Origin of the sequence: Methylobacterium sp. 174MFSha1.1 (genome assembly GCF_900116815.1) — a bacterium.
Lineage (GTDB): Bacteria > Pseudomonadota > Alphaproteobacteria > Rhizobiales > Beijerinckiaceae > Methylobacterium.
Map to the genome: position 1 here is coordinate 57,672 of NZ_FPCB01000006.1, position 57,671 is coordinate 115,342.

General features: G+C 67.8%; 46 protein-coding genes and 1 pseudogene (1 of these 47 only partly in view). 28 read left to right on the forward strand and 19 right to left on the reverse strand.

The window, feature by feature from the left end:
* The first annotated feature begins 28 nt into the window (after positions 1-28).
* On the forward strand, positions 29-976 hold the full coding sequence (locus BM430_RS03765; RefSeq protein WP_177302922.1) for an AEC family transporter: 948 nt from the start codon (positions 29-31) through the stop codon (positions 974-976).
* A gap of 304 nt (positions 977-1,280) precedes the next feature.
* Here the strand turns inward: BM430_RS03765 and BM430_RS03770 are convergent, their stop codons facing one another.
* Positions 1,281-2,396 carry an alginate O-acetyltransferase AlgX-related protein gene (locus tag BM430_RS03770; RefSeq protein WP_093565576.1) on the reverse strand — a complete coding sequence of 372 codons (1,116 nt, stop codon included), beginning with the start codon at positions 2,394-2,396 and terminating at the stop codon, positions 1,281-1,283.
* A 646-nt stretch (positions 2,397-3,042) separates the two neighbouring features.
* Here BM430_RS03770 and BM430_RS03775 point away from each other — a divergent pair.
* From BM430_RS03775 to BM430_RS03785, 3 genes are all read left to right on the forward strand, one after another.
* Positions 3,043-3,237 carry a hypothetical protein gene (locus BM430_RS03775; RefSeq protein WP_093565578.1) on the forward strand — a complete coding sequence of 65 codons (195 nt, stop codon included), beginning with the start codon at positions 3,043-3,045 and terminating at the stop codon, positions 3,235-3,237.
* A 212-nt stretch (positions 3,238-3,449) separates the two neighbouring features.
* Positions 3,450-4,094, forward strand: a complete 645-nt coding sequence (locus BM430_RS03780; RefSeq protein WP_093565979.1) for a class I SAM-dependent methyltransferase — start codon at positions 3,450-3,452, stop codon at positions 4,092-4,094.
* Between the two features lie 33 nt (positions 4,095-4,127).
* Positions 4,128-5,342, forward strand: a complete 1,215-nt coding sequence (locus tag BM430_RS03785; protein WP_093565580.1) for a glycosyltransferase — start codon at positions 4,128-4,130, stop codon at positions 5,340-5,342.
* Positions 5,343-5,574: 232 nt separating this feature from the next.
* On the opposite strand, the gene BM430_RS03790 is transcribed toward BM430_RS03785, so the two are convergent.
* Entirely contained in the window at positions 5,575-5,892 is a 318-nt protein-coding gene (locus BM430_RS03790; protein WP_143131952.1) for a hypothetical protein, read from the reverse strand.
* 404 nt (positions 5,893-6,296) lie between these two features.
* On the opposite strand from BM430_RS03790, the gene BM430_RS03795 reads away from it, so the two are divergent.
* Positions 6,297-6,572, forward strand: coding sequence for a hypothetical protein (locus BM430_RS03795; protein WP_093565584.1), 276 nt, complete (start codon positions 6,297-6,299; stop codon positions 6,570-6,572).
* Between the two features lie 84 nt (positions 6,573-6,656).
* Here BM430_RS03795 and BM430_RS03800 read toward each other — a convergent pair whose 3' ends face one another.
* Entirely contained in the window at positions 6,657-7,034 is a 378-nt protein-coding gene (locus BM430_RS03800) for a hypothetical protein (RefSeq protein WP_093565587.1), read from the reverse strand.
* A gap of 679 nt (positions 7,035-7,713) precedes the next feature.
* On the opposite strand from BM430_RS03800, the gene BM430_RS03805 reads away from it, so the two are divergent.
* The 14 genes and pseudogenes from BM430_RS03805 to BM430_RS35165 all read left to right on the forward strand — a co-directional run.
* A complete protein-coding gene (locus tag BM430_RS03805; RefSeq protein WP_093565589.1) occupies positions 7,714-8,388 on the forward strand; it encodes a hypothetical protein in 675 nt (224 codons plus the stop codon).
* 113 nt (positions 8,389-8,501) lie between these two features.
* Positions 8,502-9,149 carry a ParA family protein gene (locus tag BM430_RS03810; protein WP_177302924.1) on the forward strand — a complete coding sequence of 216 codons (648 nt, stop codon included), beginning with the start codon at positions 8,502-8,504 and terminating at the stop codon, positions 9,147-9,149.
* Positions 9,150-10,619: 1,470 nt separating this feature from the next.
* The gene (locus tag BM430_RS34525) at positions 10,620-11,090 is read left to right on the forward strand and encodes a hypothetical protein (RefSeq protein WP_177302925.1); all 471 of its coding nucleotides are present in this window, start codon (positions 10,620-10,622) and stop codon (positions 11,088-11,090) included.
* A gap of 56 nt (positions 11,091-11,146) precedes the next feature.
* Positions 11,147-13,297: a beta strand repeat-containing protein gene (locus BM430_RS03820; RefSeq protein WP_093565593.1), complete on the forward strand. Its 2,151-nt coding sequence runs from the start codon at positions 11,147-11,149 to the stop codon at positions 13,295-13,297.
* A gap of 202 nt (positions 13,298-13,499) precedes the next feature.
* The gene (locus BM430_RS03825; protein WP_093565596.1) at positions 13,500-15,719 is read left to right on the forward strand and encodes a peptidase domain-containing ABC transporter; all 2,220 of its coding nucleotides are present in this window, start codon (positions 13,500-13,502) and stop codon (positions 15,717-15,719) included.
* Positions 15,720-15,729: 10 nt separating this feature from the next.
* Positions 15,730-17,067 carry an HlyD family type I secretion periplasmic adaptor subunit gene (locus BM430_RS03830; protein WP_093565597.1) on the forward strand — a complete coding sequence of 446 codons (1,338 nt, stop codon included), beginning with the start codon at positions 15,730-15,732 and terminating at the stop codon, positions 17,065-17,067.
* Between the two features lie 32 nt (positions 17,068-17,099).
* On the forward strand, positions 17,100-18,986 hold the full coding sequence (locus tag BM430_RS03835; RefSeq protein ID WP_177302926.1) for a tetratricopeptide repeat protein: 1,887 nt from the start codon (positions 17,100-17,102) through the stop codon (positions 18,984-18,986).
* 129 nt (positions 18,987-19,115) lie between these two features.
* A complete protein-coding gene (locus BM430_RS03840; RefSeq protein ID WP_093565600.1) occupies positions 19,116-20,708 on the forward strand; it encodes a glycosyltransferase in 1,593 nt (530 codons plus the stop codon).
* Positions 20,709-20,981: 273 nt separating this feature from the next.
* The gene (locus BM430_RS03845) at positions 20,982-21,623 is read left to right on the forward strand and encodes a DUF4214 domain-containing protein (RefSeq protein WP_093565602.1); all 642 of its coding nucleotides are present in this window, start codon (positions 20,982-20,984) and stop codon (positions 21,621-21,623) included.
* Positions 21,620-22,681, forward strand: coding sequence for a hypothetical protein (locus BM430_RS03850; RefSeq protein WP_093565604.1), 1,062 nt, complete (start codon positions 21,620-21,622; stop codon positions 22,679-22,681). Before BM430_RS03845 ends, BM430_RS03850 begins: the two co-directional genes overlap by 4 nt.
* A 49-nt stretch (positions 22,682-22,730) precedes the next feature.
* Complete coding sequence (locus tag BM430_RS03855) at positions 22,731-23,810, forward strand: glycosyltransferase family 4 protein (RefSeq protein WP_093565606.1); 1,080 nt, start codon at positions 22,731-22,733, stop codon at positions 23,808-23,810.
* Between the two features lie 58 nt (positions 23,811-23,868).
* The gene (locus tag BM430_RS03860; RefSeq protein WP_143131954.1) at positions 23,869-25,062 is read left to right on the forward strand and encodes a glycosyltransferase family protein; all 1,194 of its coding nucleotides are present in this window, start codon (positions 23,869-23,871) and stop codon (positions 25,060-25,062) included.
* 612 nt (positions 25,063-25,674) lie between these two features.
* Positions 25,675-26,586, forward strand: a complete 912-nt coding sequence (locus BM430_RS33790) for a hypothetical protein (protein ID WP_143131955.1) — start codon at positions 25,675-25,677, stop codon at positions 26,584-26,586.
* 421 nt (positions 26,587-27,007) lie between these two features.
* Positions 27,008-27,175: pseudogene (locus BM430_RS35165) on the forward strand (IS630 family transposase); the annotation flags it as partial.
* Here the strand turns inward: BM430_RS35165 and BM430_RS03870 are convergent.
* Genes BM430_RS03870 through BM430_RS03895 form a run of 6 tightly spaced genes read right to left on the reverse strand, consistent with a single transcriptional unit; the run spans position 27,160 to position 34,270 of the window.
* Positions 27,160-27,930 (reverse strand): hypothetical protein, encoded by a 771-nt coding sequence (locus BM430_RS03870; protein ID WP_093565611.1) that lies wholly within the window; start codon positions 27,928-27,930, stop codon positions 27,160-27,162. The pseudogene BM430_RS35165 and the gene BM430_RS03870 sit on opposite strands and share 16 nt — an antisense overlap.
* Complete coding sequence (locus tag BM430_RS03875) at positions 27,927-29,729, reverse strand: ABC transporter ATP-binding protein (RefSeq protein ID WP_177302928.1); 1,803 nt, start codon at positions 29,727-29,729, stop codon at positions 27,927-27,929. Before BM430_RS03875 ends, BM430_RS03870 begins: the two co-directional genes overlap by 4 nt.
* A complete protein-coding gene (locus BM430_RS03880) occupies positions 29,726-30,520 on the reverse strand; it encodes a glycosyltransferase family 2 protein (RefSeq protein WP_093565615.1) in 795 nt (264 codons plus the stop codon). The genes BM430_RS03875 and BM430_RS03880 overlap by 4 nt, the downstream gene beginning before the upstream one ends.
* On the reverse strand, positions 30,517-31,665 hold the full coding sequence (locus BM430_RS34535; protein WP_177302929.1) for a glycosyltransferase: 1,149 nt from the start codon (positions 31,663-31,665) through the stop codon (positions 30,517-30,519). Before BM430_RS34535 ends, BM430_RS03880 begins: the two co-directional genes overlap by 4 nt.
* Positions 31,662-33,119, reverse strand: a complete 1,458-nt coding sequence (locus BM430_RS03890) for a hypothetical protein (protein ID WP_093565617.1) — start codon at positions 33,117-33,119, stop codon at positions 31,662-31,664. The genes BM430_RS34535 and BM430_RS03890 overlap by 4 nt, the downstream gene beginning before the upstream one ends.
* Positions 33,116-34,270: a glycosyltransferase family 4 protein gene (locus BM430_RS03895; RefSeq protein WP_093565619.1), complete on the reverse strand. Its 1,155-nt coding sequence runs from the start codon at positions 34,268-34,270 to the stop codon at positions 33,116-33,118. Before BM430_RS03895 ends, BM430_RS03890 begins: the two co-directional genes overlap by 4 nt.
* Positions 34,271-34,323: 53 nt before the next feature.
* Between BM430_RS03895 and BM430_RS03900 the strand changes: the two genes are divergently transcribed.
* Positions 34,324-35,604 (forward strand): glycosyltransferase family 4 protein, encoded by a 1,281-nt coding sequence (locus BM430_RS03900; RefSeq protein WP_093565621.1) that lies wholly within the window; start codon positions 34,324-34,326, stop codon positions 35,602-35,604.
* 308 nt (positions 35,605-35,912) lie between these two features.
* Here BM430_RS03900 and BM430_RS03905 read toward each other — a convergent pair whose 3' ends face one another.
* The 10 genes from BM430_RS03905 to BM430_RS34550 form a co-directional block, all read right to left on the reverse strand.
* The gene (locus tag BM430_RS03905) at positions 35,913-37,433 is read right to left on the reverse strand and encodes a sugar transferase (protein WP_210188403.1); all 1,521 of its coding nucleotides are present in this window, start codon (positions 37,431-37,433) and stop codon (positions 35,913-35,915) included.
* A gap of 614 nt (positions 37,434-38,047) precedes the next feature.
* Positions 38,048-39,208 carry a nucleotidyltransferase family protein gene (locus tag BM430_RS03910; RefSeq protein ID WP_093565622.1) on the reverse strand — a complete coding sequence of 387 codons (1,161 nt, stop codon included), beginning with the start codon at positions 39,206-39,208 and terminating at the stop codon, positions 38,048-38,050.
* Complete coding sequence (locus BM430_RS03915) at positions 39,205-40,617, reverse strand: O-antigen ligase family protein (protein ID WP_143131956.1); 1,413 nt, start codon at positions 40,615-40,617, stop codon at positions 39,205-39,207. The genes BM430_RS03910 and BM430_RS03915 overlap by 4 nt, the downstream gene beginning before the upstream one ends.
* Positions 40,618-40,711: 94 nt before the next feature.
* Positions 40,712-41,287 (reverse strand): hypothetical protein, encoded by a 576-nt coding sequence (locus BM430_RS34540; protein WP_177302930.1) that lies wholly within the window; start codon positions 41,285-41,287, stop codon positions 40,712-40,714.
* A gap of 247 nt (positions 41,288-41,534) precedes the next feature.
* Entirely contained in the window at positions 41,535-42,119 is a 585-nt protein-coding gene (locus BM430_RS33795) for a lasso peptide biosynthesis B2 protein (protein ID WP_177302931.1), read from the reverse strand.
* Entirely contained in the window at positions 42,116-43,288 is a 1,173-nt protein-coding gene (locus BM430_RS34545; protein ID WP_093565629.1) for a tetratricopeptide repeat protein, read from the reverse strand. The genes BM430_RS33795 and BM430_RS34545 overlap by 4 nt, the downstream gene beginning before the upstream one ends.
* A 61-nt stretch (positions 43,289-43,349) precedes the next feature.
* Complete coding sequence (locus tag BM430_RS03935; protein WP_093565631.1) at positions 43,350-44,093, reverse strand: J domain-containing protein; 744 nt, start codon at positions 44,091-44,093, stop codon at positions 43,350-43,352.
* On the reverse strand, positions 44,023-46,380 hold the full coding sequence (locus BM430_RS03940) for a GumC family protein (RefSeq protein ID WP_093565633.1): 2,358 nt from the start codon (positions 46,378-46,380) through the stop codon (positions 44,023-44,025). The genes BM430_RS03935 and BM430_RS03940 overlap by 71 nt, the downstream gene beginning before the upstream one ends.
* 70 nt (positions 46,381-46,450) lie before the next feature.
* Positions 46,451-47,134 carry a polysaccharide biosynthesis/export family protein gene (locus BM430_RS03945; RefSeq protein ID WP_177302932.1) on the reverse strand — a complete coding sequence of 228 codons (684 nt, stop codon included), beginning with the start codon at positions 47,132-47,134 and terminating at the stop codon, positions 46,451-46,453.
* A gap of 7 nt (positions 47,135-47,141) precedes the next feature.
* Positions 47,142-47,990: a tyrosine-protein phosphatase gene (locus BM430_RS34550; RefSeq protein ID WP_280142261.1), complete on the reverse strand. Its 849-nt coding sequence runs from the start codon at positions 47,988-47,990 to the stop codon at positions 47,142-47,144.
* A gap of 711 nt (positions 47,991-48,701) precedes the next feature.
* Between BM430_RS34550 and asnB the strand changes: the two genes are divergently transcribed.
* The 8 genes from asnB to BM430_RS33805 form a co-directional block, all read left to right on the forward strand.
* On the forward strand, positions 48,702-50,528 hold the full coding sequence (gene asnB / locus BM430_RS03955) for an asparagine synthase (glutamine-hydrolyzing) (RefSeq protein ID WP_093565639.1): 1,827 nt from the start codon (positions 48,702-48,704) through the stop codon (positions 50,526-50,528).
* Positions 50,528-51,667, forward strand: coding sequence for a glycosyltransferase family 4 protein (locus tag BM430_RS03960; protein ID WP_093565641.1), 1,140 nt, complete (start codon positions 50,528-50,530; stop codon positions 51,665-51,667). Before asnB ends, BM430_RS03960 begins: the two co-directional genes overlap by 1 nt.
* Complete coding sequence (locus BM430_RS03965; protein ID WP_210188404.1) at positions 51,664-52,353, forward strand: ABC transporter permease; 690 nt, start codon at positions 51,664-51,666, stop codon at positions 52,351-52,353. The genes BM430_RS03960 and BM430_RS03965 overlap by 4 nt, the downstream gene beginning before the upstream one ends.
* Positions 52,350-52,502 carry a hypothetical protein gene (locus BM430_RS35000; RefSeq protein WP_210188405.1) on the forward strand — a complete coding sequence of 51 codons (153 nt, stop codon included), beginning with the start codon at positions 52,350-52,352 and terminating at the stop codon, positions 52,500-52,502. Before BM430_RS03965 ends, BM430_RS35000 begins: the two co-directional genes overlap by 4 nt.
* Before the next feature lie 25 nt (positions 52,503-52,527).
* Positions 52,528-53,778 (forward strand): ABC transporter ATP-binding protein, encoded by a 1,251-nt coding sequence (locus BM430_RS35005; protein ID WP_244539305.1) that lies wholly within the window; start codon positions 52,528-52,530, stop codon positions 53,776-53,778.
* A gap of 62 nt (positions 53,779-53,840) precedes the next feature.
* Positions 53,841-55,604: a carbamoyltransferase family protein gene (locus BM430_RS03975; RefSeq protein WP_093565643.1), complete on the forward strand. Its 1,764-nt coding sequence runs from the start codon at positions 53,841-53,843 to the stop codon at positions 55,602-55,604.
* Positions 55,601-56,896, forward strand: coding sequence for a glycosyltransferase family protein (locus BM430_RS34555; RefSeq protein WP_093565645.1), 1,296 nt, complete (start codon positions 55,601-55,603; stop codon positions 56,894-56,896). Before BM430_RS03975 ends, BM430_RS34555 begins: the two co-directional genes overlap by 4 nt.
* Positions 56,883-57,671, forward strand: the 5' portion of a protein-coding gene (locus BM430_RS33805; protein WP_143131958.1) for a glycosyltransferase. The gene runs 534 nt beyond the window's last position; 789 of the gene's 1,323 nt are visible here — the first part of the coding sequence; the start codon lies at positions 56,883-56,885; its stop codon lies beyond the right edge, outside the window. The genes BM430_RS34555 and BM430_RS33805 overlap by 14 nt, the downstream gene beginning before the upstream one ends.

Here is a 57,671-nt window from a genome sequence, read left to right on the forward strand (position 1 = left end):
GAAGCCCGGCAGGATGGACCCCGAGAGCATGTCACACCTCGCGACGATCGCCTCGACCCTCGTCTCGGTCATCCTTCCGGTCTTCGGCCTGATCGCGATCGGCCGCCTGGTCATCCGGTTCGGCATCGTGGACAAGGGCGAGACGAAGGGGCTGACGAGCCTGATCTTCTGGATCCTGCTGCCGTCGCTGCTGTTCCTGTCGATGGTCGGCAACAGGAGCGCGCTGCGCCTCGACGTGATCGGGGTCTACTTCACCGTGGCCCTGCCCCTCTTCGCCCTGTCGGTCCTCGGCGGGATCGCGGGTCTGCGCATGACCATCGCCCAGGCGGCGGTGTTCGGGCTGAACGCCGCGTTCGGCAACACCGTCCTCCTCGGCATCCCCATCGTGGGGGCGATCTGGGGCGGGCCGGGCCTCGCAATCCTCCTGTCGATCATCGCGGCGCACTCGCTGCTGCTCCTTCCGGCCGCGACGGTCCTCGTCGAGCTGGACCGCGGGACGCAGCGGCAGAACCTCGTCCGCACGGTGCGGGACACGGTGGTCGGCAGCCTCAAGAACCCGATCATCTCCTCGATCCTGGCGGCGACGGCCTGGAACTGGACCGGCCTCCCCGTGCCGGAGGCGCTGCGGCGCATCCTCGACCTGCTCGCGCAGGCCGCGCCGACCCTGGCACTGATCAGCCTGGGCGCCTCGCTGCCTGCGCTACGCCGGGAGAATGTCGGTCCGCCGGTCCTCATCGCGGTGGCCGTCAAGCTCGCTGTCATGCCGCTCTGCATGGGCTTGGCCGCGGCGGCGGCCTCCGTGCCGCAGCCGGCCTCGATCATCATGGTCGTCACGGCGGCGCTGCCGACCGGCGCGAACGCGTTCCTCCTCGCGCATCGCTCGGGCGCGATGATGGAGGTCTCCGCGGCCACGGTCGTCGTGGCGACGATCGTCTCCGTGGCGACGCTCACGGCCATCATCTCGGCGGCGCTCTGACCCGATCGCCGCGCCCGGGTCCGGAGCCGGCGCGGCAGCGGGTCGAGGAAAGGGCTGACCTCCCGGCAAGCGAGTCGCGGCCGCAGTGCTGGTTCATCCCGGCCGTCTTGCCAGCGACGCCGGCTCCGTCATCTCCTCGCGCCGGGGCGTCGCGCATTTCGGTGGACCGACGCCCTCAGCTCTCTCGATCGGTCGGAGATCGCATTCGCGACGCAGAGTTCGGCGTCGCTCGGGCGCCGATAATATGACTTCCGATCAGGATCTTCCGGAGATCATAGCGTGGGCGCGTGCAGAACCGATACGGTCAATGCTGCGGAACGACGGCGAGGAAGCGTTCGATTCCCTGCCAGAGCACCAGACTGGGCTCCTCCTCCGCGACGTACTCCCAATCGACCTCGTTGGTCCATACGAAGTGGAACTCTCGAAACCAACGCGAGAACCACCACGACAGCGTGCTCTGTCCTGTCTCGACGAAGCTGAAGAACGAGTTCCCGAAAACGACGACCTTCTCGGCAATCGGTGCGTCCGGGTTTTTCCAGACCTGCCGCCGACCCATGTGACCACCATTCTCGGGCACGAACTCCGACGCCTTGATCGCCCCCCGGCAGAACGGCGGCAGGTTCGCGGGATCGACTTCGAGATAGGTCTCCGGCACGAACAAACCGAGCATTCGATACGAGAGATCGCCGATCGACGCGCGATTCATATCGAATGTGAAGGTCGGAACCTGCTGATCGAACAACTCCCTGATGAGATACCTGAAGATATGGTAAGTACCGTAGGGCGACAAATGACTGTCCGCGCGCTTGCAAACTGCGCGTCGGTCTGGCAATCCCCAGAAGACCTGTCTAGCCGACGTGTATGTCGCCGAACCGTAGTGAGCCAGCAGTTCCCTCTCGAGGTGATCGAGAAGCCGTGTCGGCGCAGCGATCGGTGTCGGATAGAGTTCCGGTAGAATCGAGATTTTCTCGGGGACGATCAGCTGGTGAAAGCGGACGCCGGCGCGCTTTGCGCGTTCGACGCGGTCGCCGACGACCTTCAACCACTGTGCGGCGATCTCGAACTCGTCGCCTCGTGTCGGGGAGTACTGGGCGAGAACGTCGTTGGATCCTCCGATCAGGAACATGAACCCGTCCCGTCCGAGAACGGCGGAGCGGTCACTGGCGACCATGCCGACCGGCATCTCGACGGTCGTCGTAGCGGTGGACTCGAATCGGTCAGCATGGATCAGATGGTGGGTCAGATCGCTGTTGCGGTGACGCAGACTCGCGTTGACCAGCATCGACGACAGGATCGTATGAGTCTCCTGTTCACCCTGCAGTTGATTTATCACATCCGCGATCTGCGAGAAATCAGACTGTATCAATGAATTATTGAGATTCCTAAATGCAAGCATCAAATCTTTCGAGACCTCTTCCATCGTATTTTCTTTCTTTATTGCGCGCTTCGCACGAGTCGCTATCGCTGGCGCCGCGCGCTTCCCGGAGACCGGCGAGCGTAGGGCGCCGCCCACCTGCGTTCAAGGCTGCACTTGACCGACGGCATGCAGCCCCCGGGGCAACGTCCCGAGATGGTGTCCCGAACGGAATGTCGGGCGGCATCCGCCTCGTTCCTCCACGCGCGCCGAAGCGCCCGCGGGTCTGGAGCGACCCGGACCGATCGCCTGAAGGGCGAACGACGGACGACGTGACAAGCGGCGGGAAGTGTGGTCCAGACGGCGGGGGGCGATGCGGACCGCCTCGGGAGCGGCACCTGACTCCGTTGCAGACCGGCAACACATCGAATGGCAGATTCTCCCGTTCGGGGTCCGGTCATCCGACACTCGCTCGTCAGACGACGGACCTCCGACCCGGTCGTGTGTCGCGCGATCCTGTCACTCGCCGCAGTGACGTCACCGATCCATTGCGAAGGTCGTTCAGCGCAGGCATGCCGAGCACCGGTGCACTCACGATCGTGCAGCTCTCCAAATCTCTGTTTTGCTGTGATGTCTTCGACCAACCGATATGCGCGTCGTCGGACAATGCGATAGAGTGTAATTTTCGACGGGGGAAGCCTTGCCCTACCAAATGATCGCCGTTGCAGTCGGGGTCATCATCGGACTGCCGATCGTCTTGTTCGGCTTCATGCGACTCGATGAACGTCCGGGCTGGTTGAGCTGGACGATCTTGCTCGCCGGCCTCGCCATCACGTTTGGTCCGGCGACATCAGCGGCGATCACGCATTACGTCGAGCCCGTGAGCGGCCGTTACGACGGGCGCTGACCACACATCCTGGCAGGGGCGGGCGGACGACGCTGCGAGCGGTCCAATCGGCTCGTGGACGACGCGACTCATCTCACCGTTAACCACGCCCGCTCCCTCAATCGCAACCACCTTCGATTGGACAAGAGACTGCGCAAGCGCTAGGGCTGCCTGCCGTATCACTTCCAGTTGATTCGCTGCGCCCACGAAAGAACAGGACGAGTACGACTTTGGTGACCTTCGCTGCGCGGTCCGCACCTCAGAAGCGTGTGCTCAACACCGGAAGCGGTCCTTACCATGCTGACAAGCTGCACCCGGCATTTCGCGGCGGCGACTGGAAGGAAGTGCGTCTCGACATCGATCCGCGCGTCGAGCCGGACGTCGTCGGATCAGTCAACGACATGCGCGCCTTCGCCGCCGACAACAGCTACGATGCAATCTGGTCCTCGCACAATGTCGAGCATCTGCATGCGCATGAGGTCCAGCCAACCTTCCGTGAGTTCGCGCGCGTTCTGAAGCCCAGCGGTTTCGCCCTGATTACCTGTCCTGATCTCGAGATCGTGGCACGGTTGATCGCGGACGGAAAGATGGATCAGGTCGTCTACGTCTCGCCGGCAGGACCGATCACGCCGCTCGATATGCTGTTCGGTCATTCGGCATCGATCGCGTCAGGTAATGTTTACATGGCGCATAACACCGGGTTCACGGGTGACAGGCTCGGTCGCGTCGGCCTCGACGCGGGATTCCGCGAAGTGCGCATTGCGAGAGGCACGTTCGGCGACATCTGGGCGCTGGCGCTGATGCCCACGGCGAGGCTGGAGGATGTTGCTCCTCTCTTTCGCGGCACGCCGCAGGTCGGCCTCGTGCAGCGGAGCTGAGCACCGTCCGCGTTCCCGGAGGCGCCCAGCCCGATGCAGTTCCTCTTCGTCCACAATAACTTCCCCGCCCAGTTTCGCTTCGTCGCCGAGCACCTCGCCCGTGATCCGCGCCACCGCGTCGCCGCGGTCGGCGCTGCCGGCGCGCGCGATCTTCCGGGCGTGCGGCTCGAGCGCTACCCCTTCAACGACGTCGGACACGCCTCCGTTCATCCCTTCGCCCGACGGTTCGACCGGGAGGCCAGGCGGGCGGAGCAGGTGCTCTACGCGTTGAACGCGCTCGACAGCGCCGGCTTCGTCCCGGACGTGGTCGTCGGGCACAGCGGCTGGGGCGAAACGCTGCCGCTGCGAGCGAAGTATCAGAAGGCCAGATTCGTCGCCTATTGTGAATTCTACTACCGTGACACGGGCGGCGACGTGCATTTCGACCCGGAGTTTCCCTCTCTCGGTGTCGACGGACTGACCCACTTGCGGGCGAAGAACGCCTCCCAGCTCGTAGCCCTGGCCGATTGCGATGCGGGCATGTCACCGACGGCCTGGCAGCGCTCGACCTATCCGGTGGAATTCCAGGGCAAGATCGCCGTCGCGCACGAGGGCGTCGATACGGCGGCCGTCCGGCCCGATCCGTCTGCCGCCTTCCGCCTGCCAAACGGCGCGGTGCTCCGAGCGGGCAGCGAAGTTCTCACCTACGTCGCGCGCAATCTCGAGCCCATGCGCGGATTCCACGTCTTCATGCGCGCCCTTCCGGAAGTGCTGCGGCGCCGGCCCGAGGCGCAGGTCGTCATCGCCGGCGGCCACGACGTCTCGTACGGCGCCACGTCACCGGACGGCCGCAGCTGGAAGGATGTCTATCTGAGCGAGGTCGCGCATCGCCTGGATGCCCGTCGCGTGCACTTCCTCGGCTCGTTGCCGTATGCGGACTACCTCAGCCTGCTGCAGGTCTCCCGCGCGCATGTCTATCTCACCTACCCTTTCGTGCTGTCCTGGTCTTTGATCGAGGCGATGAGCGCCGGTTGCCTGATCATCGGCTCGGACACGGCACCGCTGCGTGACGCGATCACGCATGGACGGGACGGCCTTCTGGTCCCGTTCTTCGACGTGGACCGCCTTGCCGGGACGATCAGCGAGGCATTGGCGCGACCAGGGGCCGGGCTCGATCTGCGCCAGGGCGCGCGGGCTACCGCTTTGAACCGCTTCGACCGACGCCGGGCGCTCGCGGCGCAGCTACAGGTCATGATGCCGCCGGGTTGAACGCCGGGCCACGGATGCCCTCTTCCCTGCGCATCCCCTCGGCGGCACGGCTTATAGCCTGTTCCGCCGAAATGGATACCGGTTCATCGAAGAAAGCGCGGCAAATGAAAAACCAAGAGAGCTATGCGATTGCACCGCGATTGTGACGTGCTCTCTTGCACCACAAAACTCCTGCCGCGCTAACGCCGTCAGAGCGCGCGACGACCGCGATCGGGAGTTTTGTGCGAGACAGTCAATCCGAGTCGGAATGCTGCCGCGACGTCTTGAACACGCGCACGCGGGTACGCGTCTCTCCACCGGACGGTGCGGCCTCGTTTCGGCCCCCCTCCATGAACGGCGTCGGGCCACGGGTCGATGCGGGGGCGGCGCGCTCCCGGCCGGCCGCCACGAGTTCGCCGGCGCCGATCGATGCCCAGGCCTCGTCATAGAACCGCACAGTTTCCGCGCCGCTTCGCCGGCGCTCTTCGGCCGTGTACTGGGCGCGGTCGGCTGTATTCTCGCGCGTGTAGATCTTGACCTCACTGAATTCCGCGACGACGTTGAAAGCCACTTCGATCACTCCTTCTGATCGTCAGCCCCGGCGCGGCGCGCCCGCTCTTGGTTCCGATGGGGATCCGGCATGCTTGCGTGAAGGTAACGCAGAGGTCAATGGTGCTCGGAGACCATGCAAGATCATCGCCGACGGCGACACCACGGTGCAGCCGCGCCGCACCGTGTCCCACACCGCTGCCGTCCCGCTTCGCCGGGGCCAGCGCGCGTTACCTCATACGCCCTTCTGTCAGGTACCCTGTCCTCCCGGCTTTGGGTGAAATGATCTCCTGGAAACCGAAGAGGCTGCGAGCCGAGGTCGCATTCACCCGACGGGATGGTTCGAAGCTGCAGTTACGACCGGTAGCAGGTTGCGCCGGGCCGGCGACACGGCGGGCGGCCCCCGGAGCGCGGACAGGAGTCGCCATGCACATCTACCTCATCGCGTGCGATATGCGCGACATGTCCTACGACTACGAGCCTCTGTTCCGCACGCTTCGCGAGATGGCGGGGCAGGAGGCCCAGCCAACGGCTTGGCTGGTCGAGTGCGCAGCCCCGCTCGCAGCTCTGAGCGAGCACTTGCTCGGTCTGATGGCACCGGCCGACGGGCTCCTCATCGTGGAGATCACGCCAGGCACCCGCTGGGCTGCCACCCGTCTCCAGGATCAGGCCGGGCCATGGCTTCTGGCGCGCCGACCGTGACCCCCGTTCCGTTAGTGATGTCCCCCGGCGCAAGCTCCGGCGTAGGCCAGACATCCCCGACCGCTGCCGGCCCTCGGAGTCGGGTCAGGGGATCCTGATCGGGGGAAACACGATGTTCACGTTCTGCAGCCAAGTTCGGAGCGCCGCGGCTCGGTGCTTGGCCTGAGGGAGGGAGAAGTAGTTCTCCGCGAGTTCGACGACGACGTTGCTGCCACGAAAGCTGTCCGGACGCGCGTCGACGAACCGCTGAACCGCCTCCGGCGAAGCCGGGTGAGCGCAGAACAGATAGGTCAAGGCATGGTCGGCCTCGAAACGCGATACCACCAGGTACACACGGATGTCGCCCGTGGCGTTCCAATCGCGCGGGCGCGCCACGAAACGATTGTTGGCATCCGTCATCCGGCCGTCGTTGCCGACCCGGAGGATGACGACATCCGATGAGTAGTTCTCGTCGTTCGACATAGGCGATGAACCGACCTTGATAACGTGGACGATAACGAGGCACGTCCTGGTAGAGGTAGAAGCCTCACTTCCGTCCGCCTGAATGGCTGTACGGGTAGAGGGATAGGCCCGTAACCCGGCAGGACCGACACCAAGCCTGCGGCGGGTTAGATACGCCGCCTGTTCGCCAGTGTCACAGGAAAATGGAGTTCGGTCGCGAATGCAAGACGCCCGCAGCTCATGCAGGCGCGAAAGCCACCTGAGCGGCCCGGCCTCGCCCGCGGGTTTGCCTCCGGCCTTCCCATCTCGTCAGAGGACCGGTCATGACCTCGGTGAGCGCGCGGCGGACATTCCGGCGCGGCGATCGCGACTACTATCAGAGGCCTACATCCGTAAAGACAACCGTTGGGGACGTCGTGCGCAACGGCCGGCGTCCTGCCGCTTTTCATGGTCCGTCGCGCGCGTCCCGTCGCCATGTTTCGTCAACGACTCCGATCGATCGATTACATCACCCCGATTTCAATCGAAGCAGGTCATCGCGACATCCGAGATGGCCTCCTCTCATCTCCCACGCGCGCTCTCCGCCACGATGCCGGATCGGCTTGCGAGGGCATTGCAAAACTGAACCAGATTGCCTCACAGTCGAACGACGCTCGCATCCGGGCGATTCAAAAAGTCATGATTTCATAGAAGTGCCGACATGATCGATGTCAATGGTATCCTGAAATACGATTGCATGTTGACGGCACTGTTCGTTCTGGCAGCTGGGGCATGCGCGGGTTCGATCTACCTGAGATACTGGAAGCGCTCGTGCGACGACAGGTATGCGGCGCTCATGCGCGCAGCTGCTGCTGACGTCGACCGGTCTCGGAGCATGGAAGCGGCCGCAAACCTGCAGGTGCAGGAGTTGCAGACCAAGTATGATCGGCTTCGCGAGCTGACCTTCGACCTTCAGACCAGGCTCGACGCGACCATAGCCAAGCAGGACGACGAATCGGTGACGAAGCCGTTGGTACCGTCGACGCCGCGCGTCCTTGCCGCGGACGGTCGCGCCAAAATCATGACTTACCTCAAAACCTACACGAATCAGATGAGCCTGACGGTGGCGATCCTTGACGATCCTGAACCGTATCACTACGGGATGCAGATCGTCGATGCTCTCACTACGGTCGGCATCCGTGTCTATGTCACGACGGTCGGCTCTTTCTACGTCACCAACGACTCGGACGAAGCGCTCTACGGCGTTCGATATACATCTTCCTGTCCCGAGCCTGTGCGGCATTCATTGGAGATTGCTGGCCTCGAACCGTCACCCAGTCATCTCACACCCAATCGGGCCGATCTTTACATCGGACTGAACTCCCGCGGGCCTTGAGTCGCCGGAACCTCTTGCGTATGACGGATCCGATCCAGCCCGATCAAGCTTGCCCGCTGCGACAGACCATGAACTCGGCCTCTCGGTCCGGGCCGGCACCAAGTCGAGAGAACATGATGATCGTTATTTCGATTGTTCAGCAAAAGGGTGGGGTCGGCAAGACGACTTTGGCCGTCAATCTCGCCGGCGAGTTGAAATCTCGCGGCAGCAAGGTCACCGTGATCGACGCGGATCCCCAGGCCTCGGCCGTCGTCTGGTCGGGCCCGCGAAAGCTCGGCTTCGATGTGCGTGCAGAGGTCCTCGAGGACGATCGGTTGTCTCAGTGGATCCGCAGCGTGCTCAAGCAGCCGGTGGATTACGCGATCGTCGACACCCCGGCGGGACTGGGCCCGGTGTTCGACGCTGCCGTCGACATCGCGGACCTCATCCTCGTGCCGTGCGGACCATCGAGTCTGGACCTCAATGCTGCACGCGTCACGCTTTCCCGTATCGGCTCCTCTCAACGCAAGGATCCTGGCCTCAAGGCGCGCATCGTCACGGTGCCGACCCGCGTCGAGGCGCAAACGCCGGAAGGTCAGCAGATCACCGCTGAACTCGAGAGCTTCGGCGAGGTCGTCGCCCCCCCGCTCAGCCACGATGTCTACTTCGTGCGAGCCTTCACCCAGGGTGTCTCGGTCCGCATGGCTGCCCCGTCGAGCAACGCGGCGGGTGAAATGCGCACACTCGCGGATTTCCTGCTCGAACGCCTGCGTCCGACTTAGGGTCTCCTGTCGCTCGAATTCATCGTTTCTATGAGCGCTTCTTCGATCCAAGCGAAGAAGCGCGCCTGCGGGCGTAGACTGAGCCGAGTTGGGGCTCACCGGTTGAAACTTGCCGGTCGAACGCCGCCGCATGGCGCGCCATCCTCGCTGGCCTCGGGACTGCGCGCGCCGCTTTCGAGATCCTAATCGGACCTGGGGCGCGGCGTCGGTTCACCGTCCGAAGGCGCCGCCAGCGATCGTCGATAGCGAGCCTGTCGAGTCTCTTCCGCCGCCCGTGACGCGTGATGGCAAGAGAGCCGAGAAGCCGGTCGGCGCGAGCATCGGTTGGCCAATATGCGAGATTTCAAGGCACGTCCGGCCTGCAATACTGGCGAGAGGAGAGACAGACCGCCTATTCAGGGAGCGCTATTTTGTTCTTGAAAATTTTATATATTATACTCAGAGGTATTAATGTAATAATGTTTATCTTTATTAAATTATATATATTGCTTTATACGATCGCGCAAGATATAAAAAATGAGAACGACACGAAATTTATTTTATGCATAGTGCATTTTTATAAAATTTAATTTAAAATAGCTATCGAAAATGTTCTGTGCAGATTATCATCGCTCTCGAACGCTTTAGTCTACCTCGAGTGCCGGAACATACGTAGATACAACTTAAGTTTGCATTTCTCAGATCGGCATCACGTAAGGCAGGTCTGCTCGTCGACATGCCATAGCCGCGGCCTACGCCTCCAAGACTAGACCAAGCCTGAAGCGGTACCGCGATGGTCGATCGGTCGTCAAGACGCGCCAGATCTTTCGCCCGCCCATCGTTATTTCTGAAGTAAGAACCGGCTTTTTCTGCATTTTTTCGGCGCAATAGTCGAAAATAAACTCCAGATACGACACTTCTTTCATAGGGCAATCTTCTCTCCCATCCAATCTGATGTGGCCGACAGCAGTGTCTTTCTGGTATCACCCCCGGCGAAAACTAACAGCCGGCGAGAAATAGATTGACGACCCTGGCGAGAGCTCGTAGGCAAGGCTGGCAAAACCAACTTCGGCAAATTGCGGGCGAACAGGCCGAATGGCTATGAGAAATCAAGTAAGTTCGCTGCAAGTTGCGGCTGGTCTTTACATTTTGCGATATGCGAAACCGCTTTCGGTTGGTGCGCCGCCTTCAGTTGAGGTTCGTCTTCCGAAGGAAGATAATCAGTACGTGCAAATTTTATCGTCTCCGTTCGCTCCCCCGAATACGATAGAAGAGCCAGGCGGCTGCCTCGTGATCAGGGCCGAACGGTCTACGACTTTGCAATTGGTGACTCGCCCAGCCGTGGGATCTCAGGGCGGCGAGGCGGAATTGCGACTCGAGCCGCTGGTTCCGCCACAAGAAGGTGCAAGACGACAGGATGCGTCACCGTCGAGCATGGCGACAGCCGGCTTAGTCGGGGTCGCGCACGTGTCCCGGCGGGGCGACGTTCCGGTGGCTGAGGGTGTGTGGATCGCCGGCCCCGATGCTCCCGCGCCGATCGAGGGTGTGGCGGTGCGCGTCGGCGATACGCGATCCGACCTCCGTCTCGAGTACCAGGTCCTCGTCGGCGGCGCGAATGGCGGCTGGACCGCGTGGACGACTGGCGACTACGCGGGAACGAAGGGACAGGCTCGGCCGCTCCTCGGCATCCGCATGCGTCTGTCCGGTGGCGCGGCTCGTGCCGTCACGCTTGCCGTCGACGCGCTGTTTCTCGGAGCAACGGTCGAGGCCGCGCGAGGAGACCACGTCGAGTTGCTCAGCGGAGCGGGCGTCGACCCGCTCGTCGGTCTCAAAATTGCCTTGGTTCCTGTGCCATCGGGTACAGATCCTGGTAAAAATAGTCTGGTTCAATCCAGACCTGCACAACAAGCGGAGTCGCGTGCGGGCCGCGTGCGTGTCTTTCGTGCATCCGGTCTTCGATAGACCGGCGGCTTGACACTCTGACCAAAATACAAACTTAAACCAAGAAGGGGCGAATTATGTCGGAGAACTACGAGACAGGCCAGGCTGCCTTAGATCAGGCCGTCGCGCTCAACAATGATCCTGCGATCGCCGCGGCGATCAAGCAGGCTCTGATTGCGTCGGGTGCCGTTGCGCCCGACGGGTCTGGATTGGTCAATTTCTACAAGACCACCGATGGCTCGACGCAATCCATCGACCTGTCTGCCGGCAATACCGAACTGCTCGTCGCAAACGGGCCGAACCAGTTCCTGAATGTCGGTCCGACCAACAATCTGGTCGTCGCGACGGGCGTGGAGCCTGGGACCATCGTGCTGGAGGGCTCGGCGTCCGTTCAGGTCGTCGTCGGGTCCGGCGCCAGCTACGTCCAAGGCGGCGCCGGCGCGAGCACGATTCAGGGTGGATCGGGTAACGACACTCTGCTCGCCGGCTTCAGCGGCGGCTCTCACCTGATCACCTCGGGCGCGGGCAGCAATCGTCTCTACGGCGGCTCGGGCCAGGACACGCTCCAGGCGAATGGTGGCGGCGACAACGTTCTGTATGCCGGCTCCGGCAAGAACGTCCTGCAGGGCGGCTCGGGGCGCGACACGCTCATCGGCGGTGGCCAGAGCGCGATGACCGCCGGCAGCGGCGGCAACACCCTTTACACGGACGCCGGCGGCAGCGACACCCTGACGGGTGGTGCAGGCGACGACGTGCTGATCGCGATCTCGGGCAGCAACCAGCTCGCGACCGGCGGCTCGGGGTCTGATCAGCTCTATGGCGGAGCGGGTGCCGATACGCTCACCGCGGTGAACGGTAACAACCTCCTGTACGCCGGTTCCGGTGCCAACGTTCTGCAGGGCGGCTCCGGCCACGACACCCTGTTCGGCGGCGGCAACACCAAGATGACCGCCGGGACCGGCGGCAGCTACCTCTTCAACGCTGCGGGCGGCCAGAACACCCTGACGGGCGGCTCGGGCAGCGATACGCTCGTCGCGACGAACGGCACCAACCAGCTCTATGCGGTCGGGACCGGCACCGACCAGCTCTACGGCGGCACGGGCGCCGATACGCTGACGGCGATCAGCGGCGACAACATCCTGTACGCCGGTTCCGGTGCCAACGTTCTGCAGGGCGGCTCCGGCCACGACACCCTGTTCGGCGGCGGCAACACCAAGATGACCGCCGGGACCGGCGGCAGCTATCTCTTCAACGCTGCAGGCGGCCAGAACACCCTGACGGGCGGCTCGGGCAGCGATACGCTCGTCGCGACGAACGGCACCAACCAGCTCTATGCGGTCGGAACCGGCACCGACCAGCTCTACGGCGGCACGGGCGCCGACACGCTGACGGCGATCAGCGGTGACAACCTCCTGTACGCCGGTTCCGGTGCCAACGTTCTGCAGGGCGGCTCCGGCCACGACACCCTGTTCGGCGGCGGCAACACCAAGATGACCGCCGGGACCGGCGGCAGCTTCCTGATGAACTCGCTCGGCGGCAACAATACGCTGGTGGGCGGTGCGGGCAACGACACCCTGATCGGCAGCAACGGCACCAACCAGATCACGGCCATCGGCGGGAACGACTTCCTGATCGGCGGCACGGGTGCCGATACGCTGACGGCTTTCGCGGGCAACAACACCCTCGTGGCCGGCTCGGGCGCCAATATCCTGCAAGGTGGTACCGGCCACGATACCCTCTTCGGCGGTGGTGCGTCGAACCTCACGGCCGGCAGCGGCGGCAACGCGCTCGCCACCAGTGCCTTGACGACCGGTCGCGACACGCTGACGGGCGGCATCGGGGCAGACACCCTGCAGGCGATCGCGGGCGACAACCGACTCGTCGCGGTCGGTGCCGGTGACACGCTCTATGCCGGTACCGGCCGCGATACGCTGGTTGGCGCGTCGGGTGGCTCGACATTCGTCGATACCGCCACCGGCAGCGCCTCGATCGTCGGGTCGAGCGGCGACGATCTGTTCTTCCTCTCGAAGACGAGCGGGAACGACACGATCATCGGCGGGGGTGGCAACGACCTGTTGTCGATCGCCAACCGGTCGCAGTCCGACATCACCGGCATCACCAACAATCAGAACGGCTCGGTCACCGTCGCGTTTGGATCGTCCGAGACCGTCACCGTGTCTGGCATCAACACGATCTATCTCGCGGATGGAAGCCGGTCGATCGGCTAAGGCCTGACGGTTTCCCCTCCACGGTATCGCCAAGAAAGTCGGGGGCGGCACATGCCGCCCCTTTCCTCGTTGGTCCGAGAAATGACGCAATTGCAGCGTAGTGCGACTTTAACTTCAATACGCCCGCCACTTGTTTTATAGAGACAACATGGTGGAACGTGGCTGCCAACACTTTGCCAGATTCCCGAGAGGACGCCCGCTCATGTCGCAGCTTCAGGCTGGTTCCACGGTCTCCCCGGACGCAGAAGTGGACTGGCCTGCGCTGCAGTGCTTGGCCTTGGTCGCACGACAGCATGGGGTGCACCTGACGCCCGAGCAGCTCATCCATGACAATCAGCTGCAAGCGGGCTCCGTCACACCGGCCGTGCTATTGCGGTGCGCGAAGCAAGCCGGATTGACGGGTAAGCTGCTCAAACTGAAGTGGCGACATGTTCCGAAGCTCCACAGGGCGTTGCCGGCCATCGTCTTCCTGTCGGATGGATCTGCATTGCTGCTGACTGCCGTCCAAGCCTCGGATGAGGTCGAACAGGTCGTCCTGCAGGATCCTCTCGCGCCTGAGGATGCGCCGCTCGTGCTCGACCGCATGCGGTTCGAGGAATTGTGGGATGGACGCACGCTCATCATCAAGCGTGACTATAGCTTGCGCGACGAGGAACAGCCGTTTGGTTTGAAGTTCATCGCTACCTTGATCTTCCGCGAGCGCCGCATCTTGCGCGACGTGGTGATCGCCGCGGTGTTTCTCAGCCTTCTCACGCTGGTGCCGATACTTTTCTTCCGCTTGATGACGGATCGCGTGCTGTCTCACTCGGCCATGAGCACCTTCGTCGTGCTCTGCATCGCGCTTGCCATCTGCATCATCTTCGAAACGATATTCAGTGCCTTACGTCGAGCGCTGTTGCTGCACCTGACCGCCCGCATCGACGTGAAGATGACGATGCTCATCTTCGAGCGCATCGTGCGGCTCCCGGTCGAAGTTTTCGAGAAGACGCCCGTCGGCCTCATCGCCCGTAACATGAACGAGGCGCACAAGGTCAAGCAGTTCCTCACCAATCAGCTTTTCGGCACGATTCTGGACAGCATCTGCCTCGTATTTTTCCTACCGGTCATGTTCGTGCTCAGCCCCATGCTCACGTCCATCGTGCTCGGGTGCTGTCTGATCATCGCGGCCTGGATCGCAGCGATGCTGCCGGTCTACGCCAAGCGGACGAACGCTGTCATCGCCGCCGAGGGACAACGCGGATCGTTCCTCGTGCAGACCCTGCAGGGAATCCGAACCGTCAAATCGCTCGCGCTCGAGCCGCGCCAGATCCACCAATACGACGTTCTGGTCGCCCGCATCTCCCAGCTCCGGATCGCCGAGGGTCACATGGCGAACGTGATCCAGTCGGCGATCATCCCGATGGAGCGGTTCATGCTCACCGGGACGCTCGCCATCGGCGTCTATCTGGCCTTGTCCTCGAAGGACAGCTCAGCCGTGGCGCAGATCTTCATCTTCCTGCTTCTCAGCCAGAGGATCGTCGGGCCGCTTCGGCAGATGGCGCAACTCCTGGAGCAGTACGAAGAGGCCAAGTCGTCCGTGAACCTCGTTTCCGGGTTGGTCAATGCAGGGTCCGAGGATGAGCGTCAGGGTCGCGGCGTCCGGCAACCTCTCACCGGACATATCGAGTTCGCCTCGGTGCGGTTCCAATATAGCGGCGCGAACAGCCCGGCTCTGGATGCAGTTTCCTTCGAACTGCCACCAGGAACTACGCTGGGTATCATGGGACGCAGCGGCTCAGGCAAGACGACCGTTACGCGGCTGCTGCAGCGGCTCCATACGAACTACGACGGACTGATCAAGATCGACGGTGTCGACGTGCGCGAGTATGCGCTCGATCACTTGCGCGGCAGTCTCGGTGTCGTTCTGCAGGACAACTTTCTGTTCTCGGGCACGATCCGCGACAACATCATCGCGGCCAAGCCGGATGCGTCCTTCGATGAGGTCGTCAGGGTCGCGCGTTTGGCCGGCGCGGAGGAGTTCATCGACCGGCTCCCGCGCGGCTACGAGACCTACATCAACGAGGGATCGAACAATCTCTCGGGCGGTCAACGGCAGCGCATCGCGATCGCGCGGGCCCTGATCACCAATCCGCGCATCCTCATCCTGGACGAGGCGACCAGCGCTTTGGATCCGGAGAGCGAAGCGATCGTCAATGCGAATCTCCGGCGGATCTCGGAAGGCCGCACCGTGATCGTCATCTCGCACCGCCTCTCCTCCCTCGTCTCCTCAGACGCGATCCTCGTGCTCGAGCGTGGGCGGATCCACGACATCGGGAAACACGCCGAGCTGCTCACGCGCTGCGACATCTACCGCGATCTGTGGAACCAGCAGAATGCGCCGGTGCGCGACGGCGCCGATGCGAAGCTGCGGCTGGTGAGCTAGGGAGGCGACGATGCCGAAATCGTCTTTGGAGACGACCCTCCGCCGCTTCCAGTCGGAGACGGACGACATCCGCCACGCGCCGGAACCGCGGGTTCTGCGGGCGACGACCTTCGTGATGGCGGCTCTTGTGATGATCTCGATCGGGTTCGCGGCGATCGCCCGCGTGGACCGGGTCGTGACGAGCGAGCGGGGAAAGATCGTCCCGGCGCAGGGCACGATTCTGTTTCAGGCGCTCGACACCTCGATCGTCAAGACACTCGACGTGCGCGAGGGTGATCAGGTGAAGAAGGGGCAGCTCCTCGCGACCCTCGATCCCACCTTCGCGGCCGCGGATGTCGAGCAGCTCGAGAAGCAGCTCGCGAGCCTCGATGCCCAGATCGCCCGCGCGACGGCAGAGCAGACGGGGAAAGTCTACGCGCCGGAGATCAAGGATCCGGTGCGCGGCCAATACGCCCTACTGCAAAAGTCGCTGTTCGATCAACGTTTCGCGCAATTCACCGCGCAGGTCGCGAGTTTCGACCAGAAGATCGCGCAGACCCAAGCCACGATCAAGCGGCTTCAGGGAGACGAGGCGCGTTACGCCGAGCGCGAGAAGATCTCACAACAGATCGAGGGTATGCGTCAGCAGCTGGTCGAGAAGCAGGCCGGCAGCTTGCTGAACCTGCTCGTCGCCAGCGACGCACGCCTTGAGATGCTGCGGACGATGGAGAATGGACGCAACAGCCTGGTCGAGGCCCGGCACCAGCTCGAGTCGTTGCAGTCCGACCGCAATGCCTTCGTGCAGCAATGGATGTCGCAGAGCAGCCAGGATCTGGTGACCGCGCGGGGAACCCGCGACACGGTCGTGGCGCAGCTCGCGAAGGCCTCCCGTCACAAGGATCTCGTCCAGCTCCACGCGCCGGACGACGCCATCGTGCTGACGCGTGCGAAAGCCTCGGTGGGGTCCGTTCTCAAGGAGGGCGAGACCCTGATGACGGTCGTTCTGCTGAACTCGCCCATCGAGGCCGAGATCAACGTCTCAGCCCGCGAGATCGGGTTCATCCGGGCCGGCGACAAGACGACGATCAAGGTGGACGCGTTCCCGTTCATCGAGCACGGCATGGCGCATGGGCGCCTGACCTGGGTGAGCGAAGGGACCTTCACGCTCGACGAGGATGGCAAGCCCGTCGACCCCTACTACAAGGCGCGGGTGGCGATCGAGGAAATGCATTTCAACCGTGTTCCGTCCACCTTCCGGTTGATCCCCGGCATGACGCTGACGGCCGACATCCACATCGGGGAACGCTCCGTGCTCGGCTACCTGATCTCGGGGGCCGCACGCGTGACCGAGGCCATGCGCGAGCCATGACGGCGATCAGGATGTGGGAGGAGACGCGGCGCTTGTACTGCGATTTCCGGTACAGGCGCGGCGAGGCCCGCGTCCGAGCGGGGCGGCATGCCGCGGCCCACCGCGATTTCGCGACCGCGGCACGCGCGGGGCACACGGAGGCGCAGTATCGCCTCGGACAGAACTACAACGTCGGGCGCGGCTGCATGCGCTCGGGTGGCGAGGCGCTCCGCTGGTTCGAGCGGGCAGCCCGATCCGGCCATGTCGAGGCGCAGTTCGAGCTTGGCGTTCTGCTGTTGGCGGACCGCGATCTCGCGTGGTGTACCGGGCCTTCCGCCCGCTGGGCGGCTGCGGCCGCGGAGCGGGGCAGCCGTTTGGCAGAGCTCGCTTTCCCGGGCGGTGTGACGCTGAAGCAGGACAACGCGCGCGCCTACCACTGGCTCAGCAAGGCGGCGCAAGCCGGCAAACCGGAGGCGCAGGCGAATCTGGGCTGGCTCCTCCTCAAGGGAATCGGGTGTGAAGCCGACCGGGCCAGCGCGCGCCGATGGCTGAGCGCGGCGGCGGAGCGCGACATCTCGCAGGCGGCATTCGGGCTCGCCGAATTCTACGGGGCGAGCGATCAGCCGGATCACGACCCAGCCTTATCGCGCCAGTGGCTGCGCCGGGCCGCCGATCTCGGCAACCCATCGGCCGCCTTCAATCTGGGCCGGGCATTGCTGCAGGTACCCGAGCCGGACTCTGCCCAGGCGGAGCGGTATCTCGCGGTGGCTGCCGAGAAGAAGCACCCGGAAGCCGCGTTCGAACTGGCCGTGCTGCGTCTCGCGCGCGTGGCGAGCGAGACGGAACTCGAACCGGTCCTGAACCTCCTTCGCGCCTCGGCGAAGGCCGACCATGCCGGTGCCGCGTTCCTGCTGGGCGAGATCTTCAGCCGAGGCGACCGGATCCGACCCGACCTGCGAGAGGCGGCGCAATGGTACCGGCGCGCGGCTGACGCGGGTCATGTGCAGGCTCAGTTTCAGATCGGCTGTTTCTACGCGCGAGGGGAGGGCCTGCCGCAGGACCTCGCCCATGCGGCCCGCTATTTTGCACTGAGTGCCGCTCGCGGCCACGCCATCGGTGCCCTGAACGCCGGCATCTTCTACGAGACTGGACAAGGCGTGCCGTCAGACCTTGCCGAGGCTGCGAGATGGCTGAGAGTCGCGGCGGATCAAGGCGTGCCGCAGGCACAGGTGCGCCTCGGTACCCTGCTGGCGTCAGGGCGCGTGCGGAGCGAGGACGCCGAGGTGGGGCGCACGCTGCTCGAACAGGCTGCCGCTCAAAACAGCGCCGAAGCGGAACTCGCCCTGGCCCAGATGCTGCTGGGCGAGGATGATGACGGGACCATGCCGCGGGCCGTTGAGCTCCTGGCCAGTGCCGCTGGTAAGCATAATCTCACCGCGGCCGAATTGCTGTTGACGCGGTTCAAACCGAACGAGCTGACGCCCCACGCTCTGCAGAGCGCTCTGGCGGCCCTCGAAGCCAGCGCGAGCGCCGGTGTGACCGCGGCCATGACAAGTCTCGCGGCCGAGCTTTTGTCGGGACGTCATCTTCCGCCCGACCGTGTCCGCGCGGAACGCCTCCTCTTGGACGCGAGCGCGCGCGGGAGTGCTGCCGCGCAGTTCGCCCTCGGCGTGTTCTACTGCCAGCGCAACGCGGCGCCTGAGGATGTCTCTCTCGGGCTCAAGCACTACGTCGCGGCGGCCGAGGCCGGGCATCCGTTGGCGCAGTACAATGCCGGCGTCATGTACCTGAACGGGGTTGGTACGACCGCTGATCCAGACACGGCCGCGCGTCTCCTCGTGGCGGCGGCGGAACAGGGTCTGCCGAATGCGATCCGCTTGCTAGAGAACATCAACCCCTCGGCAGGCGACGGCCGCCTGCGCGAAGCCACGCACGCGTGAGGCTACAGCGATCTCCGACCAAGTGGCTGCAGGTTGGACGACGACAAGACTGCGAAATCAGACATTTAGAGCAGTGCCCGATCGCAATCCGACCGGGCCCTGCTCAAGTGGTCGAAGCGGGTGGATGCGATGAACCCGGAGGTCGTTGCCGATCTTCACCGTTTGATAGAGGGCGATGTCACGCTCTGGTGCCGTTACTTCCTCAGGCAGGACCTGCATGCGCAATACGGGTTTCGGAGCACGGCCTCCTACCTGCATTGCCTTGCCGAGATCCTCCTGGCGCGGCGGGCACCGCTGCCACGGCCGCCGGTGATTCCCGATTCCTTGCTGGCCGCCCTCATCGCCCGTGGCGCCGCGGGCGAGCCGTCCTTCCTGGACCATGTCGTCCGCGGGCTCGGGTCCCCGGAGGCCAAGGAGGGCGATGACACCGAAGTCGAGAGCGCCGTCGCCCACCTGCTGCCGCTCGATCTCATCCGGGACACTCTCCGTCTTCGTCGGCGCAGCGCGGCGGAGCTGGAGGCGGCGAAATCGAATGCCTTCGAGCAGTACCTCTCCTATCTCGACGGTCTGGGGTTATCCCGGCGCTCGAAGAACGAGGGCCTCAGGAGCATCTGCATCGTCGGCTTCCACCGATCGGTGCTGGGAGTCGGCGAGGATGCCCGTCGCCTGACCGACGTGCTGCTGGCGCTCGGCTACCGGATCGAACTCATCGATCTCTCGAGCGCCCATTTTCCGGTGTCCGGGGAGGCGCCGGTGTACGATGCATTCGAGGTCCGCCGCCCAACCGCTCCGGTCCTGATCTTCTGCATGCCCCTTTCGGAGATCAGCCGGGTCTGGGCCTCGATCTACCCGAACATCTCAGCTGGGCGGCATGTGATCGCCTACGCGCCCTGGGAGCTCACCCGACTTCCGCGTGGCTGCGATCTCATCCTTGCCGCCTGCGACGAGGTTTGGTGCTCGACTTCGTATCAGCACGAGGTCTATCAGGCGGTGGCTGGTGCAAAGGCACGTTTGGTTCCGTTCTACGTCAAGGCTCCGGACCCGGAGAGGGACGCCCAAGTCTCGGAGCTTTTGGCAGGTAAATTCAATCTTCTGTTCGCGTTTGATTTCAACTCGCGAATCGAACGCAAAAATCCACTCGGCCTCGTCGATGCGTTTCAGCGGGCGTTTCCGAGGCGCCAAACGGACGTCCAGCTCGTCCTGAAGACCATCAACGCCGAAGCCAACCCGGCCGCCTTCGAGCTGTTGATCGCGGCGATCGGCGAGGATGACCGCGTCGTTGTCCTCGATGGCGACTTGCCGCCCTCCGCCATGGCGTATCTGATTTCTGAATCGGATGTCTTCGTCTCACTCCATCGAGCGGAGGGGTTCGGCCGATTGTTGGCGGAGGCCATGCTGCTCGGAACGCTCGTGATCTGCACGGGCCATTCTGGATCTCGCGATTTCGCAAAATCCGACACCGCCCTCGTGGTCGATCACACGCTCATCCCCGTGGCGCCGGAACAGTACCCGCTCGCTGCCGGGCATTGGGCCGAACCAGATCTCCGACACGCGGCCTCGCTCATGATGCAGGCCTACGGCGATCCAACTGGCGGTCGCGTCAAGCGAGAGGCCGCCCGGCGCTTCGTCGCGAGCCGTTTCGGTCTCGCGCCGGTGGCGGAACGAATTCATGCCCAGATCGAGGCCATCCTTCCCCGAGAGCCGGAAAGTCGGAAGTGCTGACCCAGTTCTGACCCAGGGGTTGTCGGAGCGGAACCGAGCCGGCCATACCCACGCCGATCTATCGGGACAAGCCCTGAGACCGGCCACAGCGCGCCCTCACACCGGTATCATCATAAACTGAAAACGCCATTGGCAATGGTCAAGGTCGGCACTGCGGAAGTTCGGTAGTGAACGCGGACTGACTTGCCATGAATTTCTGCATTGATCGCCACTCGCCACCTTGCTGAGTGGCGACGGAGTGCATATCACGGGACGGCCTGGCGCCGACGAACTATGGACGATGCGATGCTCTGCGGGAAGCTGACGGTTGTGCATGGTGGAGTTCGCCTACTCGGCTGGGCGTGCGACACGAACAAACCGTCGCATCCTCTCACCATCGCGGTCACGAGCGAGGGAAAAATGGTGGCGCGAGCCGTCGCCAACCAACATTCGAACGAGATCCTCCAATTTGGAGCTCCTCACGCGTGGTGCTCGTTCAATGCTCTTCTCGCCATCGAGATCAAGGAGGGTTTTGAGCCCTACTTGACCTTGCGAGATTATCAAACCAGTCGTGTTCTCGACGGCATGAAGCCAATCTTGAAAGCAGATCTACCACCTTCGGAGATCGCAAATATTGACGATCTTGTGCATTCCGATCCCACAACCCTGCGCGATATTGCGGAACTGTCAACATGCGGAGCGATCTTCGAGGAGTTCGTCCGATCGGAAGGTGAGGAAAGCTTCGTCGCGGCTGCCTACGTCTACATTCTCGGTCGTCCGGCCGATGCCGGTGGGCTAAAGAGCTATAGTTCTCGGCTCCGCGAGAAAAAGGTGACCAGCTACGATCTGCTCCGCGCGCTCGCAAACAGCAACGAGTTCAAGTCTAAGCCACGCCTTTTGTCATCGCCTGCCTCGAGTGGATTTCCGTTCAGATGACAGACCTGTTTGAACAAGGGCGCCTGCTGATCTCGATACCGCCGCCTGCATTTGGGCAAGACCTGCCGGACTCGACCATTTTTCCGATATCCGAGCAACTCGTCGACGTCTTGGATATCGGCACGGCCCGCGCTCTCGCCACCGTGATGCAAGTTTGCGCGGAGCAGGGTACCGAGGTTCACGGTATCGCGCGACCGGAGATCTGCACGAGTGACAGCATGCTGGCTTGGCTGGAAAATCAGGTCGGCGCCTTCAGCGATCACCTTTGCCTGTCATCGGGCCAGACGGTAAAGATCATACCGGGTAAGAGGAATCACCTTTACCTATACGATCTTCACATGCGAAGAAAATATGAGGATTTCCTACTGCTTTGCAAGCGAGCGCCAGAATTGGTTGCGCAGGTTGTTTCGCAGTTCAACTCCGCTCTTTCTCTTCGCGGCGCTCCTGTCGCCTTCAGGCCGACCACGATCTACGTGGAGCCGGTCCGGCTTGAACGGGAGCCGGCGACCAGCACCCTCTTCGAGTGGTGGATGACGCGTAGCGGTCAGAGTGAACTTCGGGCAATCGAGGAGGCCGACGACGTCAGCTTCCTGAAACGGGACAGAGCCCAGACCATCACCTATGTGGGGGCGAACTCGACAGCCCTGCACTCGAGCGCGTATGTCAAGCTGCTTGCCCGCAGACTTCATCATGCCTTCTATTATGACGAGCTGGCGATCCTGGAGATCCCTCCCGGGGCCCAGGAGGATAGAAGCGGCTGGGCCTCGACCCTCGCCGGACTGCTGAGGTCACAGGGTTTCAAGCTCCCGTTCCTCCGGACCAAATCGGTGCTCTTGGCCGAGGGCGACATCCTACCCTGGCTGCTCGAGCAGCAGGGCTGTGACGTCGAACTGCTCTGTCATTTCACCGACCCGATCGACCGGCTGTTCTTTCCCGGCCCACGCGCTCCGAAGTCAATCGACATCGTTGCCGACCGGTCGCTCCTGGACAGGGAGGTGTATGAAGATTTCCTATCCACTGCGCTCACATTCCGTCCGTTGATCCATTGGACGGGGTGAATCCTGCTCGATTCCCCAGGATCGTATATGAAGCGAGTGAGAGTTAGCCATGCAGGCGATTTATGTTGATATTGGACCTTTGTTAGAAGATCAGTGGACAGGGATTCCAGTCTTCACTCGTCGCCTGATTGATGCACTCGGCCAGTCGCCGAGGCTATCGACCCGATTCTGTTTCGAACTTCACGAGGTCCCCTCCGGGCTTGTCCGCAGAGCGGTGGCACACCGGTCGGGCACCCTGCTACGGGGCGAACTCTTCCGCGACGATTCCGCATTCCTCACCGTCTGCGATCCTGCAGTGCCGGTGCTGTATCCGACCGCCAAACACATCATCACGTCGAAGGGCATCACCGCGAGCACAGTTCACGACATGTCCACCCTCGTGATGCCGGAATTCCACAAGGCCGAGAACGTCGCGCACCATCTCGACTATTTCCGCGACGAGCTCGTCACCGACGATGCGGTATTCTGTGCATCGGACTCGACGAGAAACGCACTGATCAGCGCGTACCCGTTCGTTGAGGACAAAGCCCGCATCCTCTACCAGTATGTCGACTGGCCCGCCGAGTTCGAGTTGATGGACCACAACGCCGGGCATCTGCGGCTCGGACGCTACGCCCTCGTGATCGGAACCCTGGAGCCCCGCAAGAACCTGTCCCTACTCCTCAAGGCGCTTCAGGACGAGCGACTCGCACAACTCAGCCTCACTTTCCTGGTGGTCGGGCGCAAAGGGTGGCTGATCGACGAGATTCTGGCTTCCGTCACGCCTGAGCAGCGCGATCGGATCGTCTTCACCGGTTTCGTCTCGGAGTTCGTCAAGTACCGATTGATCAAGAACTGCGAGTTCCTGCTGTTCCCGTCGGTCTACGAGGGATTCGGTATTCCCGCGGTCGAGGCCCTCAGCCTCGGCCGGCCCGTCGTGGCCTCCTTCGCTTCCTGCTTCCCGGAGGTCATCGGCGAGGCCGGGCTGTATTTCGATCCGTTCAGCGTACAGGCGCTCGTCGACGCGATCGAGCAGGCCCTCGACGTATCCTCGGACGCGCGCATGAAAGCGATGGCGATCGAACGCAGCCGCTACTTCTCGGCCGAACGGATGGCGGCACCGGTCCTCGATTGGCTCGGCGCGTCGTGACCCGTTCCGGAATGGGAGGAGCCCGATTATCATCGCGGCGTTTGCATCCGGGATTAGCGTGCCGATCTCAGGTCGACTACCGGATGACGACGCAGGGCATGATCGTATCGGCACTGCCGGCGATCGGGTTTTCGACATAGAGGCGACGAGCGGTATGAGTGTCCCGATTATCATCATGTCCTTCGATCGGCCGGAGTACTTGGAGCGGTTTTGCGTCAGTCTGCGTGAGCAGGTTGGGTTCGATCTCGACGAGAATCTCATCCACCTCATGCAGGATGGCGGACGCTCGCGGCGGACGGGGTGTGTCTACGCCAACGAAGAGGCTCTCGACGCATCCGCAGCCGTCTTCAAGCGACACTTCCCGCACTCGCATCTTCATCGTGCCGAGGAGAATCTTGGCATTGCCATGAATTTCGAGCGTGCGGAAAAATTCGCGTTCCAGAACCTCGGGGCGGATGTCGCGTATTTTTTCGAAGATGATATGGAACTCGGTCCATACTATCTGCATATCCTCGATCGGATGCGCGCTGCGGGGCAGGACTGCCCGAATCTCGGCTATTTCGCGTGCTACGGGGACATCTATCGTGGCTTCGATGCGAAACACGCGAAAATCGTGCCGCTCGAGCACCATTGGGGCTTCGGTCTGACGCGCCGGTGCTGGGAGGCGATGCAGGGCTGGATCGCGCCGTTCTATGAGATCTACCGCCACACAGACTACAAATTTCGACCGCACTTAACGATCCTACGCCAGTTTTTGACGAAGGACGTCGCTTGGGGCGAAACCTCCCAGGACGTCATCAAGACGGCGGCCTGTGCCTCGCTCGGCTTCGCGCGGATCAACACGGATGTCTGCTTCGCCCGCTATATCGGCGTTCAAGGGCAATCGTTCAACGAGCAGACTTTCAAAGAGCTGGGCTATGACCGAGCACCGCTGATCGTCGAGAAGCCGGACTCGCTTGAAGCCATCACCGAGCCGCTTTTGGCGCAGTTCGCCGTCGGGAAGAGGCGCGCAATGGCGGAGTTTCGGGTCAGGGAGCTCGATGCTCGCATCGCGGATTGGTCGCGCCGGATGTTCGAACCGGACCGCATGGCGAGCCGTGAGGATATCGACGGCTTGTGGAAACTGATCATGGACCGGCTTCCGGGCGAGGATTTTTACGAGAGGAACGTTGGTAAGCGGTCCGTTCGCGGCATCAGGTCTGAGCTTCTTCGTAGCGCGGAAGGGCGTGGGAAATCCTTCTATTTTGGATAGAAGAAAAAGGTGCGACTGGAACGAGGCTGCGCGCGGCAGACCGAATTCGTGCTCTCGTACGATCGGCGCCGCGGCGGCACGGTGAAACCGAAGGTATTGCAGTGTGCGCCGAAGGCAAGTGACAGGGTCTTGGACATCATCTCGTGCTGCACAGCATGCAGGGGGAGCTACGTGCCCCTTTGTCCATGGTATTGGTCTTATCGACAAGCCGCGAGTGAAGCTAGTGAGAAGCGTGGGCGAATCTGAGCGCGCGGAGTTTAGGCGCGCTACCGGTTTTTTTCGCAACATGGCCGACGTCAACAATTACAGCCCGCTATTTATCCGACGGCGAAAACAGTATTTACATTTTTTGTCTTTAAAAGATATCCAAAAGACCGTGCTGATTTTAAATTTTACGCATGTGAATAAATTTGGTCACTTATTATCTGCCGGCCAGAAGGACCATTTTTCCCGGATCGCATTTTTTATCACAAGCGCATGACGCAGATACACAACTAGCGACCCGAGACATCTTCCGCTATTTACGTTCAATCGTCAGTAGCATCTATGAATTATCGAAGCTCGTCGGACTTTTGTAAAGTCTTTTGATACAGCTAAAGTTAGGAGAGAGATATGAATGTACTTGTGTTCCATCAAGGTCGACCGCATTTTGAGACCGCACTTGGTTTAATTAGTTGCCTCTCGCGAGCGCATAATGTAACTTTATGGTCTGACAGTCTGAGCCACTTTGGGCGAGATCATTTAGTCCTTCAAGAGTCGATCAAGCTGCACAAGTCGGGACAATACTATGATGCAGTCGTCGTAGTCTCCGGTGATTATTTGACGGATACGGGCGATCTGAGCGAAGATATTCAGGAAATATTTAAGCGTGACGTCATTATTCGCGTCATGCATCGGTTCAAGGATCGTGAGCGTCCGTTCGAACTGTGTTTGTTTCCTCAAGCCAAGCAAAAATTCATACCTGTTACCACAGGGCTGAATGTTAAGCGCACTCAAGCGGGCAGCGTATCTGGCAAGCCGGAAGTTCTTATTCAAGGCAATTTAGAAAATCGAAGGAACTACGATCTTTTACCTTACGTGGCCGATCAAGTGCCAGATTTATTTTTTAAATTAGTCGGCCTCAGCGTAGAAAGAGATTACAGTTTTATAAAAAACTCTCGAATATTGAAAAACTTGCGTGAAATTGATTTTCACGGTGAATGCGCTGCCTCGAATTTCCTGGCGCCTTTGATCGATCCCAAGAAGTATCCAGCGTACTTCAAGGATAGATTTTCTAGCTCGATTCAAATCGGCCTGTCGTACTCTATTCCGTTCATTGCGCACGCTCAGCTGTTAGAGATGTACGGTATCCCAGGCATTAGTTATAACTCCGATGAAGATCTGATAAAAGCGTTCTCGGATGCGCAGAAACTTAACGAAGTCGAAATCGCAGACTTGAAAGCGAAAATGACAGATATTCAGGAGAAGATATCTGAGGAAAATATTGAAATATTCAATAGAATTGTCGAGCACGGGTCGTTATGAGCCATTCGCGTGCGTTGAGAATAATTTACATTTCAAGGTTATAGACGCCATGATCAAATTCGTAAGCTGGCCCCAGCGTCGAACCGTATAGCACCAGAATGCGGTAACGGCAGGCAAAGCACGCTGGAGCGAACTTACGGGCGAGCTTGTCGTAGCGGGTGGCGATATGCGGGACGTCTTCAAGGCGACCGCACACCGCCTTCAGCCGCCCGCGGTCGCGATAGTAGCGCTTGTCGAGGTGGATTTTGCGCTTGTGGGGTGCGGGGGATGACCATGCTATTCTGGCGCCGATCCTAGCGCAGCCACTCGATATCGTAATTCTCGCCGACGATAAGGCAGCGTAAACGGCCAGGTGTCTGGGCCAGTGCATCGACGCATTCAGAGGTCTCGCAGGGGGCCTGAGCCATGCGAGTCCGAGGGCATGACTCAGACTGTCTGCTTGATCCCCAACGCCGCCGACCTGGCGCACCTGTCCGCCCTCGTCGCCGATCGGGCGCAGCCCCTCAAGCACGTCGAGCGCGCCCGCATCATCCTGCTCTCGGCCGAGCGCCTCTGCGTCCTCGACGTCGCACATCAGGCGGGCGGCAGCGTCCCCGGCAACCAGCGGCCGGCCATGCACTGGCGCGCCGCCGCCGCGAGCTTCTCGGGATAGCCGGGACAGGCCGGCCCAATCAGCGGCAGGTCGAAATCGGCGATGGTGGCGGCGATGCCGGCCGCGTCGAGGGCCCGGCCGGCGGCCACGGCGTGGCGGGCGATCTCCAGCTCCTGGCCCCAGAAGTAGACCGCCCCCGCCCGGACGTTGTCCTGCATCCGCCGCACCTCCTCGACCCGGCCGTCGGAGACGAAGGGCAGCCAGATGTCGGGCATCAAGAGGTCGACCGGCCCGTCGGGGCGCCAGCGGAAGGCGTCGCCCTGCACGACGCGGATCTTGGCGCGGGCCGCCGCCGGCAGTTGCGCGAAGATGTCGAGCTCGCGGTGGATCGCGAGCACGTCCTCGTCCTGCTCGACCACGGTCACGGCCGTCACCGCCTCGCGCATCGCCGTCGCGGCGGCGGCCCAGCCCATCCCTAAGCCGACGATCGCCACCGCGCCGCGGGCGAGCCGGATGCCGATCTCCTGGCTCTCCAACTCGCGCGGGGTCATCGACATCCAGCTCTGGCCGTCGCGCAGCAACGCGGCCATGCCGGAGACGAGCCGCACCCCGCTCCAGTAGCCGGGGCAGAAGACCAAGTCCGCGTGGCGGATCTCCCAGGCGCCCTTTCGGATAGGATCGTAGCGGGGGATGAACAGGTCGGTCTCGAACCGGGAGACCGGGTCGTCGGTCGCGGGGTCGCAGGGTGTCACGGCAGAGGGCTCTCGTGCGGCGGGAGAGGTGATCGGTCGAGGAGAGCCGCGCCCGGCCCCGCCCGCAGGCCGACCGTGCCGTCCTCGAGATGCAGGATCCGGTCGGCCGCCGCGAACAGGGCCGAGCGGTGGGCGATGGCCAGGATCGTCGTCTGCCGCGACAGGCGCCGCAGGCTCGCGACGACCCGCCCCTCGGAGTCCCGGTCGAGGGCGGCGGTCGCCTCGTCGAGGACGAGGAGGTCGGGCCGGCGCAGGAAGGCGCGGGCGAGCATCAGCCGCTGGCGCTGGCCGCCGGACAGCCGGCCGCCCCGCTCGCCCACCACCGTGTCGAGGCCCTGGGGGAGCTGCCGCACGAACTCCGCCGCCGCCTCGTCGAGGGCGTGGTGGATCTCCTCCTCGGTCGCCCCCGGCCGGGCGAGGAGGAGATTGGCCCGGATCGTGTCGTGGAACAGGAAGGGCTCCTGGTCGACATAGGCGACGCGCGCCCGCCAACCCGCGCGGCACGCCGCGTCGAGGGGGGCGCCGTCGATCAGGATGCGGCCTGCCTCCGGCGCCGTCAGGCCCATCACGAGGTCCGCCAGCGTCGACTTGCCGGCGCCCGAGGGACCGGACAGGACCGTGAGCGAGCGGGCCGGCAGGACGAGATCGACCCCGCGCAGGACCGGCGCCTCACCGCCCGGATGGGTGAAGGCGACGCCGCAGAGCTCCAGGTGCTGCCGCAGCCGCGGGGCGGGCGCCGTCGACGTCGGATTCAAGGTCGCCGGTTCCGAGGTCACCGGTTCCACGGATGCGGTCTCCCGCGCCGCCCGGCAGCGCGCCTCGCTGGCGCGGAACTGCGTGTAGACCGGCAGGAGGCGTCCGAGCTGCCGCCAGAGATCGAGGGCCTGGGCGAGGGTGGAAGCGAGCCTGACCAGGGCGAGGGCGAGGGCGAGCATCGCCGCCGCGTCGAGGCGCAGCACGCTCAGGCCGTAGACCGCGCCGGCCGCCGCCGCTGCCGCCGCGGCGAAGCGCTGACCCGCCTTCGCGGTGGCGAGGGCCCGGGACTGGGCGAGCTGGGCTGCGCGCACTTCGTCGAGCCGCGCCCGCAGCGCCTCCTGCCGGCGCGCCTCCGCCTGCAGCACCTTGATCACCTTCAGGCCCGCGAAGGCGTCGGCGAGCTCGGCGTGATGCTGCCGGGCGAGCCGCGCCATCGTCGCCGCCAGCGTCGCGGCGCGGCGCGCCAGAGGCAGCATCGGCAGGCCGGCGAGCGCCAGCAGCACGACAGCCACGGCGGCCAGCCCCGGCGAGAGCGCCAGGGTGGCCGCCAGGAGGAGGGGCAGGTGGATCAGGCGGGCGGCGAGGTTGATCGCGATCTGGGTCGCGAAGGCGCTCTGTCCCGCCTCGGCGGTGAGCGCGTGGACGAGATCGGCCGGACGTCTCACCGCCTCGGTGCCCCAGCCGGCCCGCAGGGCGTCGCTGTGCAGGCGCAGGCGCAGGCGGTTGCCGAAATCCAGGGTCAGGGCGCTCGACGCCACGGTCTGCCCGTAGAGCAGGAGCGCCGCGAGGCCGACCAGCAGGAGGTAGAGCGCCGCGAGGCCCGGCCGCTCGGCCGCGAGCCGGCCCGGATCGAGCAGCGCCGGCAGGACCACGAGCGCGGCCCCTTCGAGGGCGGCGGCGGCGACCGCCATCGCCACGATGAGGCCGAAGCGCCCGCGCCGGTCGCCGATCGCGTCGCGCAGCAGGGCCAAGGCCTCGCGCAGCTGCGCCCGGATCGCGGCGGGGCGCCCGCCTCCGGCCCACGCGGCCGCGAGCCGTCTCACGGGCATGGTCCGGACGCGGCTCCGGTGCGGCGGCGATCGAGGATCTCCAGGGCGATCATGATCTCCGCCAGGGTGCGCTGCAGGACGTAGATCCAGCCCGGCCAGCCGTCGAGGCAGCAGCGCTTCACCACGAGCGTGTAGACGAAGACCAGGATCGGCGCCGGCCAGCCGAGCAGGCGCAGGCGCCCGACGAGGCCGCGCCGCGGCGCCGCCATCAGGAACTCCGCCTCCAGGGCGGCGTAGCGGCGCTGCGAGGCGATCCAGCGGCCGAGGGGCTTGCGGTCGTCGTGGAAGATCGGCGCCGACAGTGCGCGCGTCTCGCCGCTCTCGAGGACGAGGCGCTGGGTGTGCCCTTCCTGGACGTAGCGGCCGCGGGCCCGGCGGAACAGGACGGTCTGGGCCGGGTAGAGCGTCCCGGAGAGGGGCTGCCCCCCGATGCAGTAGCGGAAGGCCGCCCGATAGCCCGCCACGTCCTCGGGCGGCGCCAGGGCCGCGATCTCGGCGACGAGGGCCGGGGCGAGGCGGTAATCGGCGTCGAGGGCAAGAATCCAGGGTTCGGCGACGCCGCAGCCCGAGACGCCGTGGTTCCACTGCGCGGCATGCGCGTCGAAGGGCCGGACCGCGACGCGCACGTTCGGGTAGCGCGCCGCGATCGTCCGGGTGGCATCCGTGCTCCCGCTGTCGAGAACCAGCACCCGGGGAAAGGCTCCCAGAGCGTCGAGCGTGCGCGCGATGTTGGGCTCCTCGTCGAAGGCGAGGATCAGCACGCAGATCTGATCGAGAAAACTCATCGCGGCCCGTCCCGGTGCGCCGCGACCGTCTCGTAGAGCTCGACCAGCCGACGGGTCATCGCCGCGGCGCCGTAGCGCTCGGCCGCGAGCGCCCGCGCCCGCCGGCCCATCCCGGTCCGCAGAGGGGCGGAGCGGAGCAGATCTTCGAGGGCCGCGCGCAGGGAGGCCGGATCGGGGGCGACGGCGAGCCCGGCGCCGGCTTGCGCGACCTCCCCGGCCAGGGCCACGCCGTGGCCGAGCAGGCAGGGCAGGCCCGCCGCGAGCGCCTCGGCGGCGGCGATGCCGAAATTCTCCGAGAAGGACGGCAGGACGAAGAGATCCGCCGCGGCGAGGAGCGCGGCCTTGCGCGCCCCCTCGACATGGCCGAGCCAGACGATGCGGTCGCCGAGCGGGGCCGCCCGCGCCTTGAGCGCGGCGACATAGGCCGGCGGCCCGTCTCCCGCCACGAGGAGCAGGCCGGCCTCCCCGAAGGCCTCCGAGCCCGCCAGGGCGTCGAGGAGCCCTTCGAGGTTCTTCTTCGGATCGAGCCGGGACAGGAACAGCAGCACGGTCCGCCCGGCGGGGGCCGGCAGGCCGGGGCATGCGGACGGGGCCTCGGCCGGGGGCAGCCCGAGCGGAATCACCACGCCGCGCATCGGGATGCCGAGATCCTCCGCCTCGGCCTGCTCGGCGGGGCTCGTGAAGTGGACCGCCGCCGCGCCGCGCAGGAGAGGCCCCTCCAGGCAAGCCAGGGACAGCCGCTTGAGCGCCGGCCGCCGCGCCGCGAGCCCGTACCGGGCCAGGGTCCCGAGCGGGCGCACGACGTAGGGGATCCGGAGCGCCCGGGCCTGGAGGGCGGCGAGATTCGGCGCGAACGAGAACAGCGCGTGCACATGCACGACGTCGTGCCGCCGCACCAGGGACGGCAGGAGCGGCACGAGGCCCGGGGCCGTCTTGTAGAAGGCCGCCCGGCGGCGAAGGCAGATGCGGCGCACCCTTTCGGGCGCGGGCGGGAGGGGGCCGTCCCGCCGGGCCACGGTGGTCAGGGTCGTGACCTCGAGGCCGGCGGCGGACAGACCCCGCTCGATCTCCAGCATCGCCCGGCTCGGGCCCCCGTCGGCTTCCGCGAGCGAGGGGATGACGTGCAGGACCCGCAGGCGCCTCACCGGCCCGCTCCCGGTACCGTCGTCCAGCGCAGGACGAGCGGGACGGCCGTTTTCAGGACCAGCCAGGCGACGAGCAGCGAGACGGCGAACCCGCCCCCGGTCTTGGTGATGCTGCTGTCGAGGAAGCCGACCGACAGGAGCACGAAGGTGGCGAGGCCCATCCCGAGCAACGGGCCCGCCTTCCGTGAGCGCGACAGCGTCCGGAAGGTGAAGCCGTAGGTCCAGCCGATGCCGAACAGCGCCAGGAACATGCCGGGGACGCCGAAATCGATGTAGGTCTCGGCGATGTAGCCCAGGCTGATCGAGGTGCCCTCGCTCTCCCCGGCCAGGCCGCCGGTGTAGAGGTTGGTGCGCACCGTGTCGTCGATCACCGATTTTTCCGGAAAGAGCGCCCGCGGGAAGAACGGCCGGCTCACCGCGTCCGCCAGCAGGGCCCCGTCCTCGTGGGGGAGGTGATTGGGGACGTAGCCGAGGACGGCCGACAGGAAGTCGACGTAGGACAGGCGACGGATCAGGTGGTCGACTCCGAGTTCGATCGCCTGGGCGTCGAGATTCGCCGTCAGCTCGGCGAGCTTGGTGATCCGCGTCGCGTAGTCGACCGTGACGATCTGCTCCTTGCGGCCCTCGGAGACGAAGCTGCGGTAATCGACCTTCACGCTCGTCCAGATCACGCTGAGGCACAGCAGGGCGGCCACGAGGGCGGCGAACCCCGCCTGCATCCGGCCCGTCAGGCGGAGGCCCGAGGCGAAGGCCGCGAAGATCGTGACGAGGAAGACCGTGCGGAACTCGGAGAAGTAGCCGCCGACGCTCAGTGCCAGCTCGACGAAGAAGGCCAGGGCGAAGCAGGGGCCGGTCGCGTTGCCCCGCACGAAGCTCGCATAGGCGAGCGTGTAGTAGAAGCACCATCGCAGGGACGCGACGGCGAGCATCACCTGGGTGAGGCCGGGCACCAGCCGGCCGAGTCCCAGGGCCAGGATCGAGGCCGCCGAGACGAGGAGATAGGCGAGGAACCAGCGCTCGACGGGATGGGACAGCGCGATCCGGCGCGCCGTCGCGGCCTCGTACGGGCGCCAGGCTCCGGTGCCGAGCCGCATGCCGACGGCCAGGCAGAGGACGCCCACGAGGCTCAGCCTCGTCGCCCGGTCCATGTCGCCCCCGAAGTTGGAGTACGAGAAGAGTTCGATGCCGAGCCAGTTCGCATGAAAGACGGCGACCGCCGCTCCGACCCAGTGAAGGCAGAAGGTGATCGGCAGGACGGCGGATTCTCCCGGCCGCCACAGGATCACCCAGCCGATCGCGAACACCGCGAGGGCGAGCAGGGCGAGCGGGAGGTTGGGGCCGAAGCTGAAGCCCAGGAACAGGACGGACAGGACGGCGAGCATCGGCAGCCGCTGCGCGACCGCCGCGGCCAGCCCCGCCGTGGTCGCGAGGACGGGGGGATCGCTCCTCCTCACGGCCGCCGCCTCCGCACCGACTGCAGGGCGGCCTCGATCCCGTCCGTGGCAGCGGACAGCCCGTATCGCTGCGCGAGAGCGCGAGGGGCCTCGGTGCGCGTCATCGTGATCACTCGCGTCAGAGCGTCGGAGAGGGCGTCCGGATCGCCCGTGCGGAAGCTTCGTCCCGCCAGCGGATCCTGAGTCAGATCGGGGACGCAGCCGCAGGCATCGGATACAACGATGGGTCGATTGCAGGCAAGCGCTTCGTTTGCTACGAGTCCCCATGTCTCGATATCTGACGCAAGGACGAGACAATCTGAAGCCGCATAGACTTCCGGTAATCTGCTCTGGTTGCAGAAACCGAGCCGGTGCATCGGCACCTCCGCTCGGGCGGCCGCCGCAGCGATCTCTTCCTCTAGGGGGCCGGATCCGGCGACGAGGATCTCGACCGGGACGCCCCGCCGCCGGCAGGACGCGGCGGCCGTGACGAGGTCGAAGGGCCGCTTGCGGACGATCAGCTTGCCCGCCAGCAGGGCCACGGGCGTCGCCGCGCCGATGCCGAGGCGCCGGCGCAGGCCCTCCCTCGCCTCCGGCGTCGCGCCGGCGGCGAAGCGGCCGGTGTCGACGCAGTGGGGGGAGAAGAACAGGCGCTCCGCCGGGTAGCGGTAATGGGCGTAATAGGCCCGCGACCGGGCGCCCACATAGGCCGCCGCGTCGAACATCCGCAGGAAGGCGGGATAGAGGCAGGCCTTGAGCGCGGTCCGGGCGGTCGAGCGCGGGGTGCCGAGGTGACTGTCCCCGCGCACGAGGACGGGCAGGCCGAGCCGTTTCGCGGCCAGCAGGCCCTGCAGGTAGGTCTTGCTGCCCCAGCCGGTGAGCAGGAGCGCGTCATAGCCCCCGGCCCGCAGCCTCTCGCCGATGTCCGGTGTGTCGCAACCCCGGAAGGTGTCGGTCCCGGGGCGGCGGGCGGTGTTGGCGAGGAAGGAGTGGGCGTAGCCCCCGGTGATGTCGATGTCCCAGTCGAAAGCGTGGCCGAACCCGGCCCGGCCCTGCTCGTCCGGGCTCGCCCAGTGAGCGAAGAGCACCTTCAGGTCGACGCGCCGCGCCAGTTCGCGAAATAGAGGACCATAATATTGGATCGGATGCGTGGTCAGGACCGCGAGGCGCATGACATGGTATTCCCTACGGCAGGCCGCTCCGAGAGACAGTCGAGATCCGCCCGATGGCCGTGATTCTGGTCAACCGCTTCTTCCATCCCGACCTCTCGGCCACCAGCCAGTTCGTCTCGGACCTCGCCTTCGCCCTCGCGGCCGAGGGCCGCGACGTCCGCGTGGTCACCAGCCGGCTCCGCTACGAGGAGGCCGCCGCCCCTCCCCTTCCGGCGCGCGAGGTGGTCGCCGGGGTGCAGGTGACGCGGATTTGGACGTCCCGGTTCGGGCGCGCCCACCTCCCCGGACGGACGGCCGACTACCTCACCTTCTACCTGTCGGCGGCGTGGTGCCTGTGGCGCCTCGTGCGGCGCGGGGACGTCGTGATCGCCAAGACCGACCCGCCGCTGGTCTCGGTCGTCGCGGCGGCGATCTGCCGGTTGCGGGGGGCACGGCTGGTGAACTGGCTGCAGGACCTGTTTCCCGAGGTCGCCCAGGCCTTCGGCATCGGCGGCGGGGGCCGCCTCGCCTACGCGCGCCGCCTCGCCTACGCGCTCCTGGCGGGCTTGCGCGACGCGTCCCTGCGAATGGCCGCCGCGAATGTCGTGATCGGCCACGCGATGGCGGCGCGGGTCGAGGCGCGCGGGATCGCGCGCTCGACGATCCGGCTCATTCCGAACTGGGCCGACCGGGCCGCCGTGCGGCCGGTGGCGCACGCGGACAATCCGTTCCGCCGGATGATCGTCGCGACGCAGGACGACCCGTTCGTGGTGGTCTATTCGGGCAATCTCGGCCGCGTGCACGAGATCGACACGATGGTCGCCGCGATGGCGATCCTGGCCGGCGACGCGGAGGGGGACCACGCCGCAGGCCGTCGGCCCGTGCGCTGGATCGTCATCGGTTCGGGCGCCCTGACCCCGCTCCTGCAGGAGGAGGTGGCCCGGCGCGGGTTGGACACGGTCGCTTTCCTGCCCTACCAACCGCGATCCGCCCTGGCGCACAGCCTCTCGGCGGCCGACGCCCACCTCGCCTGCCTGCGCCCGGAATTCGAGGGGTTCGTCGTGCCGAGCAAGGTCAGCGGCGCCGCCGCCGCCGGGCGGCCGATCCTGTTCGTAGGGGATCCGGCCGGCGAGATCGGCCGGTTCGTCACGCGATACGGCTGCGGCTTCGCGATCTCCTGCGGGGACGGCGCAGGCCTCGCGTCCGCGATCCGCGAACTCGCCGCGGATCCGGCCCGCTGCGCGGCGATGGGCCGCCGGGCGCGGGCGGCGTTCGACGCGGAGTTCGACCGGGATACGGCGCTTGCCCGCTGGAGGTGCCTGCTCGACGAGACCGTGCCCGAACGGACGGCCTGAGCGGCGCGGCCGCCGGTCCGGTGGGGAGAGGCCGTCTGATTCACGCCCGATCGTGGGGCAACCCCGCCGCCGTCGGGCAGGCCGACCGGCATGGGTTCCTGCCCCCGTCCGAGCTCGCGCCGGAACCGGACGGAGGGGCGGGCCCGGAACGAGCGGTCCGTCCATTCAGCCTCGCCGCGTGCCGCCGGCGCGACACATGTCATCGTGGCCGGGCGCGAGTTCCCGCCGTGACGCCCTCCCCTGCACCGGGACGCGCGCCCCGCCGGCGGCGTGCGCCCGGCCACGGGCTGGATGGGACCGTCGGCGCATCAGGGCCGGGGCCGCGGGGAGGACGGAAGCGGCGCCGCAACGCCTTGTCCGTCGAAGACGGCCAGAGCCTCGGCGAGCGCCCTGCGGTTCACGCTCTCCCCCGTCAGGACCATGCGCACGGTCCCGGCGAGGATGTGCAAGTCGAGGGTGAAGGAGGCGGTGCGGATCCACCAGAGGTCGAGCGCGGTCTTCTCGGCCGGGCTGATCGTGCGTCCGCCCTTGACCTGCGCCCATCCGGTGAGGCCGGGCCGGACCACCAGCCGGTCGCGGCCCTCCGCGGGCTGGTCGATGGCGAGCAGCGGGCGTGGTCCGGTCAGGGCCATGTCGCCGATGAGGACGTTCCAGAGCTGCGGCAGCTCGTCCAGCCGGCTGCGGCGCAGGACTCGGCCGATGCCCGACAGCCGCTCGTCCTCCGGGATCCGCAGGCCGCGACTGTCATGGGCCGGCGCCATCGTCCGGAACTTGTAGAGGCGGAAGCCCGCACCGCCGAGGCCGAGGCGATTCTGCCAGAAGATCGGCGGCCAGCCGAGGTCGATCGTTACCAGGACCAGCACGAGGCCGCCGAGGGGGGCGAGGGCGAGGGCGGCGCAGACCGTGACGACCACGTCGACGATGCGCTTCCGGCGCCAGTAGGGAGCCTGCGCGAGCCGCTCCAGGTCGGCGGGACCGAGCACGGCCAAGGCGCGGAACGGGTCCGTCTGCGCGGAGGATCGACCGTCGGGCGCGGGAGACGCCGGCGGCGGGCGCTCCGGTCGCGTGCCGGCGAGACGGGCGGAGAGCTGGTCGATCCGGATCCCCTGCTCCGCCTCGAGCCGGATCAAGGTGGTGCGGGCATGTTCCGTAAGGGCGGAGAGCGGAACCGTCAGGACGATCCGGCGGATGTCGACGCCGTGCACCGCGAGGTCCGCGACCAGCCGCGCGAGGTCGTCCTGGGTGCCGAGAACGCGGTACTGCCGCAGGAAGCGGCCGACATGCCGCGGCCGGATGCAGACGATCCCCGCCACGCTCACCTGGTCCTCGCCGGCTTCCAGCAGCGCCCGCAGGAACACCTCGGTCATCGAGTTGAGGCCGAGGATGAGGACGCTCTCGGCCGGTCGTCGCATGACGGGCGCCGCGACGGGCCGCGGATTGCGCCGGCGCATGATGAAATGCGCGCGTGCGACCAGACGCGGGCCGAGCAGGATCATGGTGATCAGGACGGGCTGCATCACCGGGATGGCGCGCGCGACGCCCTCCAGCCGGTTGTAGGCGAACACGATCGCCACCGTGCAGATGGTCGTGACAAGGGCGACGCCGATCACCTTGACGATGTCGACCAGCGAGGCGAAGCGCCAGAAGCCGAGATCGAGTCCCGACAGGCCGATGACGATCGTCGCCGAGGCGGCGGTGACGCACAGGTAGGGGGCCGAGGCCGCCAGGTCCGGCCACTGTATGTCCAGGTCGGTGCGCAGGAATATCGCGGCCAGCGTCGCCAGCACGGCAAGAGCAACGTCGACGATGATGCGCGGCAGACGGCCCAAGACAAACATCCAGAAATATTTCGGAATATTCGAAGAGCGGCAACGCCGCGACTCTTCGACTTATCCCACAGAACATCGCGGCCGAGCGTGAGCCGACCGAGCGAGACAATCGCAGGTCACCATGCACATCCCTTGGCGCGGCAGGCAGGCATCATGGATAAGATTTTGATCCGCCTAAAATCAGGGATATCGGGTTGTCTTCAATCGCTTCTTCGTTCACGTCGGCACTGATTCTATCTTATCGTGGTTTTTAATCCTTGGGTCAATACCCATTCCGCAAAGGTAGAAAGTGCGATGATTGCAGCGACCCGTTGAGGAATTTTCCGGCGCCCGAATCGGCCGGCCGCCTCGGCTCAATTCGAATATGCGTCGTCCCTGGAATCTTCGAGAGTTACGCCACCGCTCGAGCATGGAACGAACGTGATCGGCTCACGATACCGGGCACCGAGACTCTCGGTATCATCGTAGACCATCCCGACAAATCTTCCTCTTCGACGAATCCGTCCGATCTCACAGTTCCGTTTTCGCTCATCGGCTGCCGCGTCTGCCGACCCGGATGGACTGTCGGGGCGATCCGCCGAGAAGGCGTGTCCGATCCAGGTTGCGTCGGTGCATCACCGGCAGCGTCCGGCGAGATCGTGCAGGAGGCGCGTCGCGACGAAGTACGGCCGTGCGAGGTGATGCACCGGCAGCGGCAGCCCGAGGCCGAGCCGCCGGACATCGTCCGGCATCGGGCGCGCGACCTCGCCGAGGGCCGCCATGGCGGCGCGCGCGACCGCATCCTGCTGCGCGATCTCGCGCCAGAGCCAGCGGTAGCGGCCGGGGCGGGTGCGCGCACGCGGCGAATCGATCCCGATGCTCAGCCGTTCCAGCCCCCAGGCGCTCACCTGCTCGACCCGCCGCGCCACCCGCGGCGCGGCGGGCGGCCAGGGCGACTCCTCGCGGGCGAAGAGCAGCCCGGCGAGGCGGGACGCGGCGCGCACGGCGACCTCCGCGCCGCACTCCCGCGCCGTCTCGACGAGCAGGCACGCCTCGTCCCTTCCCCGCGGCAGCAGGCGGGCCGCGTCGAGGAGCCAGGCGAGGCGATACCAGAGGCCGCGCGCCCCGTGCCAGGCGACGTAGGTCGCGAGCATCGGGCCGGTCAGCGTCGGGATCGCCGCGCCCGCGACGGTCACGCGACCCTGGGCCGCCGCCGCGAAAGGGTCGAGACGGAACTGCACGAAGCGGGGACCGAGCGATTCGTGCAGTTCGAGGAGCGGCTGCCCGGTCAGGGTCGGCTGCAGTTCCACGTCGTGGCGGGCGGTGATCCGCATCAGGGCCTGCCAACCCTGCGGGACCGTCCAGCCGGCCGATGCCGCGGCGGACATGGCGGCGGCGAGCCGCGGTCGCGGCACGATCACGTCGAGATCGCGGACCACGCGCACCGTCGCATCGCCGTGGAGTTGCATCGAGAGGGCCGGCCCCTTGAGGGCGACGAACGGCACGCCCTCGCCCTCGAGGGCACGGGCGAGCCGGACGAGGTGGGCGGCGGCCAGGAACGACCTGCGGCGGCCGCGCTCCGCCCTGGCGACGAGCGCGGCGGGGGGCGGCGGCGCCAGCGCGCGGGCGGCGAGCGCCTGCCAGCTGCGCTGCGCGATCACCGGGACGCGGTGGGCCTCGGCGAGCGCCGCGACCGCATCGGCATCGACCGGGCCGTCGAGAGAGGGGGCCGTCCCGCCGAGATCGTACCGGCACAGGCCGATCAGCCACCGCAGCTCCGCCGAGCCGTGCCTCATCCGGCCCTGCCCGGGTCAGGCAGGGTGGCGCCGGACTCGTCCCGGCTGCGCCGCCGCCTCAAGCGCTGTCCGATCGCGTTGCCATCGAACAGTGCTCTCGATTTTTGATCTTGCCGCATCGTCCTCGACGAACCGGTGCCCGCTTCGTCGGACGACGCTCTCGCTCCGCTCGCGGCGGGCGGCCGTCGCGCCGAGGCGGGAGAGCGCGCGAACTCGGCCGTCCCGAGCCCGCAGGCCAGGGCGAGGATCAGGCTCACCGACATCGTGCGCAGGGGATAGTCCACGGTCGCGTGCAGGGCGCAGAGCCAGAGCGCGGCGAGGGCCGCGCGGCGGAACGGGTTCTCGCGCCCGGCGGCGCGGGAGACGGTCGCGCGCAGCAGGGCGGTGAGGGCGCAGGCGAGGAGCAGGAGCGCCGGCAGACCGCCTTCGAGGACGAGTTCCAGCCAGTCGTTATGGGCGTTGTTCACCACGGCCGGGATCAGCTCCTCCGGCCCCTCGGTCCGGGCGTAGAGCCGCTCGAAGCTGCCGAAGCCGCCGCCGACGGGGAACACCTCCGTCACGGCGCGCCACGTGCCGCGCGCGATCTGCCAGCGCAGGTCTCCCGAGACCGCTTCCGCCTGCAGCCGCAAGGTCGCCGCTCCGAAGACGGCGAGCCCGACGAGGAGCGGGGCCGCGGCGATCCCACCCCAGACCGCGACGGAGCGGCTCCGTCCGGCCACCGCCCCCGCGGTCCCGAGGATCCAGGCGACGGCGAGGCAGGCGCCGACGCCGAGCAGCAGCCCGGCCCGCGAACCCGAGGCCGCGATCCCCAGGAGGAACACGGAACCGGTCGCGGCGAGCCACGCCCGCTCGGCGAGCGGCAGGCCGCCGCGGCGCGCGCTGAGCGCACCGGCCAGGACGACCAGAAGGGCGAGGAACGTCGCGTGATGGTTGCGGTTGGCGAACAGCCCGACCGCATCGCTGCGCGAGGCCGTGGCGTAGAGGCGCAGCGGGCTGTCCGGCCCGCCCGCGATCTGGCCGAGGCCGAGACCCACGCTGACGAGGCCGACGAGGATCGCGAGATGCGCGAGGCGACGTCGCGCCGCTTCGTCGAGATGCGGCACCGCGAGGAACAGGGCGACGGGCGGCAGGAGCGCGAGCCAGAACCGTTCCGTGGCGGCGGGCGCGAGGCTCACGGGCAGCCAGGGCGGGGCCGATCCGGCCGTCGCATAGGCGTCGGCGACGGACCGGCGTCCGGGCAGGCTCACCCAGAGCTCAGGGGGAAGCGGAACGAGCTGCAGGAGGGGCAGCCCGAGGATGACGCCGGCGATCCACCAGCGCGAACGCGCCCCGCCGTTGCCGCGATCGCCCGCCGCCGCGACCAGGATCAGCAGCGGCAGGCTGAGGAGTTCGGGCAGGGCAGGCAGCATCCGTCCCGCGGCGGCGCTCCCCCGACGAGGCATCCGGCCACGAGGACGGCCGCGCCGAGGTTCGCGATCATGCGTTGCGGCAAGGGCGGACGCGCTACTGGGCGCTCACGGTCGAGGGCGTGGACCGGTTGCTGCTGCTGGTTGCGACCCCGATGCCGACGGCACCGGCCGTGCCCGCCGCGATGAGCCCGGCCAACGCCGGGGTGGAGAGGCCCGCCACACCCGTCGCGCCCGCTGCTCCCGCCACGCCCGGAACACCGGGGGCACCCGCCACACCCGGTGCGCCAGGTCCGTTCGGCGCGCCGGGTCCGTTCGACGCGGATTGCTGGACGCCGGTCGGGTCGACGTTCCTGACCCGTGCGCAGGTCTGGCTGCCGCTCCGGCTCAGACTCACGAGCGAACCCGCGCCGACCGTCAGGCTGCAACTGGCGCCGAGCGACAGCGTCGCGGCGTTCGCGCCCGAGAGAACGCGGTCACCGCCCCGCAGAAGGGAGCCGGACTCGAGCGGACGAAACTGTCCGCCCCGGGACACCTGCAATCCTCCGGGAGACGAGAGCGAGGGAGCCCCGCCGCCGCAGACGAGCCCGCCCTGATTCTGGCAAGCCGCCGAGGCTTCCCAGGCCGGAAGGCACATCGGCAGCATCAGGGGTACGATCAAAAACTTGTTCATCGGGTAGGCCCGCCCAGAGATCGGGGGACAATACCCCGATTATCTCTTCTCCTGCAAGGAAATTTGCAAGTCAGTCCGACAGTCGGCGGCGACATGATCTCAACGGCACGCCGCGCCCCACGAGCGAACGGGGCTTGCCTCGCTCTCGTCTTTTCTTGACGGCGCATCGTCGACATCTTCGGCAGCGGACCCTGATTCGGGGGTCCCCGCCGATGAGCCGGCGCCACAGGCCGCTTGCGCCGTGCCGTCATCCGAATCGTGCCAGTTCGGTGAAACCCGGCCGGGCCTCGCCTCCGACCACCATCGTGTCGCCGCAGGTCAGCCACGCATGGGCGGTCATCTTGGCGGTCTTCTCGGCGGCCATCCCGGTCCGGGCGCTCGCCGGCGCGACGCCGAGATGGAGGCGCGAGGGAATCCCGCGCACGGCCAGCATGCCTTTCGCGGCCATGGCCTGGGGCAGGCAGCGGACGGGCCAGGGCATCCGTTGGGCCGCCCGCTCCACGGCCCGGCCGATGGGCCGCACCGCGGCCGCGCGGTGCCGGTCCGCGCCGGAGAAATCCGTCGGTGCCGACGCCGTGCCGCGCATCGGACCCAGCCGCGCCGCGAGGATGCGGAAGGGCACCGTCCGGATCGCGAGGCTGGCCGCAGCCGACCAGACGAGGGCCTCCAGGACCAGGAGGTACCACCGCCAGCGCTCCGCTCCGCCATGCGACGTCCGATCGATCGCTGCAGGCGATCCTGCCGGATCGCCGTCGCGAGCCTCCGATACGGGCGAGGCCCCAAGCGACAGCCGCGGGCGGGATATCGTCGGAACTCCGTCGAACTGGGTCAAGGTCCGCCCCCGGGTCGGGACGCGGACAGCGGCACGAGGTCGAGCCCCGAGAAGGAGACGACGCCGCTCGCCTGCGTCTCGGAGGCCGTCCGGGCATCGGCCTCGAGGCCGAGCGACTGGGCCGGGCAGCCTTCGTCAGGAACGGTGAAGGTCATGTCGAACTCCCGCCAGGCCGCCGTGCCGGCGAAGGGTCCGGTGACGCCGAGCGCCCCGCTTGGATCGCTCAGGCAGGCGATCCGCCAGCGGATCCCCCGGGCGGAGTGCAGCCGGTCCGTGCGGACCCGGCCGGTGAGCCGGTAATCCCCGGACGCGAGGACCAGTTCGTGCACCACCGGCTGGCCGGGAACGCGGCCGCCGAGGAAGCCCACGCTCAGGATCGGCGTGCCGCCGGCCTCGCTCACGACCGCCGTGGCCCCCGGCAGCGCCGGCATCCGCCAGTCGAACGGCATCTGCGTCACCGGGCTGCGCAGGTCGCCGTTATACAGGTAGGTGAGGCCGGCCCGCGCCCCGGGTGCGAGGCTGCGCAACCAGACAGCGTAGGCTTCGTCGACCTGACCGTCCGCCAGAAGCCGCATCAGGTAGGGACGCAGTTCGTCCGCCCCGAGCCCTGGCGGCGCGGTCTGCACGTGCTCGAGCAGGGCGACCAGCGCTTGCGGCTCGCGCCACAGCCGGACCGCGACCTGGATGAACCGGGTCCGCCAGGGCGGGTTCTCGGCGAGGCGTTCGGCGAGGGCCGCGCGGAGGCCCGGCTCGACCAAGAGGGGGCTCAGGGCCCGGGTCAGGTCGTCGAGGCTGTCCGGGAAGGCCCGCAGGGCCAGATCGAGCTGGGCCATCGCCGTCCGGGCCTCGCCGCGCCGCAGCGCACGGGTCAGGAGCCAGGCCCGGACGAGACGATCGCGCGGCCACCAGGCCGCGGCGATCGCCATCAGCCGGTCCGCGCGCTCCTCCTCCCCGGCCTTCTCCGCGGCGAGGGCGAGCACCGCGTAGGCCTCCGCGCTCAGCGGCTCGACGCGCAGGCGCGCCTCCGCCTGCGCGACGGCCGCCGGGTCGGGCTCCGGCAGGCCTTGCCCTCCGTCCGGACGCGGGGACCGGTCCGTGCCGGACGCCGCGAGCAGGTCCGCCGTCGAGGCCGGCCGGCCGGAGCCACGAGGGCCCGTCCGATCGACCACAATGCGACGGTGCAGACCATCAGCGCGAAGGCGAGCGCGGCGTGCCGTCCTGGGCGCCCCATCAGCTGACCGGGCCCCCACATCCGGCGAGGGTGGCGACGTCGCCCCCGGCCCGGACCCCGTGGGATGCGTCCGGCAGGCGCGTCAACCCGGCGGTCAGGCCGAAGGGGACGAAGGCCGGCACCACCATGCCGGCCACCAGGAGGGCGAGCCGCAGGAGGCCCCACAGGCGGTGGCGGGGCGCGCGGATCGGCCTCGCCCGGGTCAGCGGGCGCGCGATCCAGCTCGGCCGGAAGGCCGGGACGGGTCGCATCCGCCGCGGGGGCTGGGCGGCCGCGGCGTCGCCTACCGCCTGCCACGCCGCGATCACGCGGCGGGTCGCGACCGCGTTCCACTCGCTCCGGCTCCGGTCCGGATGCAGCCAGAGCAGGAGTTCGCGCAGGTGGCGACGCATCTCGTCTCGCGGGGCGTGGGGCGGAACGGCGAGGACGCGATGGGGGTCCGCCCCGGGAAAGCAGACCACCTGGCGCAGGTAGAGCTCGGCCGATGCCAGGATGAAGTCCGGTTCGCGCCCCGTGGCGGCCGCGGCCGCCGCCAGGGTCTCGCCGCAGCCCGCCGCGATCCGGATCAGCGTCAGCACGTCGTGCGGCAGCGGCCGCCGCCGCAGGGTGGCGGCGAGCGTCGGCGCCAGCGCCAGGTCGAGGGCCTGCGGCAGCGCGCCGATCCGGGCCGGATCAAGGGCGGGCGGGCTCGGCCGGCTCCGGCGGATTGAGCTTCGTCGCGAGTTTCGTCGTCTTGGCGGCATCAAGGCTGCGGCTCGGATAGTTGTAGCTGTAGCTGTAATTGTACGCGTAGCTGTAGGTATAGCCGGAGCGGTCGGCGTTGAACTTGCTCAGCACGGTGCCGACGAGCCGGGCGCGAGCGAAGCGCAGGCGCTTCACGGCAGCCCGGACGAGGCCGCGCCGGGTGACGTTGGACTGGATCACCAGGAGCGTCCCGGCCGCGATGCTGGACAGGATCGGCGCGTCGGCGAGGCCCATGACCGGCGGGCTGTCGATCAGGATGATGTCGAAGGATTCGCTCATCTGGGCGAGGAGCGCCGGCAGCTTCGGGCCCGCCAGCAGCTCGGCCGGGTTCGGCGGCAGGGCTCCCGCGGTGATGACCGAGACTCCGTCGACGAAGCACGGCTGGGGTAGATCGCCGATCTCGGCGGCCCCCGCGAGATAGTTCGAGAGTCCGGTCTTGCTCTCGACCTTCAGATAGCGCCCGATCGAGGGATTGCGCAGGTCGGCGTCGATCAAGAGGACGCGCATCCCGAGCTGCGCGAAGTTGACCGCGAGGCTGACCGAGGTGGTCGACTTGCCCTCGCCCGGCTTCGCGCTGGTGACGAGCAGCACCCGCGGCACGCCGGACTCGGTGGAGAATTGCAGGGCGGTGCGCAGGGAGCGGTAGGACTCGGCCACCCCCGATTGCGGCTGGCCCACCACGGTCTCGATCACGGTCGTGGTGCTCTGGTCGCTCAGCGGGATCACGCCGAGGGCGGTGAGGCCGAGCGTTTCCTCGAGGTTCTCGGCTCCCTTGAAGGTGTCGTCGAGAAGTTCCAGCACGTAGACCACGGCGCAGGCGACGATGAGGCCGATCGCGAGGGCGATCGCCAGGATCTTGGCAAGCCGCGGGCTCACGGGAGCCCCGGGGATTTCGGCCCGGTCGACGATCGAGACGTTGTTCGTGCCGAGGCCCGCGGCAACGCCGAGCTCCTTGTATTGCTGCAGCAGCCCATCATAGAGGGCCTTGTTGGTGTCGAGCTCGCGCTGGAGGATGTTGTACTGGATGCTGCGGGTGCGCACGTCGAGGGCCTGGTCGCGCAACTGCGCCATCATGGCCATCAGGGACTGTTCCTGCGCCTTGGACGCCTCGTACTGAACGCGGACCGACTCCCGCACCAGTTCCACCTGTGTCTTGATCTGGCGATCCAGCTCGCTGATCTGGGTGCGAATCTGGATCATCTCGGGGAAGGCCGGCTTCAGGATGTTCAGCTTGTCCTGGTAATCGGTCATCAGCTGCGCGCGCTTCTCGCGGGCGGTCTGGACCGCCTTGTCGGCCATGACCTGCGGCAGGCTGAGGCCGTTGCCGGATTGCGCCTGGTTCCAGAGCTGCTCGTTGCGGACCCGCTCGGCGGTGGCGGCCGACAGGCTCGTGTTGATCGCGGCGAGCCGGGCGGTGGTTTCGGGCTGCTTGTCGTCGAGGTTGGCGATGCCTTCCTTGCGCGCGTAGGCGACGAGCTGCCTCTCCGAATCCTCGAGCTTGAGCTTCACCTGCTGCAACCGCTCCTCGAAGAAGGATCGGGCATAGGCCGAGGCGTTGACGCGCCGGTCGAGCATCGAGGCCAGGAAGTTCTCGGCCACCGCGACGCTGATCTTCTGCGCCGTCGCCGGATGGGTGCTCGCGAAGGTGATCCGCACGATCCGCGACATCGGGACCGGCTGGACCGAGAGCCCGCCCATGATCATCCCGACGACCCGCGCCTGGCCGGCCTCGATCGCGTCGGCGGTCAGGGCCGGCTCGGATGGCGGCGTCGCCCCGCCCGAGACGGCCCGCCTCAGGCGCGACCACGGCGAGGACACGGGCTGCGTCATGGCGGCGATGTCGGCCGAGTCGAGGCTCCTGGCCACCCGCTCCGCCAGCGACCGGCTCTTCAGCAACTCGTACTGGGTCTGGAGGAAGAACGGCTCGCGCGTGAAATCCTCGACGCCGGCCTGCTGCCGGTTGCTGAGGACTCTCGGCGCCTGCAGATCGATCTGGATCGTCGTGGACGCCTCGTAGATCGGCGTGGTCAGATAGGCCTTGATGAACCCGGCAGCGAGCGCGACGAGGCAGACCGCGCAGATCAGGAGCTTGCGCTTGAGCAGGACGTCGAGCATCCAGAGCAGCGCGAGGCGACCGCGTGCCTGGACGGTGTCGAGGGACGGCTCGATCCCGGTCGGGTAGCCGCCCGGGTAGCCGCCCGGAACGGCGAGGCCGGTGCCCCACTCGTCCGCGAGCGCCGGCACCCGCTCGCCGGCCGGCCGTTCGGAGGGGATCAGCGGGTTCACGAGCGGCGCCTTCCGGACCGGACCGCGGTCCCGGTGCCTCGATGGTGTCTCGGTCTGGTCATCGGTCCGTTCATGGAATGGCGAAACGGGCGGCGCCGAGCACCGGGCTGCTCAGGTCGCGCACGAATTTGAGCGTGTTCAGCGTCGCCGATTCCCCGACGACCACCGCATCCTTGCCGTAGACCGGCGGATCGGCCTCCTGGCCGGTCCGGATCGCCCGCAGGCTGTAGCGCGCCGCCTCGCGCCGGCCGCCGGCGTCGCGGATGACGACGACGTCGTCGACATTGCCGACCTCGTTCGGGCCGCCGGCCTGCGCGATCGCCTGCAGCAGCGTGGTCTCGCCCTTGGCGACGTAGATCCCCGGCTTCGCCACGGCGCCGTCGACGGCGTAGCGCTGGGCGAGCCCCTCCTTGACGGCGACGGTCACCTGCGGCGAGCGGACATACTTGGCGCCGAGCTGGCGGGCGATGTCGGCCTCCAGCTCCCGCGTCGTGCGTCCGCCGGCCACGACGCTGCCGATCAGCGGCAGGTCGATGCGCCCGCGCGCGTCCACCTGCACGGTCCGGGTCAGCCCGGGGACCATGAAGACCGAGATGTCGAGGGTCTCCTCGGCGGCGATCCGGTACTCGGCCACCGGCTGCGTCGCCGCGAGGGGGACGCCCCTGGTCAGCGGCGAGGTTTCGACGCTGTGGCAGGCGCCGAGGCCGCTCAGGCCGGAGGCGACGACGAGGGCGCGGGCGATCCGGAGCGTCATGCGTGACTCAGTGGTGGCCGGCATGCCGCGTCTCGCGCGGCGACCGGGTGAGGAGGCTGCGCGCCCGGACGAGCAGGCCGCCCAAGCTGGAAGAGTGCGTGTCGGGAGAGCGCCGGTCGGGTGCGCGGCGGGATGCCTCGGGCAGGGCCCGGTCCGCCAGGATGGCTTCGGGCACGGCCTCGAAGATCCGTCGCGTGCAGTCCGCGCCGGCCCGGAGCCGGACCGCCTCGCGGGCTTCGGCCAGGAGCGGCGGCCGGCGCACCGCATCGTGGGCGTCGCTCGCCACGAGGTCGACGAGTCCCTCGTCCAGCATCCGCTCGGCCCAGTAGCGGGCCCGGCGGCCGAACGCCCCCGTGAAGGCGCCGGCCGTGATCTGCATCGCGACGCCGGACCGGGCGAGCCGGCCCACGAAGGCGTAGTCCCGCTCGATCCATCCCGTGCGCTCGGGATGGGTGAGGATCGGCACGTAGCCCGCCGACAGGATGTCGAACAGGGCGTGGTCCATGCGCGGCGGCAGAATCACGTGCGGCAGCTCGATCAGGACGTAGCGCGAGCCGTCGAGGGCCAGCGCCTCCCCCGATCGCAGGCGCGCGACGTTGTCGGGAGAGATGTGGAGGTCGGCTCCGGCCACGAGACGGAGGGGGAGCCCGGCCTCGTCGAGGGCCGCCTGCATCCGGCCCACCGCCGCACGGATCGCCGGCCCCTCGTTGTCGTAGACCCCCGGCAGGATGTGCGGCGTGCACGCGATCGTGGTGATGCCCTGGCCGGCCGCCATCCGGGCCAGGTCGAGCGCCTCGGACAGCGTCGCCGGCCCGTCATCGATACCAGGCAACAGATGGCAATGAAGATCGATCACACTCGCCTCACCTGCGCCTAATCCATCGGGACTCAGATGCCGCAAGAACGCAACTGGGTGCCGACTGGACCAAAATCGTCAAAAACTATCGTGGCTCTGTCATAGGCAATCCCGCTCGGCAAACCGGTTTTTCGTCGCGCGGCGCCATTGAAACCTCGCCGCCTCCTTATCACGAGTCCGCAGCAAGACGAGATGGAAGATCATCAAACCATGCTCCTGTGGCACTCACGCAACTTACGCAGAGTCCGTCACGCAGCGACAGGCGCGGATCGTACGGGTTTTCGGTTTGATGGCTCCATGTTTTCACATCGCGGCCCGTCGAGAATTCCACGCCGGCCGCCGGCTGTCTATGGACATGTCGACGATCCCTTGGTTAAGGACTCTCATGAGGAATTCGGAGCGCGGGCCGACGATGTCGCGCCCGAACGGCATCGTGCGCGGGCTGTCGGGCCTTGCGGTCGTCTCGCGAAGCTCCGGCTTCGGGCGCCCGCCGCGCATCATCTCGAATGTCGGTCACCTGCCGGGCGGCGAGAACGATGCGAAGCCCGAGAACGATGCGAAGCCAATGACCCGCGGCGCGTCGCCCGATGGGGCTCCAATGACGGCCTCCCGGAGGACGTCGTCCGGCGGGTGCCCGGACGTGTCTATGCGCGGCGGGCAACCGGGACCGGGCACGGACGATCCCGCGGCATCATTCGGAGCGGCGCCCGCATGTGTGGGCTGAACGGAATCCTGGCCTACCATCCTGCCGCGCCGCAGCCCGCCGAGGCGGAGCTCCTGCGGACGCGCGAGCGGATGGCCGCGCGCGGCCCCGACGGGGCCGGCCTGTGGTGGTCGGACGACCGGCGTTGCGGCCTCGCTCACCGACGCCTCGCGATCCTCGACCTCTCGGAGCACGGCGCTCAGCCGATGCTGAGCGCCTGCGGCGACCTCGCCGTGGTGTTCAACGGCGAGATCTACAACTATCCGGCCCTGCGGACCGCGCTCGAGCGCGACGGCGTCACGATGGCCAGCGGCTCCGACACGGAGGTCCTGCTCCACCTCTATCGTCGCCACGGTCCGCTCATGGTTGAGCGGCTGCGCGGCATGTTCGCCCTCGCCATCTGGGACCGGCGGCGGCGCGGCCTGTTCCTCGCCCGCGATCCCTACGGCATCAAGCCGCTCTACACCGCCGATGACGGCTGGACCGTCCGCTTCGCCTCGCAGGTGAAGGCCCTTCTCGCCGGAGGGGCGGTATCGCGGGACCCGGAGCCCGCGGGCATCGTCGGCTTCCACCTGTTCGGCAGCGTGCCGGAGCCGTTCACGCTCTACCGGGAGATCCGCGCGCTGCCGGCCGGCCACACGCAATGGGTGGACCGCGCCGGTCCGCGCGAGCCCGTGCCCTACGGATGCGTCGCGGCGCGCCTGGCGGAGGGGGCCGCCCGTCCGGCGGCCCCGGGCGAGGCCGCGTCCCGGCTCCGGGCGGCCTGCCTCGACAGCGTCCGGGCCCACCTGCTCGCCGACGTCGATGTCGGCCTGTTCCTGTCGGCGGGCATCGATTCCGGCGCGCTGCTCGGCCTGATGCGCGACGCAGGCTGCGCGCGCGTCACCGCGGTGACGCTCGGCTTCTGCGATTTCGCGGGGCGGCCCGAGGACGAGGTGCCGTGGGCGGCCCGCATGGCCGCGTCCTACGGCGCGCGCCACGTGGTGCGCCGGGTCGGCGAGGCGGAGTTCCGGGACGACCTGCCCCGCCTCCTGGACGCGATGGACCAGCCCTCGATCGACGGGGTCAACACCTGGTTCGTCGCCAAGGCGGCGCGGGAGGCCGGACTCAAGGTCGCCCTGTCCGGGCTCGGCGGGGACGAGATCCTGGCCGGCTATCCGAGCTTCGACGACGTCCCCCGCTGGGCGGCCCGGTTCCGCATCCCGGCGGGGATCCCGGGTCTCGGGCGGGCCCTGCGCCGGGCGGGCCGCGCCCTCGGGATCGCACCGGGGATGCCGAAGGCCGTCGGCCTCGTCGAGTATGCGGGCAGCGTGGCGGGCGCCTACTTCCTGCGCCGCGCCCTGTTCCTGCCCTTCGAGCTGCCCGAACTCATCGATCCCGGCACGGTCCGGGCGGGCCTGCGCCGGCTCGATCCCGTGCGCCGGCTCGGCGCCGGGTTGTCCCCGGATCCCGGCCTGCCGCTGGCGCGGGTGGCGGTGCTCGAGAGCACGCATTACCTGCGCAACCAGCTCCTGCGGGACGCCGACTGGGCCGGCATGGCCCACGGCCTGGAGATCCGCACCCCCCTGGTCGACGCGTCCCTGCTGGCCGCCCTCGCGCCGCTCGTCGGCGGCTTCGGGAACGGCGCCGGCAAGCGCGCCCTCGCGCAGGCGCCGTCGCGCCCGCTGCCGCCGGCGCTCCTCGACCGGCCGAAGACCGGCTTCACCACCCCGATCGGCCGCTGGCTCGGCCGGCCCGATGCCGCGCGGCGGCCGGCGGGGCTCGTCGCCCGCGACTGGAGCCGGCAGGTCTTCGCGTCGGCGGCTCTTCCCCCCCTCGTCCCGGACGCCGCGTGATGGCCGCGGTCGGCATCGGCGGGACCGGGGCGTCCCCGCGCGTGCTCGGGCTCGTGACGGAGGCCTATGGCGGCACCGGCGGCATCGCGCAGTACAACCGGGATTTCTGGGACGCCCTCGCGCGGGTGCCGGGCCTCGGTGCCCTCGACCTGCTGGCGCGACGCGGAGACGGGGAAGGCGCGCCGGCCCGGATCCGCCTCCACCGGCCCCGGCCGGGACGGACCGCCTACGCGGCGACGGCCCTCGGGCTCGCCGCCGCGCTGAGGCCCGACATCGTGATCTGCGGCCATCTCTTCATGGCCGGCCTCGCGGCGGCGGCGGCGCGCCTCGGCGGGGCGCGTCTCGCCGTGCAGCTGCACGGGATCGAGATCTGGCGGGAGACCGGGGCGGTCCGCCGTGCCGCCCTCGAACGGGCGGATCTCGCTTTGTGCGTCAGCCGCGACACCCGCGCCCGCCTCCTGTCGGCCACCGGCCTGGCGCCGGAACGCGTCCGCGTCCTGCCGAACACCGTCGGCGAGGACTACGTCCCCGGCCCGCGGGGCGAGGATCCCGGCGCGACCCGCATCCTCCTGAGCGTCGGGCGCCTCGACGCGCGCGAGGCCTACAAGGGGCACGACGCGGTGATCGCCTGCCTTCCGCACCTGCTCGCAGGCGGGCACGACGTGATCTACCGCATCGCCGGCGAGGGCGACGACCGGCCGCGCCTCGAGGCCCTCGCGCAGGCCCGGGGATTGGCCGGGCGCGTGCGGTTCCTCGGCGCCGTGCCCCGGCCCGACCTGCCCGCGCTCTACCGGGCGGCCGACCTCTTCGTCCTGCCCTCGCGGGGCGAGGGCTTCGGGATCGTCTTCCTGGAGGCGATGGCCTGCGGCACGCCCGCCCTCGGGCTGGCGGAAGGCGGCGCGGTGGACCCCCTCGGCGGCCTCGGCCGCGCCGTGCCGATCGGGACCCTCGCGGAGTCCATCGCGGCCGAACTCGCCCGGACCGCCGGGGGGCGGGACGAGGCCGAGCGCCGGGCCCTCGCCGGTCGCGTGCGGGCGCGGTTCGGCCGCCCCCTGTTCGAGGAGGGCGTGGCCCACGCCCTCGCCCGCCTCGGCGCCGGGCCCGCTCTCCCGGCCGCCCATCCCGGACCGCACGCATGACCGCGACCGCGCAGGAACGATCCCTCGTCATCGAGCCGGGTCGGTCCGACTGGAACTACTGGGGCGACCTCTGGCACTACCGGGAGCTCATGCTGATCATGGCGTGGCGGGACGTGTCGGTCCGCTACAAACAGACCGCGATCGGCGTCCTCTGGGCGGTGATCCGCCCGCTCCTGACCACGATCGTCCTCACGGTCGTGTTCGGCCGCTTGGCCGGGCTCCCGAGCGACGGGCAGGCCCCCTACGCGGTGATGGTCTTCACCGGCATGCTGCCCTGGTTCCTGATGTCGGGCATCGTGACGGAGGCCTCGGGCAGCCTCGTCGCCAACGCGAACCTCGTCGGGAAGGTCTATTTCCCCCGCCTGATCGTCCCGATCGCCACCACCCTGGTCAACCTCGTCGATTTCCTCGTCAACCTCGCCATGCTGGCGCTGGTCCTGGCGTGGTTCGGGTTCGTGCCGAGCTGGCGCATCGTGTTCCTGCCGCTCGTGACGGCGGCGGCCGTCGCCGCGGCCCTGGGACCCGGGATCATCCTCTCCGCCCTGACCGTGAAGTACCGCGACTTCCGCTTCGTCGTTCCCTTCGTCATCCAGTTCGGTCTCTACGTCACGCCGGTGGGCTTCTCCAGCGCCGTCATCCCGGGGGCTGGCGACTGCTGGCCCATCTCAACCCGGCCGTCGGCGTGATCGACGGCTTCCGCTGGTGCATCATCGGCGGGGACAGCCGGCTCGACGGGCCGGGCCTCCTCCTCGCCCTCGGCGTGATCGTCCTGCTCGGCTGGCTCGGGTTGCGGGTCTTCCGCCGCACCGAGCGCGGCTTCGCCGACGTGATCTGAGCGGCGGGAACCGGGAGCGATCCGCGTGAGCGACACGATGATCAGGGCCGAGGGACTCGGCAAGCGCTACCGCGTCGGCCGCGGCGGCCGCCAGTACACGGCCTTGCGCGACGTGATGACAGAGGGAACCCGGCGCCTCGCCGGCCGGATCCTCGGCCGCGGCCCGGCCCGCGGGGCGGAGGCGGACGACGCGTTCTGGGCCCTGCGGGGGGTCGATTTCGCGATCCGCCGGGGCGAGGTGGTCGGCCTCGTCGGGCGCAACGGCGCCGGCAAGTCGACGCTCCTCAAGGTCCTGTCCCGGATCACCGAGCCGACGGAGGGGCGCGTCACGATCAAGGGCCGCGTCGCGAGCCTGCTCGAGGTCGGGACCGGCTTCCATCCCGAGCTGACGGGCCGCGAGAACATCTTCCTCAACGGCGCCATCCTGGGGATGAGCCGGTCCGAGATCCGCCGCAAGTTCGACGAGATCGTCGCCTTCGCCGAGACTGAACGCTTCCTCGACCTGCCGGTGAAGCGCTACTCCAGCGGCATGTATGTCCGGCTCGCCTTCGCGGTGGCGGCGCATCTCGAGGCCGAGATCCTGATCGTCGACGAGGTTCTGGCCGTCGGCGACGCGGAGTTCCAGGCGCGCTGCCTCGGCAAGCTCGGGCAGGTGGCGGGCGACGGGCGCACCGTGCTGTTCGTGAGCCACAACCTCGCCGCCGTGGAGCGGCTCTGCAGCGCGGCCCTGCTCCTCGACCGGGGCCGGGTCGTCGCGCAGGGGACGGCCGGGGCGATCGCCCGGCGCTATCTCGACGAGGCCGTCGTCTCCTCCGGGCGCGGGGCGGCGCGCCGGATCGACCATACCGGCGAGGCCCTGCGCATCGACCGGGTCGACCTCCTGGTGAACGGCAGCGAGGCCCGGCACGCCGTCGCCGGCGATGCCTGCGAGATCGCCATCGCCTATTCCTGCCTCGCCGCCGGCGGCCTGCGGCGGCCCCCGTCCTTCACGCTGGAGGTCCACCTCAACGGCCAGAAGGTCGCGCTCCTGTGGAGCGAGTACCGCCAGGACCGTCCGACGCTGCCCGATTCCGGCACCGTGCGCTGCCTCATCCCGCGCTGGCCGTTCCGCGACGGCGTGGTGCGCCTCGACGTGGCGGCCCATGTCGGCACCGGCCTGCAGGATCGCTTCACGGAGATCCTCACCTTCCAGTCGCTCGACGGGCCGTATTACGGCTCCGGGCCGATGAACGACCCGGACCGGAGCCTGGTGTTCCTCGACCACGACTGGGCTTGAGCCGAGCCGATGCCGTCCCTCACCGCCTCGCACCGAGGTCCGCGACCGCGGAACGACCGTCGATGATCATCCTCGGCCTCAACGCCTACCATGCCGACAGCGCGGCCTGCCTGGTGCGCGACGGGATCCTCGTCGCCGCCGCCGAGGAGGAGCGCTTTCGCCGGATCAAGCACTGGGCCGGCCTGCCGACCGAGGCGATCGCCTGGTGCCTGCGGGAGGCCGGGATCGGGCTCGACCGGGTCGACGCGATCGCGATCAATCAGGACGGCCGGGCGCATTGGCCGCGCAAGCTCGCCACTCTCGCCGCGCATCCGCCCTCCCCGCGCCTCGTCCTCGATCGGCTGCGCACCCGGCGGGCCCGGGCGGGCGTGGTCGAGCGCCTGGCGGCGGCCTTCCCGGGGACACGCTTCTCCGGGCGGCTGCACGCGGTCGAGCATCACCGGGCGCACCTGTCCTCGGCCTTCCACGTCTCCCCCTTCGCGGAGGCGGCGGCCGTATCGGTCGACGGCTTCGGCGACTTCGCCTCGACGGCCTGGGGCGTGGGGCGGGGAGCGAGCTTGAGCGTCGAGGGGCGGGTCTTCTTCCCGCATTCCCTCGGCCTGTTCTACCAGGCCGTGACGCAGCATCTCGGCTTCCCGCATTACGGCGACGAGTACAAGGTGATGGGCCTCGCCCCCTATGGCGGGCCCGGCCTGGTGCCGGTGCTTCGCCGGCTCCTGCACCTGCGGGCCGACGGGGGCTTTGCCCTCGACCTCGCCTATTTCCGCCACCACCGGGAACCCGTGCCGATGCGCTGGACGGACGGGGTGCCGGATTGTCCCCGGCTCTCCACTCCCGCCCTGGACGAGCTGCTGGGCCCGGCCCGCCGGCCCGACGAGCCCCTGACCCAGACGCACAAGGACATCGCCCACGCCGCGCAGGCGGTCTACGAGGAAGCGTTCTTCCACCTCCTCGACGCCGTCCAGGCCCGGACCGGCCTGACCGACCTCGCCCTCGCCGGCGGCTGCGCGGCGAATTCGGTGGCCAACGGCAAGGTGCGGCGGCGGACCCGCTTCCGCCGCGTCTTCGTGCAGGCGGCGGCGGGCGATGCGGGCGGCGCCCTCGGGGCGGCCTACGCGGTCTGGCACGAGCGGCAGCCGCAGCGCCGCTTCGTCATGGACCACGCCGCCTGGGGGCCGGAGGCGACGGAGGCGGAGGTGGCGGCCTTGCTCGCCGCCCGAGGCGCCGACCTCGCCGCCGAGGGCTGCCGCGTCGGCCGGATCGCCGACGAGGCGGCTTTGTGCCGGATGACGGCCGCGGCGGTGGCGGACGGGGCGGTGGTGGGCTGGTTCCAGGGCCGCATGGAATGGGGGCCCCGGGCGCTCGGCAACCGCTCCATCGTCGGCGACCCGCGCCGGGCGGACATGAAGGACATCCTCAACCGCAAGATCAAGCGGCGCGAGAGCTTCCGCCCCTTCGCGCCCTCCGTCCTGGCGGAGGCGGCCGGCACCTGGTTCGAGGAGGACGACGCGGTGCCCTTCATGATGCAGGTGTTCCAGGTGCGGGAGGAGAAGCGCGCCCTCGTCCCGGCGGTCACCCATGTCGACGGATCGGGGCGGCTCCAGACCGTGACCGCGACGGCCAATCCCCGCTACCACCGGCTGATCGCCGCCTTCCGCGACCTCACCGGCGTGCCGCTCGTCCTCAACACCTCCTTCAACGAGAACGAGCCGATCGTCTGCCGGCCGGACGAGGCCCTCGACTGCTTCCTGCGCACGCGGATGGACCTCCTGGTGATCGGCGACCACACCATCGCGCGCGGCGCGGCGGGCGGAGGCGCGGCGTGAGCGCCCACATCGTCCCGCCGAGGGACCGGACACCCGACGACCCGGTGCCGCCCGGCGACCCCCTGCGGATCTGCATCGTCACCCCGGGCCAGGTCGGCTCGAACCCCCGCGCGGTCAAGGAGGCGCAGGTCCTGCGGGCGGCCGGTCACGCGGTCACGCTGATCGCGACCCGCGTCCTCGACCTGGACGAGGCCCGCGACCAGGCGGTGATCGCGCAGGCCGGCTTCGCGATCCGGCGGATCGACCTGCGCCGCGGCCCCGCCTGGAAGGCGCGGCGCGCCCTCCAGATCCTGGCCGGCCGGCTCCACGCGGCGAGCGGATGGATGGGGGCGGCCATCCTCGGCCACAGCGCGGCGACCCCGGCGCTGATCCGGGCGGCCTGCGCCGTGCCCGCCGACCTCTACATCGCCCACTATCCCGCCGCGCTCCCGGCCGCCGCCGCGGCGGCCCGGCGCCACGGCGGCGCCCTCGCCTACGACGCCGAGGATTTCCACCTCGGAGACTGGCCGGACGGGCCGGCCCATGCGCGGGTGCGCAACCACGTGCGCGCCGTCGAGGGCCGCTTCCTGCCCGCCTGCGCCTTCGTCACCGCGGCGTCGCCCGGCATCGCCGACGCCTATGCGGCGGCCTACGGCGTGGCGCGCCCGCAGGTGATCCTGAACGCGTTCCCGCTCGCTCAAGGCGCGCCGGCCCCGACCGCCCGGGGGAGCGCGGAGCCGGCCCCGTCCCTCTACTGGTTCTCCCGGACCATCGGGCCCGACCGCGGCCTCGAATGCGCCCTGCGGGCTGTCGCCGCGGCCCGGACCCGTCCGCACCTCTACCTGCGCGGCACGCCGGCCGCGGGCTTCGCCGAGGCGCTCGGGGCGCTCGCCCGCTCCCTCGGCCTCGCCGACCGTCTCCACCTGCTGGCACCCGAGGCGCCGGACGCGATGGAGCGGCTCGCCGCAGCCTACGATCTCGGCCTGTGCGGCGAGCCCGGGCACACCCGCAACAACGGGCTCGCCCTCTCGAACAAGCTGTTCTCCTACCTGGCGGCCGGCGTGCCGCCGGTCCTCTCCGCCACCCCCGCCCAGCGCGCCTTCGCGGCCGAGACCGGGCTGTCCGACCACCTCTACCCGATCGACGATCACGCCGCCCTTGCCGCGCGCCTCGACGGCCTGCTCGGCGATCCCGGCCGGCTCGCGGCGGCGCGGGACGCCGCGTGGCGGCTCGGCCGGGAGCGCTTCAACTGGGAGCGCGAGGGGGCGCCCCTGCCCCGCCTCGCCGCGGAGGCCTGCCATGGCCGGCGCTGACGACGGGCGGGCGCCCGACGCGAGGATCCGGCGCGTCCTGATCGTCTCGCCGCATTTCCCGCCCTCGTCGCTGGCGGCAGCGCATCGCGCCCGTCACCTCGCCGCGCATCTCGGCGCCCATGGCTGGCGCCCGACCGTGATCACCGTGCGGCCCGAGGATTACGAGGACGCGCTCGACCACCGCCTCGCCGCCCTGGTCCCGGGCCATGTCGAGATCCTGCGCGTTCCGGCCCTGCCCCGGCGCCTCGCCCGTCGCGTCGGCATCGGCGATATCGGCCTGCGCGGCTATGCCGGCCTGCGGCGCGCGGTGCTGGGCTGCCTCGACCGGGACCGCCACGACCTCGTCTTCATCACCGGCTTTCCCTTCTACCCGATGCTGATCGCGCCGGCGGTGCGGCGGCGAGGGGTCGCCGTGGTCCTCGACTTCCAGGATCCCTGGATCTCCGACTGGGGCGCGGCCCGCCCGCCCGCCTCCAAGGCGGGCCTCGCCCACCGCCTCGCGCTCCATCTCGAACCGCGGGCGGTCGCGGCGGCGTCGGGCATCATGTCGGTCTCGGCCAACCAGAACGACGCGATGCGCCGCCGCTACCCGGAGATTCCCGAGGCGCTCTGGTGTGCGCTGCCGATCGGCGGCGATTGGGGGGACTTCGCGGCGGTTCCGGCCCCGGCCGCGTCCGGTCCGGTGGTCCTCTTCGCCGGCACCTTCCCACCGCGGTCGGGTGCGGTGTTTTCGGCGTTGTTCCGGGCCGTGGCGAGCTTGCGGGCGGCGGAGCCG

Bases quoted from the DNA above. Each gene is read 5' to 3' on its own strand.
- BM430_RS03845 (WP_093565602.1), top strand. From the start codon at position 20,982: ATGGACGATGCGATGCTCTGCGGGAAGCTGACGGTTGTGCATGGTGGA.
- BM430_RS03825 (WP_093565596.1), top strand. From the start codon at position 13,500: ATGTCGCAGCTTCAGGCTGGTTCCACGGTCTCCCCGGACGCAGAAGTG.
- BM430_RS03795 (WP_093565584.1), top strand. From the start codon at position 6,297: ATGCACATCTACCTCATCGCGTGCGATATGCGCGACATGTCCTACGAC.
- BM430_RS03855 (WP_093565606.1), top strand. From the start codon at position 22,731: ATGCAGGCGATTTATGTTGATATTGGACCTTTGTTAGAAGATCAGTGG.
- BM430_RS03910 (WP_093565622.1), bottom strand. From the start codon at position 39,208: ATGAGGCACGGCTCGGCGGAGCTGCGGTGGCTGATCGGCCTGTGCCGG.
- BM430_RS03975 (WP_093565643.1), top strand. From the start codon at position 53,841: ATGATCATCCTCGGCCTCAACGCCTACCATGCCGACAGCGCGGCCTGC.
- BM430_RS03830 (WP_093565597.1), top strand. From the start codon at position 15,730: ATGCCGAAATCGTCTTTGGAGACGACCCTCCGCCGCTTCCAGTCGGAG.
- BM430_RS03820 (WP_093565593.1), top strand. From the start codon at position 11,147: ATGTCGGAGAACTACGAGACAGGCCAGGCTGCCTTAGATCAGGCCGTC.
- asnB (WP_093565639.1), top strand. From the start codon at position 48,702: ATGTGTGGGCTGAACGGAATCCTGGCCTACCATCCTGCCGCGCCGCAG.
- BM430_RS03945 (WP_177302932.1), bottom strand. From the start codon at position 47,134: ATGACGCTCCGGATCGCCCGCGCCCTCGTCGTCGCCTCCGGCCTGAGC.
- BM430_RS03770 (WP_093565576.1), bottom strand. From the start codon at position 2,396: ATGGAAGAGGTCTCGAAAGATTTGATGCTTGCATTTAGGAATCTCAAT.
- BM430_RS03840 (WP_093565600.1), top strand. From the start codon at position 19,116: ATGAACCCGGAGGTCGTTGCCGATCTTCACCGTTTGATAGAGGGCGAT.
- BM430_RS03765 (WP_177302922.1), top strand. From the start codon at position 29: ATGTCACACCTCGCGACGATCGCCTCGACCCTCGTCTCGGTCATCCTT.
- BM430_RS03810 (WP_177302924.1), top strand. From the start codon at position 8,502: ATGATGATCGTTATTTCGATTGTTCAGCAAAAGGGTGGGGTCGGCAAG.
- BM430_RS03935 (WP_093565631.1), bottom strand. From the start codon at position 44,093: ATGCCGCCAAGACGACGAAACTCGCGACGAAGCTCAATCCGCCGGAGC.
- BM430_RS03805 (WP_093565589.1), top strand. From the start codon at position 7,714: ATGATCGATGTCAATGGTATCCTGAAATACGATTGCATGTTGACGGCA.
- BM430_RS03900 (WP_093565621.1), top strand. From the start codon at position 34,324: ATGGCCGTGATTCTGGTCAACCGCTTCTTCCATCCCGACCTCTCGGCC.
- BM430_RS03785 (WP_093565580.1), top strand. From the start codon at position 4,128: ATGCAGTTCCTCTTCGTCCACAATAACTTCCCCGCCCAGTTTCGCTTC.
- BM430_RS34540 (WP_177302930.1), bottom strand. From the start codon at position 41,287: ATGAACAAGTTTTTGATCGTACCCCTGATGCTGCCGATGTGCCTTCCG.
- BM430_RS03800 (WP_093565587.1), bottom strand. From the start codon at position 7,034: ATGTCGAACGACGAGAACTACTCATCGGATGTCGTCATCCTCCGGGTC.
- BM430_RS03880 (WP_093565615.1), bottom strand. From the start codon at position 30,520: ATGAGTTTTCTCGATCAGATCTGCGTGCTGATCCTCGCCTTCGACGAG.
- BM430_RS33790 (WP_143131955.1), top strand. From the start codon at position 25,675: ATGAATGTACTTGTGTTCCATCAAGGTCGACCGCATTTTGAGACCGCA.
- BM430_RS03775 (WP_093565578.1), top strand. From the start codon at position 3,043: ATGATCGCCGTTGCAGTCGGGGTCATCATCGGACTGCCGATCGTCTTG.
- BM430_RS03895 (WP_093565619.1), bottom strand. From the start codon at position 34,270: ATGCGCCTCGCGGTCCTGACCACGCATCCGATCCAATATTATGGTCCT.
- BM430_RS03965 (WP_210188404.1), top strand. From the start codon at position 51,664: ATGACCGCGACCGCGCAGGAACGATCCCTCGTCATCGAGCCGGGTCGG.
- BM430_RS03915 (WP_143131956.1), bottom strand. From the start codon at position 40,617: ATGCTGCCTGCCCTGCCCGAACTCCTCAGCCTGCCGCTGCTGATCCTG.
- BM430_RS03850 (WP_093565604.1), top strand. From the start codon at position 21,620: ATGACAGACCTGTTTGAACAAGGGCGCCTGCTGATCTCGATACCGCCG.
- BM430_RS03960 (WP_093565641.1), top strand. From the start codon at position 50,528: ATGGCCGCGGTCGGCATCGGCGGGACCGGGGCGTCCCCGCGCGTGCTC.